Genomic DNA, 55,531 nt, shown 5'->3' with positions numbered 1-55,531 from the left:
GAGTTCGAGAGTGTCGAGCGACTATCGGAAAGCGTAGGCGAGTTTCCGCGCATCGATGACCGCTTTGCCGGCTTGCCCTATCGCTATGGCTGGATGCTGGAAATCGATCCGGCCAAGCCGGTCGATTCCGAAGTCAGGAGCATTTCCGGCATGCTGCTTAACAGCCTGTGCCTGTTGGACTTCCAGACCGGCAAGGAACAACATTGGTGGTGCGGCTCCTCCAGCACTTTGCAGGAACCCTGCTTCATCCCGCGAAGCAAGGATGCGCCCGAAGGCGATGGCTGGATTGTGATGGTTTGCAACCGGCTGAACAGCCACACCAGCGACCTGCTGATCTTCGACGCGCTCGATATCGAGAAGGGTCCGGTGGCGACCGTCCATGTGCCGATCCGCCTGCGCTTCGGCCTGCATGGCAATTTCGCGCGCAGCGAGGATATCGGGTTGAAGGTATTGGAGGTCGCTTGATGCAGCCTCCCGCACCTCCAGGCCTCGAGTTCGTCTATGAAGCGGGCGGCGACCTGGAGCCTCCGCGTGAAATCGGCGCAACCCATGATGGCGCGCGGCGCATAATCCCGATTCTTCAGGGCGGCTATGTAAAGGGGCCGAAGATCAACGGCAGGCTGATGGGCAATTCGGCCGATTGGCAGCTCACCCGGCACGATGGCGTGACGGTGGCCGATGCGATCTATGCGATCGAGACCGATGATGGCACGCTGATCCAGATCCGCAACAAGGGTCTGCGCCACGGCCCACCCGAAGTGATGGAACGGCTGAAGAATGGCGAAGAAGTCGACCCGTCCGAATATTACTTCCGTACTGTGCCAGAGTTCATCGCGCCCGAAGGCAAATATGACTGGATGAACAAGTCGATCTTCATCTGTTCGGGCGCGCGCTTTGCCAGCGGGATCAAGCTCTGGGTGTGGCGCGTAACCTGATCAGTCGAGGACCAGCTCGACCAAAGTCGGGCCGCTTTCGGCAAAGCTCCAATGCAGCGTTTCGTCGAGCGACCCCGTCTGGCTCACGCGCCGAGCTGGCACGCCCATGCTTTCCGCCAGTTTGACGAAATCGATCCCCGGAATGTCCGTGCCCGGCACGTGATTCATCCCGAAGATCTGCGCGAAATGATCGAGCGCGGCATATTTGCGGTTGTTGAGGATCAGGAAGCTGACATTGGCGCTTTGCTCCGCAGCGCTCCAAAGGCTCTGGATGCTGTACATGGAAGACCCGTCGCCGATGAGCGCGATGACCTTGCGCTCGGGCAGGCCGCGCGCAATGCCTACCGCTGCTGGCATGGTGTAGCCGATGCCGCCGCTGGCCGTGGTGAAGAATCCCTGCTCGGTGGTGACGGGCAAGTGGTCATGCATCGCACCGCGGGCGGTTGGCGCTTCCTCGGCCAGGATAGAGCCAGCCGAGCGCAATTCGGCAATTCGATGCAGCACATAGGCGTCGCTCATCGCAGGCTCCGGCGCGGCGGCACGCGGGCTCGCGTCGCGCGCGGGTTTCGCGGCAACGCTCAGTGCAAGGGCGTGTAAGCCCGCGGCAACGTCGCCAAGCACGCCAATCCCTCCGGGCTGGAATGAATGATGCTGTGGATCGTCGCTGAGCAGGCCCAGCTTGGTGCCCGGCGCAATGTGGGGGCCGTGCCCTTCGGCATGATAGGAAAAGGCCTGCGCGCCCGCGACCAGAACGGTGTCATAGGGTGACAGAAGGCGCACAATCTCTTCGCGGAAGGCGGGCAGAAAGCCGGCAAAGCGCGGATGATCTTCCGGGAATGTCTCGCGCGAGGATAGCGGCGAACACCAGACGTCGGCCTGGCAGCGCTCAACCAGCGCAATCGCGGCATCCCAGCCGCCCGAGCGCGCTACGCCCGCACCCAGCACCAGTGCGGGGCGCTCCGCCGCATCCAGCATCGCAGCAAGCTGTGCGATCCCGTCTGCGGGCGGCTGCGCCACCAACGCGAGCTGCGGCATTTCCGGCATTTCGCATTCACGGTCCCAATCGTCGACGGGAACCGATACGAAGCACGGCCCCATCGGCGGGGTCATGGCAATATGGAACGCCCGGGCCAGCGCGAGCGGCACGTCTTCGGCGCGGGCAGGCTCGCAGGCCCATTTGACGAAGGGGCGCGGAAACTCTGTCGGCCTTTCTGCCCCCAGGAAGGGATCGAAGGGCAGGATCGAGCGCGCCTGCTGGCCTGCCGTCACGACAATCGGCGTGTTGTTGCGATAGGCGGTGTAGAGATTGCCCAGCGCATTGCCGGTGCCTGCCGAGCTATGCAGATTGACCAGCGAGGGTCTGCGCGTCGCCTGGGCATAGCCGTCCGCCATTCCCAGCACGACCGCTTCATTCAGACCCAGCACATAGGGAATGTCGTCAGGCATGCCTTGCAGCATCGGCAGCTCGGTCGAACCCGGATTGCCGAACAGCGCATCGACGCCGAAATGGCGGAAGACGGCGAAGCTTGCTTCACGAACACTTGTCATCCTGCAGCCCTTTCCAGCAGGGTTTCTTCGTCGCGCTGCGACCGCCTGGCGATGACCAGCAGCATTATGACAATCGGAATGGCTGCGGCGTTTACGGATAGCATGGCGGCGCGCAGGTCCCCGGTCGCGTCTGAAATCATGCCTACCATATAGGGGCCGATGCCCAAGCCAAGTATTGTCATGGCCAGCAGGTAAACGCTCGCCGTAATCGCGCGCATACGCGGCAGAACCTGCTCATACAGGATCGCGTAGAGCGGGGGCAGCCAGCCAGTCAGCACCAGGCTGTATGCCACGAAGCGCAGGTAGAAATCGCCCGCGCTAGGCGCGAAATAGACCCAGAAGGACATGATCGGGGAAAGGCCCATTGCGAACAACGCCACCCAGGCCCTGCCTGAAGAGGGGAACTTCACGTGGAGCTTGTCGGAAAGCGGGCCCCAAATCATCGGTCCGCCGATCCCCATGGCTGCCGCGAGCATCCCGAACTGGAGCGCAGCGTCGCGCATCGACAGGTCATAGGTGCCGATCAGGAAGCTGGGATTGAAGGCCATCATCCCGTAGTTGATGATCGATTGCAGCGTGCCGATGGCCATGCACATGATCAGCGTCGGCGAACGCGTGATGACACGAAAGGCTTGCGCATCGGCCAGCCGCATATTCTGTAGCAGGTTGACCATCACGAACAGGCCGAAGCCGATCACGGTCCATTGCAGGGCATGAGGGTCTATCGAAATGACACCGAGTTCGATTGCGGGGCGGGGCGATGCGGTGCTGGTGGCCCACCAGAGCGAAACCATGGCGAACGCGATCCCCGCCAGCCATGCGAAATTGTTGCGCCATGCCTGCGATGGTGCATTCAGCCGCCGCAGACTGACCCAATTGCCCATGGGCAGGACCGAAACGAGCACAAGCGTTCCCGCCCTGAATGGATGGGGATCGGGCGGCGTCTCGATCCCGTCCATCACTCCGCGCTCCGGTTCGCGCATGAACCACAGCAAGGGTGCCAGCACGAGGCCGGGTGCCGAGGCGACGAGGAAGGCGAACTGCCATCCGGCCAGCCCCAAGGGCTCGCTGCCCGCTTCAAAGCGATGCGTCCACCAATCGGCCGCAAGCCCGCCCAGCACCAGCGATCCACCCAGCCCCAGCGCAATGGCGGAAGCGATCACAGACATCACGAAGCCGCGGCGATGCTTTGGCCAGTAATCGTAAACCAGCGATGTGCCCGCCGGTTGCGAGGCCGCTTCACCGATCCCGACGCCCAGTCTCGAGAGTGCGAGCAGGGCGAAACTCGATGCCATCCCGGCAAGCGCCGTCGCCACGGACCAGGTGAGGATGCACAGAGCCAACAATTTGGTGCGGATCCAGCCATCGGCCACGCGCCCGAGCGGGAGCGAGAACAACGCATAGAACAGTGCGAAAACAGTGCCATAGAGCAGGCCCATCTCCGCGTCTCCGATATGGAGATCGGCCTTGATGGCCGGAGCAAGGATCGCGAGAATCTGCCGGTCGAGCAGGCTCAGTGCCTGCGTGAGCGCAACCAGCGTCAGCGCATATCCTGCGCCTTTCAGCGGAACCCTCGGCAGCGCGTCACCACTCACAATTTGAACCACCTTTCGGCGTTGGTTTGGAAGAACTTCTTCTTCTGCGCATCGGTGATGTCGAGATTGTCCATCGCACGAACCTCGTCCGCCACATATTCATAGGGATAGTCCATCGCATACATCACGCGGTCTTCGCCCATCACCTCGATCATCAGCTTGATTGCAGGCTCGAACGGCAAGCCGCTGCAGGTGCCGAGGAAATTGTTGCGCATATAGTGGAACAGGTCGTGCTTGAGTGGCTTGAGGCGCTCGTAGCGGCCTGATCTTATGCCGGCCTTGTGCATGAAATCGGTGCGATAAAGCCAATAGGGCAGCGCCTCGCAGCCATGCCCGGCCATGATCTGCAGATCTGGATAGCGGTCGAAAATGCCGGTCGTGACCAGTCGCAACAGGTGATAGCTGGTCTCGACCGCGAAGCCGAACACGGCACCGTCCAGCCCGGCGTCGATCATTCCACCCATCATCTCGTCAGGCAGGGTGGCCGGATGGATGTAGAGCGGCTGGCCGGTATCGGCGAGCGCGCGGAAAATGGGGTCGAATTGGGGCTCGTCCAGATAATGCCCCTGCGTGTGGCTGTTGATCTGGACGCCCTTGAAACCAAGCTCCTCTGCGCCGCGCCGGATTTCCTGCGCCGACCATTGCGGATCCTGCGGCGCAACTGCCGTCATTCCGATATAGCGATCGGGGTGAGCCTGGCAGGCATCGGCCAGATAGTCATTGGCGCGGCTGGCAATACCCTTGGCCTCTTCGGTGTCGAGCATGGGCTGCACACCCGGACTGGTCATAGCCAGGATTGCCTTGTCGATCCCCGTTTCGTCCATGTGTCGGATGCGCTGATCGCCAAGGTCGAGCAGGCGGTCCATGATCTGCGTCGTGCGTTCGGAGGGGCTCTGCGCGTAAAATCCCCATAGCGAGACCATACCCTTGTCCGCGGTGCCATCGTGCACCATGCGCAGGAACACATCGACCTGCTCGCGCGTGGCGAAGGCTTCCTCCGTCGCGATCCGCAAATATCCGCGATCGCCGCCAGTCTTGAGTTCGTGTGTCATCGCATTACCCTTCGTGAACTGCCTTGGTGACCATGCAGGCGAGTATGCCTTCGGGCCCGTCTTCCGAGCCGTGGCCGGACCATTTGACTCCGCCGAACGGGCTGTCCGCTCCGCCGATCATGTGGCTGTTGATGCCCAGCATCCCCGTTTCGATCTCGTCGGCCAGCCGCCGCTGGCGCTTGACGTCGTTGGTCCAGGCATAGGCGGCGAGGCCATAGGGAAGGCGGTTCGCCTCGGCCACCATCGCCTCTTCATCCTTGTAGGGATTGATCAGCGCGACCGGGCCGAACGGTTCTTCGTTCATGATTTCCGCATCGAGAGGGATCTCGGAGAGTACGGAGGGCGCATAGAAGAAGCCCTGATTGCCGATCCTCTCTCCGCCTGCGTCGAGCCTGGCGCCGGATTCCTTCGCATTGCCGATCAGCCGTTCCATCGCGTCCGGGCGGCGCGGATTGGCCATCGGCCCCATCTGCGTGCCGTCTTCCAGTCCGTTGCCGACTTTCCAGGCCTTCGCGCGCTGAGCGAAGCCATCGCGGAACTTCTCGAACACATTCTCCTGCACGATAAACCGCGTCGGGCTGACACAAACCTGGCCGGCATTGCGATATTTGCCCGCTACCGCTGTATCGAGCACCTGGTCGACATCGACATCGTCGAACACCAGCACCGGGCCATGCCCACCCAGTTCCATCGTGGTGCGCAGCATGTTGTCGGCGGCGAGCTTCAGCAAATGCTTGCCCACCACGGTCGATCCAGTGAAGCTCAGCTTGCGGATCACAGGGCTGGCGAGCAGGTGGCGGCTCACCTCGTCGGGAACGCCGAATACAGCCTGCGCAACCTCTTTCGGCAGTCCTGCGTCGAGCAGGCATTGCAGCACGCCCAGCGCCGAGGCAGGCGTTTCCTCTGCACTCTTGAGGATGACCGAACAGCCTGCTGCGATTGGCGCGCCGAGTTTGCGGCCGACATTGCCGATCGGGAAGTTCCAGGGGCTGAAGGCGGCGACGGGGCCGGCCGGCTCATGCCGCACGGTTGAGCGCTGGCCGGTTGGGCGCACCAGCTCGCGGCCATAGATGCGGAACACCTCGCCCGCGTAGAAATTGAACAGCCCGACATTCATCAGCACTTCGATCCGGCTTTCGGCCAGCGGCTTGCCTTCCTCCATCGTCGCGATGCGGGCGAGGTCTTCCTGCCGCTCCATCAGCAGCCGGGCCGCACCCTGAAGCACGGCGGCGCGCTGCTGGGGCGTGCTCTTGCGCCAGATACGGAATCCTTCCGCAGCAGTTTCCAATGCGCGATCGAGGTCTGCAGCATCGGCCAGCGGAAGCGCGCCGATGGTCTCGCCAGTGGCCGGATTGACAACGTCGAAAGTGCGTCGGCTTCCGCCGGAGACTTTCTCGCCTGCGATAATCATATGGAGCGATGGGTAGTCGGTCATAACTGTCTTTCTGTTTGCTGTTTAGCGGCCAAGCGCTTCGAGCCGTGCCACTTCGGCGCGATAGGGCTTCATGGCGCGGAACATCAGGAAGCAGGCGAGCGGCAGGATGATACTCGCGGTGATCACCAATGCTTCCTGCAATTTAGCCGGATCGCCAACCACATATTGCGAAACGAGCCCGATCACGAAACTGCCCATCGCGCCGAAGAATGTGAACATGAACAGGTAGAACGCCGTCACCTGCCCGCGCATCGAGTTGGGCGCAACACGCTGGATTGCGGCGTTTTGCGGTACGGCCCCCGCTAGCCCGAACATGCCTGCAAATCCGAAGGCAATCATCGAGGTCCACCCTGTCGGGGCGAGCAGCGCGGTGAGCGTGCTGACCGTCGTACCGCAGAAGAAGATAAAGGCGGCGCGGACGTTGGCATCCTTGTGCCTCTTCGCGAGCCATTCGACGAGCGTACCGCCGAGGACAAGCCCGGCCAGCGAACCGATCAGGACCGTGATCGCGATTGCGGAACCGATTTCCGCTTCGTCCCAGCCGAATGTGCGGATCATGAACGGTATGCGCCAGAAAGCGAGGCCGAAGCTCTCCGTAGCGCTCAGGGCCAGCGCAGCGAAAAGGGGGTAATAGACCTTGCCGCTGGCGTGGATCGCCCGGGCCGCATCGAAGCCCATGAAGGTTATGACCTTTCGGCCGAAACTTGCATTCTCGGGCGGCTGCTCCACGTCTGCGACGGGCGCCATGCGTTGCGGCTCCCTGACCGTGAGGAACAAGAGCGAAGCCACGAAGGCAGGTAGGGCAATCCAGATCAGAATCCATTGCCACGGCAGGATGCGCAGTCCGGCAATGTAGCTCGGTTCCCATGCAGCGGTCATGATGATCAGATGTCCACCAACCAGCGGCCCCAGCGTGGTGCCGCCGATGAATCCGAACTGCAGCAAGGCAAAGGCGCGGGTGATGATCTTGGGCGGGAAGGCGTCGGCAATCAGCGAATAGGAGCTGGGCGCATGGGCCGAACCGCCAGCGGCCAGAAAGACGCGGCTGCCCACGAACTGGATGAAGGTCTGCGCGATGCCGCCCAATGCGGTGACGAGGCCAACCACGGCGACGCCGCCCGACAGGACATATTTCCGCGGCCAGATGTCGGCCAGCCGGGCGAGCGGGATGCCTACGAAGAGATAGCAGATGATGCTCGCCGGGCCTGCGAGAAAGCCAAGCTGCGCATCGGTGAGGCCAAAGTCGGCCTTGATCCGCTCGGCCAACATGCCGAACACCACCTGGTCGAAAAAAGTGACGAATGTGGCGAAGATAATCACGAACAGCGCCCAATAGCGCGCCGGGGCGGATGGCCATTGCTTCTCGGGCGCGTCGGCCTGTTGCAGGCCTAGATCCTTCCCCGCCTCCTCGGCCGGCGCCGCGCTGGGCCCTATCGCCATAGTGTGTTCCCTCTCCCTCGATCCGCCAGATTTCCCGGTCAGAATTGTTGGTGTTGCATACAATCGGCTATTGGTGAATAGTCAAGCATAACAATTGTGAGCATTGAGGCCCGGTTGACCGGCCTTGCACGAAACGGGAGAGAGAAATGCAGGATCTGGCCGGCAAGACGGCATTCATTACCGGTGGGGCCAGCGGTATCGGCCTGGGCATAGCCAAGGCCGCCCTTGGATATGGGATGAATGTGGTTATCGCCGACATTCGTGACGATCACCTAGCTGAAGGCGAGGCGGAACTTGGCGGGGGCGACAGGGTTCTCGCGCTCAAGCTCGATGTCACCGATCGCGAGGCCTATGCCAGAGCCGCCGACGCGGCAGAGGCGAAATTCGGCAAGCTTCACCTGCTGGTCAACAATGCGGGCGTGGCTGTGGTCGGGCCGACCGAGCTCGCGACCTTCCAGGATTGGGACTGGGTCATGAATGTCAATCTGGGCGGCGTGATCAATGGCGTGGTCACGGTCCTGCCGCGGATTCTCGCGCATGGGGAAGGCGGACATATCGTCAACACGTCCTCCATGTCGGGCATGGTGCCGGTCGGGGGCACCACGATCTACTCGACCGCCAAGGCGGCGGTGCTGACCATGATGGAATGCATGCGGCCGGAACTGGAAGCACGCGGCGTTATCTGTTCCGCCTTTTGTCCCGGCGCGGTCCAGTCCAACATTGCGCAGGCCAGTGAAACCCGGCCCGACGAATTGGCCGAATCTGGTTATGCGGAGGCAGACAAGCGGCGCCAGTCGGGCGGCGACCACTTCCACCTCTATATGACCAAGGAGGAGGTGGGCGAACGCGTTCTGGAAGGCGTATTGAATGACGAGCTCTACATCCTGACTCACGCCGAGTTCCTCGACGGGGTGAGCGACCGGGCCAAGGCGATGGTGGCTTCAGTCCCGGCCAAGCGACCGCAGAACGAGGGATACAAGCAGACCTTTGCCATGCTGTTCAATTCGCCGATCTGGGCCGACGAGATCGCGCGGCAAGAGAAGCTCAAGGCATGAAGTCGCTCATTGCAGGCGCACTCGCAGTGATGGCCTTTGTTTTTGGAGGCACATCGCCGGCCTATGCGGAACAGCCCGCTTATGCCGAGGACCGGGCCGCGATCGAGGAACTGATGGCGCGCTATCTCTTCGCCATGGATTGGAACGATTTCGATAGCTATGCCGAGACCTTCACCGAAGATGGCGAGCTTGTTTTCGCGACAGGAGCAGCGAAAGGACGCCAGGCAATCCGCGACATGGCGCGCAAGTTCAAGCAGCGGCTTGGAGAAATCTATCGCGATGAGGATGGCAACCCCGCTGTCCTGCGCCACGTCCTCGGCCACACTTCCATCCGTGTCGAAGGCGACCGGGCGTGGTCGCGCGGCTTCTGGTACGAAATGGGCAATACGGGACCTGGCAAGACGCCAGAAATCGGCTCGTTCGGTACTTACGCAGACGAGCTGGTGCGGATCGACGGGCGCTGGTTCTTCACGAAGCGCGAAGTCTTCAACGAGTTTCTCGAAGGCAGGGGAACGAGAGCGGAGAACCCTGTGCGCCGGATGGATGCGCAAGCCGATGAAATGGCCAATGGAGAGGTGGAATGATCGATTTCAAGGGGCGTACGGCCTTTGTAACGGGCGGAGCCAACGGTGTGGGCATCGGGCTGGTGCGCGCGCTTCTGCAGGAAGGAGCGAAAGTCTGCATCGCCGATATTCGCGAGGATCACATCGAACGCGCGCTCTCGACGCTCGACAATCGTGAAGTCATGGGCGTTCAGGTCGATGTTTCCAGCCGGGACGGCATGGCTGCAGCGCGCGATGAGGTTGAAGCGAAATTCGGCCCCGTCACGCTGCTGTTCAACAACGCCGGGGTGAACCTGTTCCAGACGATCGAGGACAGTTCCTATTCCGATTGGGACTGGCTGATGGGCGTAAACCTGCATGGCCCGATCAACGGCGTGATGACCTTCGTTCCGCGCATGGTCGAACACGGGCAGGGCGGCTATATCGTCAACACGGCAAGCATGGCTGCGTGGCTCGCATCGGGATCTCCCGGCATCTACAACACCACCAAATTCGCCCTGCGTGGAATGAGCGAGAGCCTGCGCTGCAGCCTCGCGCCCAAGGGGATCGGGGTGTCCTGCGTCTGCCCAGGCCTGGTCAAGAGCTACATCTATGCCTCGGACGACATCCGGCCCAGGGAGCTCATGTCCGATGCCAGGCCCGTCGATACGGACAATGTCGAGCGGCTGGCGGGACTGCACCAGGTGGGCATGGAACCCGACGTCATTGCCGAGCGTATCCTGCAGGGAATGCGAGAGAACCAGGCCTATATCTTTCCCATGCCCGACCATAAGGAGGAGCTGGCGGAGTATTTCCAGGAAGTGCTGGGCGATTACCGCGATTATCCGCAGGATCCGGGCTATGATGAGCGGGTCAAAATCGAGGCCATGCGCCGCAAGGGCTATGAAGCGGCCCGCGCGGCAGCAAGGAATGCTATCTGAGGAGACGGACAATGCGGGTCAATGCGCTCGATCATGTCAACATCATCACCGGCGATCTCGATGGCACCGCGCGTTTCTATCAGGAGCTGTTCGGGCTGGAACGGTGCGACGCGCCCCCGCCGCTGACGCCGCAGAATGCGCAGTGGATGTATGACGGGGAGGGACGTGCGATCTTCCACATCAACTCGCTCGATTGCCCGCGCGCCTACGACCGTGAAGTGCGCGAAGGGCCGACAGGGTCGATCCATCATGTGGCGCTGAGCTGTTCGGGCCATGACGAGATGCTCGCGCGGCTCGACGCGCGCGGCATGGACCGCAAGCTCAATCACATAGAAGCGATCGGCCTGAGGCAGATCTTTACGCAGGATCCCAACGGCGTCTTGCTGGAGCTGAATTTTTTCGGCGACTAGCCGGCGAGGCCGAGCAGGATTTCGAGCAGCTGTTCCGGCTGGTCGTTCATCACGGCATGCCCTGAATCCGCTACATGGACTTCCCATGAGGGATCGTCTTCCACCTCGTTGTAGAAGCGGCGGAAGGGCGTCGGTTCCCAGGACTTTGCGAAGATATAGCAGCGCCGGGGAATCTTCGCTTCCTCGCCTGTGAACTCCACTGCTTCCACCAGCGTCAGCAAGGGGTGCGGCGATTTCCCTGGGTGATCGGCGCCCATGATCGGGGTGACATAGCCCGGCTTGAACTTCTGCGAATCGATATAGTGATTGTGTTCGAACTCGCCGGTGATGTCCCACAGGCTCTCGCCATCCTTGGGCAGAAAGGCATCGATATAGGCAATCGCATCGATGCCCGCGCCAAGACGTGTCGCGACACCTGTAATCACCATTCCGCCATAGCTGTGCCCAACCAGAATGAAGCGCTCGAAGCCGGTCTGCTCGATCTGGCGACAGACGTCGTCGATATGATCGGTCAGTGTAATGCAGGCATTCATCCGATCACGCCACTTGCCCAACCCCGAGAGGTTGGCGGCAATCACGCGGTGGCCTGCGGTGAACAGGCCTTCGGCAATCCGGTCATAGCCCGCGCTGCTTCCCCAGGCGCCATGGACCAGGACGAAGTTGGCCATTCTACTCGCCGTATTTGTCGTTGTAGCGCACGATCCAGTCGATCGTGTTCTCCACTCCCCCGAAGGGGTAAAAGTGGAGCCGCACCCGGCCATGTTCGTTGCCCAGCTTCGCCGCGAACTCGTCCACCAGGCGATCCGGACCGGCCGAGCCGATCAGATTGCCTAGCGAAACGCCGTATTTGCGCATCACGCTGGCGGATGCGCCGACGCCGCAACGTGCCGCAAAACGCAGCAGCTTCTTGATCCCTGCCGGGCCGGGCACACCGATACGGATCGGCGCATCGATGCCGCGTAACCGGGCCTTGCGCAGCCAGTCGAGGAAGGCATCGGGGTCGAAACCGAATTGAGTGACGATCAGCGGCGCCATGCCGCGCCTTTCGATCTCGGCGATTTTCATTTCCAGCACGTCCCAGGCCTGCGGATCGGTCATGTTCGGATGGCCTTCCGGGTGCCCTCCAATACCGATCGCCATGATGCCGTTCCGCTCGAACGCGCCGGTCGCGATTAGCGCAGCGGTATCGAAGAAGGGTCCTTGCGGTTCGGGAGGGTCGCCCGCGACGACGAAGCAGCGCCTCACTCCGGCCTGTTCGACCACGGCGGCAAGATAGCCCTCGAACTCCTCATGGCTAAGGATACGCCGGGCCGAGAAATGGGGCATCGGCTCGAAGCCCATTTCCCGCACGGCGACGGCCGCCGCGATCCTTGCGTCCTGCTCCTCGCCGGGAAGGAAGGTGATCGCAATCGGCGTTTCGGGCGGCATCTTGGGCGCTGCCGCCCGCAAATCCTCAACGTCTTTCGCCGTGATCTCGATCGAATAGCCGTCAAGGATGCCGTTGGGCGGCAGATCCCAGTTGGGGTGCAGATGCGTCGCAGCGGTTGGCATGGGGGCTTCCCGCCTCAGCGCTCGGTCCGCCAGCCTTCGTGATAGGTCTCGCGAGCCACGCGGCTGTAAGGCACGGGGCTGACGATCGCGCGGACCGAGAGCTGTTTGTGCGGCTCGACCGTGGTCTTCTTGGTGCCGCCGTTTTCTTCGCCCCACACCACGCGCACTTCGCTGCCGACCGGAACTTCCGGATCGACCGTCGCGAGGCTCAGCGCCTGCTTTTCGTTATAGGAATAGCCGGTGAACATGGAGAAGCCGAGCACTTTGCCATCGGCATCGGTCACGGCGTCATAATTGGACGAAGCATAGTTCGCGAGCGGCACGTCGAAGAACTTGTACTGATCGCCATCCGGATCGAACATGCTAGCCATGATCTTGGCCATGTCTTCGGGATGCCAGGCAAGCGTCACCTTCTTGCGCTGGGCTGCGGGATCGAGCGCTTCCAGCGCTTCGCGGCCATGGAAATCATGGTCGAACTTCACGAAGGGGCCGTAACCGAGCTCCCACGGGTTGAGGTAGTAATCCTCGATATTGTCCGAAACGAATGAACCGCCGATCGATCCGGTCGCTTCGTAGCTGTCCGCGCCAAGCCACTCGCGGAAGCCCTTGAGCTTCTCGCCGGTATAGATGGCCGGCAGCGGGGAGGGGATCCAGCCCGATTCGAGCGTGTTGGAAGGATAGGCGCGGCTGCCGCATGGGATCAGGCCGAACTCCTTGCCCGCTTCGAGGATCGCAGCACGGATTTCCTCCTGCTCCTCATAAGGGCCCCAGATTTCGAGGCCCGGCGCACCCGACATGCCGTGACGCAGCGTCTTCACCTGGCGCCCTGCAATGTTCATGGTGCTCATATTGAAGAATTTGAGCTGTTCCAGCGGGCCGCCATGCAGCTTCTCGATCACGTTCCAGGCCTGTGGGCCCTGGATCTGGAAGCGCCATTCCTTGCGGCTGACGGGCTTGCCCATCGGGCGCATCGGTGAACGATCATCAAGCTCGATTTCGCAGTCATAGCCGCCGGTTTCGCCGTGGTAGCGCAGCCAGTTGCTGGCTGGCGCGCGGCCGACATAGGTGAAGCTTTCCTCTTCCTCCCAGAAGATGATGCCGTCACCGATCACGTGGCCATAGGGAGTGGTCGGCACATATTGCTTGGCCTTATTGACGGCCCAACCCTTGGAGGAATTGATCATGGTGTCAGACAGCAGTTTGCCTGCGTCCTTGCCGCGAATGTAGAGGTTCACCATGTGATGCGACTGGTCGAACAGCACGGCAGAATGCTGCCATGCCCATTGCTCGCTGCGCCAGTTCGAAAACTCCGGTGCCACGACCGGATAGACATATGCCCCAAGCTGCGAATTGCGCAGCATCGATACGATGTTGCCCTGCCCCTGCAGGACCTGCTCCAGATTCTGTGCCGTCATGTTGGCTCTCCCAAAAAATTGTATGCAAGACATACAATTTTTTGGTAGGCATGCAATCGGAAATTTGGAAAGGCCCTGTATTCCGGGGCGTAGATAGGTTGAGAGGAAAGGCCTGATGGCTGACGAACTGGTCCTGACGTTGTCATGCGAAGACAAGCCGGGGATTACTGCGCGCGTAACGGGCTTTATCGCCGAACAAGGCGGCAATATTCACGAGGCGCAGCAGTTCAACGACCAGTTGCAGGGCAGCTTCTTCATGCGAGTGGCATTCGATCCGCGCGGCGCCGATGTAGCCCGCTTGCGCGAATCATTTGCGCCCCTTGCCGAAGAATACGGCATGGACTGGCAGATTCGCGATCGCGCGGTGCCACGCAAAGTGGTTCTGATGGTCAGCAAATTCGACCACTGCCTGGGCGATCTGCTCTATCGTCACCGTATCGGCGAGTTGAACTACGAGCCCGTGGCGATCATCTCGAATCACCCGCGCGAAGCGCTTAGCATTTCGGTGATGGGCGATATCCCGTACCACCATTTCCCGATCACCAAGGACACCAAGCCGCAGCAGGAAGCGCAGATAAAACAGGTGGTCAACGAAACCGGTGCGGAACTTGTCGTGCTCGCCCGCTACATGCAGATTCTTTCAGACGATCTCGCGGCCTTCCTGTCCGGTCGCTGCATCAACATCCACCACTCGTTCCTGCCGGGTTTCAAAGGGGCCAAACCCTATCACCAGGCCCATGCGCGCGGCGTGAAGATGATCGGTGCGACAGCTCACTATGTGACGACGGACCTCGATGAGGGGCCAATCATCCACCAGGATGTGGAAACGGTCACCCATGCCGACAGCCCGGAAGAAATGGTGCGCAAGGGACGCGATATCGAACGCCGCGTGCTGGCCGAAGCGGTGCGTATGCATCTCGATGACCGGGTCTTGCTGAACAAGGACAAGACCGTCGTTTTCAAGAGCTAGTCGGTTTCGACATTCAGCCCTGATGGCCTGCAAATGGCGGTTTTCCGTGCTTCCGGTGCTCACGACCATGAAGGTCGCTGCGCGCCGGTTCACAAAAACCCACCGTTTTCCTCACATCATCATCTGAATGTCGAAGCCGTCCTTACCTAGCGCTGGCTGACGGCGCGTTCAGGCAAGCGTGGTGCGGTACATCTCGCGGCGGTAGCCGTCGAAATCGTTCGCGGCGAGGTGGAGGCAGGCCCGATTGTCCCACATAGCGACCATTCCTACTTCCCAGCGCAGCCGACAGGTGAAAGCATGCTGGGTGATGTGGCGGGTGAGGAAATCGAGCAGCGGGCGGCTTTCCTCTTCGGTCATGCCATCGATCCCGATCGCATAAACCTCGTCGACATAAAGAGCTTCCTCGCCCGTCTCCGGATGCTTGCGAACCAGCGGATGCGCTGTTCCGGCAAGAGCGGCCTCGCGGCTTTCATCGCTGGCGAAGGCGAGCGGCTTGCCTGAAACCTTCTCCTGTGTCGCCATGTTTGCGGCGGCCGACATGCGTACCTTCAGCGGGCGCAGCATGTCCTGCATGGTGGGGCTGAGCATGCGGAAGGCGAGCGCGGTATCCGCCCAGACCGTATCGCCGCCATAGGGCGGAATCTCAACCGCGCGCAGAATGGTGATGGAGGGTGGCGATGCCAGGAAAGGCGAATCGGTGTGCCAGCCGCTGCCGAACATCGCCTTGCTGCGGTGGTCGGCTTCCTTGATGATCGGCTGGACAGGCCGGTGACCGGGCACCCCTTGCGTATAGGCATCCCTGGCAAAGGGTCCGAAGCGCGCGGCGAAGCCTTCGTGCTCGGCGTGCGTAAGGTTCTGGTTGCGCGCGAACAGCATCTTGTGCCGCCAGAACGCGTGGCGGAGTTCGTCAAACTCCTCGTCCGTGAGCTCGGCCAGGCGAAGCCCGACCAGCTCCGCACCCATGGAGGATGAAATCGGAGCTACCGTGATATGGCGGTATTCGCGGGCCGCGTTGTCGAACGCGCCGGACGGGCTCAACCTGACTTCGCGCATGGCTTCCTCTCCTTGACGGGGGAGGCTAGGCGGCGCGGCGTGCCGTGTCGATAGGGTTGGAATCCGCGCCAATTAAGCGAGTTGAAAGGTGTCGCTGCGCGGGAGAGCAAGCCCTCGCCCGCGCAGCAAATTGGCAAACGCTACAGCCCCTCTATCGACAGGAGCCGGATCGGTCGGATCAGGCCAATGGCACCGAATTGACGATATGCGGCTGGGTATATTCGAGCAGGCCGGCGACACCCAGTTCCCCGCCCATGCCGCTCATCTTCGAGCCGCGGAACGGGATGGTGGGATCGATCGCGAGGTGCTGGTTGACCCAGACAGTGCCGCTGTCGATCTGCATGGCGACGGCTGTGGCGCGATCGAGATCCATGCCCCACACCGTGCCTGCAAGACCGTAGTCGGAATTGTTGGCGCGTGCGATCACATCGGCGATGTCGTCATATTTCTGGACCGGCAGGACCGGGCCGAACTGTTCCTCAGCCACCAGCGGGGCGTCGTCGTCCAGATCGCGGAAGATCGTCGGAGGAATGAAATAGCCCTTGCGGTCGGGGATTTCGCCTCCGGCCACCAGCGTGCCGCGGGTCTTCGCATCCTCGATCAGGCCCTGGACCTTTTCGAACTGCATCCTGTTCTGCAGCGGCCCAACCGTCGAACCCTGCTTCGATCCGTCATCCACCACCGCAGCGCCGGCGAGCTTGGCTATTTCCTCGCAGAACTCGTCATACATGCTGGAGGGGACATAAGCACGCTTGATCGCGACGCAGATCTGGCCGGCATTGGCCATTGCCCCGGCATAGACCTTTTCTGCGGCCAGTTTGGCTGGCACATCATCGAGCACGATCGCCGCGTCATTCCCGCCGAGTTCCAGAGTCACGCGCTTGATGCTTTCGGCAGCGGAGGCCAGCACTTTGGCGCCAGTCGCGGTGGAACCGGTGAAGGAGATCTTGGCGATCTTGGGGTGCGTGGTCATGAGCGGACCGAGTTCGTTCTCGTCGCACAGGACGTTGAACACACCGGCGGGCAGTATGTCCCTGGCGATCTCGCCAACTACACAGGTCGTGAGCGGAGTGGTGGGGGCGGGCTTCGAAACCAGCGTATTGCCCGCCAGCAGGGCCGGGCCGAGCTTGTTGATCAGCAAGATGACCGGGAAGTTCCACGGCGTGATCGAAGCGCAGACCCCCAGCGGCGTACGGTGCTCGACCACGCGGTTGCCGCCATCGTCGCGAATGACTTCGTCTTCGACCCGCATACCCAGGAAAGCGCGCAGCGTTCCGACAGCCGCCATCATCTCGAATTGCGCCTGGTCGATCGGCTTTCCCTGTTCGGCAGTCAGCAGGCGAGCCAGCTCGTCAGAACGCGCTTCGATCGCATCGGCCAGTCTGCTCAGATATCCGGCTCGCTCGTCATAGCTCTTGGCCGACCATTCCGGGAATGCGCGCTCCGCCGCATCGACTGCCTTGTTGAGCAGCGCCTCGTCTGCCTTGGGGCAATTTGCGATCACCTCTTCAGTCGCCGGATTGATGACTGCAAAGCTCGTGGCGCCGCCAACCAGTTCGCCGTCAATCAGAAGTTTGTATTCATGTGCCATTTCTCTCTCCCGGGAAGGGGCGCATGCCCTGCAGGCAAGGCACGGCCCTGAAGACTCAAATTGGGTTATGCATTGCGATTCTCGACCCAATATGTATGCTGGGCATACAAAAAATGCAATTGGATGTGGAGGAGCCCTATGAAGGAGGGCCGCGACCTTGCGGGGCTGACAGGTTATCTCCTGCAGCGAACGAACTTGTTGTTCTTTTCGAAAGCGGCAAAGTCCCTGGCTCCGTTCGGGATTTCGCCTGCCCGTTTTTCTGCATTGATGCTTGTCCGTGACAATCCCGGCTGCACGCAAACGGCCCTGGGCGAAGCGCTGGATGTCAATCGATCGAGCGCGATGAAAATCATCAATAATCTGGAGGAACGGGGCCTCGTTTCGCGCCAGCCCGGCAAGGATGCGAGGGCGAATGCACTCCATTTGACCGAGAAAGGCGAGAAGCTGATTCCACAAATCATGCGTGAGTTGAAGGAAGGTGAAGACCGTCTGTTTGAATCTCTGGATGCTGAAGATCGGGCCACGCTCAACCGGTTGCTTGACCGGCTTCGGCGGCCACGATCTTGACAATTGCGCCAAAAACTTGATTGTATGCCAGGCATACAAAATTGGGATTGACCGGGAGCGATACTGATGAACACGCAGGTTTGCATTATTGGAGCCGGGCCTGCCGGACTGCTGTTGGGGCATTTGCTTCGGGCCGAGGGGATCGAATGCGTCGTTCTAGAGCGGCAAACCGGCGATTACGTGCTTGGACGGATTCGGGCGGGCGTCCTGGAAACGATCACGGTCGATCTGATGGAACGGCTGGGCCTGGACGGACGGATGAAAGAGGAGGGTTTGTGGCATGACGGCTTCAACCTCGCCGATGGCGAACGGCTGATCCGCATCGACATGGCCGACCTCGTGGGCAGCCGCGTGATGGTTTACGGCCAGACAGAAATCACGCGCGATCTGATGGATGCCTGCGAAGAACGCGACCTGGAAGTGATCTACGAAGCCCAGGATGTGACGCTCCACGATGTGGAAGGCGACGCGCCCTATGTCACCTATTCGAAGGATGGGGCAGAGTACCGGATAGACTGCCGCATGATCGCCGGATGCGACGGATTTTACGGGCCCAGCCGCCAGGCGATTCCCGCCAGCGTGGGCAAGGAATACGAGCGCGTGTATCCCTTCGGCTGGCTGGGCATTCTGGCCGATGTGCCACCCTGCAATCACGAGCTCATCTACGCCAATCACGAGCGCGGTTTTGCGCTTGCCAGCATGCGCAGCACGACGCGCAGCCGCTATTACATCGATGTCCCGCTGACCGAGAAGATCGAAGATTGGCCCGACGAACGGGTGTGGGACGAACTGGCGGTCAGGCTGGGCGCAGAGGCGGCCGAAAGTATGGTTCGTGGCCCTTCGATCGAAAAGAGCATTGCACCGCTTCGCAGCTATGTCTTCGCACCGATGCGGCACGGATCGCTGATGCTGTGCGGCGACGCGGCGCATATCGTGCCGCCGACGGGGGCGAAAGGTCTCAACCTTGCCGCCAGCGATGTGCACTACGCGGCAGAGGCGCTGACGGCTCTGTTCAAACATGCCGACAATGATGCGGTCGTGCGCTATTCCGACAAGGCATTGGCGCGCGTATGGAAATCCGAACGGTTTAGCTGGTCGCTCACCAATCTGATGCACCGCTTCCCCGAAGACGGGCCCTTCGAACGCGCGATGCAGGTCGCCGAACTGGACTACATCGCGAACTCGCGCGCGGCGCAAACTTCTATCGCCGAAAATTATGTCGGGTTGAAAGTGTGATCATGCGAAAGTTTTCGAGATCTGCTTTGGAGATTGTATGCTAGGTTAGGCAAGAGGCGAGATCGGGCCAAAGAGCCTGACGCGCCACTGGGAGGCAAAGGCGAATGGATGCGCTGGGCAAGGGCATAATCGAACATTTCGATTCCCGATTCCGTGGTTCGGCCAAATGGCTCGACTACTGGAACAACCTGCTGGGACAGACCTTCAACGGACTGGTGATGGATCCCGAATACGGGGCTAGCAAGGCCGAACTTTCGCGCTGGACCATGGATGATCTCGCTCTGGTCATGCCGCAGAGCCCCGCCTGTCGCGTCAGCAGACGGTTGGATAATCGCGAACATGCTGATGGCGCGCGCCTGGTCTTTCACCTGATCGAGCGTGGCCACGGGCGGCTGACACAGCGTGGGCGAACCGTCGAGGTTTCACCGGGCGATGCGGTGATGTGCGCTGCGGAAGAGCATTACGAGTTCGATTTCTACACACCGCATCAGGTTTCGATCATCGACGCGCCGCGGACCAGCCTGACCCTCTCGGACGATGAAATCGAAGCCGCAATCGCCACGAAGGTCTCCATTCGGCAAGTCAACACGCGAGTCCTGCAAAGCTTCGTCCGTTCCTTGTGGAGCGAAGCGGGCAGCGCCGCCGAACAGGAGAGCATGGGTCAATATCGTCCGATCCTGCTCGAAATGATTGGCATGGCATTGAAGTCAGAGGATGCAGGGAGCGCAGATGGCCGTCGCAAATGCGGTAGCCAGCTTCTGGTCACGATGGATCGGGTTGTCGATGCCAGATTGCATGATCCGGATTTGTCGCCTGCCGTGCTGGCGCAGGAACTGGGCGTTTCCTTGCGAAAGCTGCAGGCGGCGGTTTCGACGCGCGGGACAACGCCGCGCGAGATAATCTGTCGGCGCAGGATCGAGCGGGCCGCCCGGCGGCTGGTGCTCGAACCCGAAGTCCGCATCGGATCGATTGCCTTTGATTGCGGCTATCAGGACACGGCCCATTTCTCGCGCCGGTTTCGCGCATTGCTGGGCTGCAGTCCGGCCCAATACCGCCAGAAGCACTGACTTCGGCCCTCAGCCGCAGATTCCTGCGCGTTCGCACAGGTAATTTTCGCGCTCGTCCAACGCAATTTGCACTCAAGAGGCCTATTTTCCCGGCAATGACCATCGGGAGAGATATCAAAATGAGGAATCTGTTTCTGGGAGCCAGCGCTCTCGCAATGGGCGTAGCTGGTCTGTCCGCGCCGCTGCATGCCCAGGAGGCGACTGCTGGCGAGGCCGGGGCCGGACAGGCGCAATCCGGCGGCATCAGCGAGATCATTGTCACGGCTCAAAAGCGCGCAGAAAACGTGCAGGATGTGCCGATCGCGATCAGTGCATTCGGCAGCGAAGCCCTGCAAGAGCGTGCAGTAACCGACGTTGCATCGCTCGGGGCATTGGCGCCGAACGTTAACCTGGACGGCGGCACGCCCTTCTCTGGTTCTTCGGCCGTGCTTTCCGCGACCATCCGCGGCATCGGATCGGACGATTTCGCCTTCAACATCGATCCGGGCGTCGGGATCTATCTCGACGGGGTTTATCTCGCGCGGACGGTTGGGGCCAATCAGGACCTGCCCGACGTGGAACGGATCGAAGTTCTCAAGGGGCCGCAAGGGACGCTGTTCGGACGGAACACGATCGGCGGTGCAGTCTCCATCGTGACGCATGATCCGGGCGACGAGTTCCGGGTAAAGGGCGACATCACGACCGGCAGCTTCTCGCTGCTCAAGGCGCGGGCGGTCGTCGACTTGCCGCTGGCGGAAGGGCTTGCCGCCTCCGTAACTGCCGCTGCGACGAGCCGCAAAGGTTTCCAAAAGCGCATTCCCTATGAAGGGACTGCAGCCGAAATGCGGGCGATTGCCAATTCGGACAGTTTCACCAGCTTCAACCACGCCGCCTACGATACGCATTCACGCCAGAGCGGGGACAACAATGTCAGCCTGCGCGGAAAGCTGAAATGGGATACTGGCAGTCCGTTCCGTGTCACGCTGTCGGGCGATTACACTAACCAGGATTCTTCGGGCCAGAACAGCTCGCTGCTCGGCGTGTCCTTCCCGCCCGGGCCGTTCGCGCCGACCAACCCGCTTCCCGGAACGGCGATCAATCCCATCGCTCCGGTCGACGGCTTCCTGTTCGCAGGGCTGTATAATTTCTGCATCAACTCTTCGCCGGCCGACATCGCAGCGCGCGGAGCCGATGCCTTGTGTGGCGCGCGCGGCACCAGCGTCTATCCCGGCCTTCTCCTAGGCTCGATTGCCGGTGTGAACGCCGATGGCGATCCATCGAACGACAGACTACCCTGGGACGGCCGTTTCATTACTGGCGATCCCGACAAATCCTATGCGACCGGCCCGACCTTCAACGATCTGGAAGCATGGGGCGTTGCGGGAAATATCGAGGCAGACCTCGGCGATCTCTTCACCGTGCGTTCGATTACCGCCTATCGCGAGAGCCACTGGAAGGCGGGCACGGATGTCGACGGATCGCCGCTGACCATGCTCGAGCTGACCTTCTCGCAGAATCAGGAGCAGTTCTCGCAAGAGTTGCAAGTCCTCGGAAACGGCCTGTTGGGCGGACGGCTCGATATGGTCCTGGGGGCCTATTACTTCAAAGAGAAGGGCGACCTGCACGATTTCGTGACCTTCGATGAAGGCCTGTTGCAGGTCGATGGGCCGAACCAGTTCGACACGGAAAACTACGCCTTCTTCGCGCAGCTCGATTTCAAGGTGACTGACTGGCTCGGCATCACGCTGGGCGGGCGCTACACGAATGAGACCAAGCAGTTCGAAGGTGGCCAGCAGGACCTCAACGGCGGCAATTACAAGCTGTTCGGTTGCGCGGATCCGGATGGGACGATCTATCCATTCGGAGACTTCCCGCTCGCTCCGCCGCAGGCAGCAGGTGGGCCGCCCTGTTTCGCCGCGCTGTCCTATCCCGATCCGACCAATCCGGTGCGGGTCTTTGTTCCCGGCGTCAATGAGAAGAAGTTCTCCAACTTCTCGCCCAAGATCGGCGTGCAACTATTCCCGGCTGACGATGTCATGCTCTACGCGAGCTATTCGGAAGGGTACAAGACGGGTGGCTGGACGACCCGCCTCACCAATCCGCAGGGCAGTGTAGCACCCGATTTCGACGAAGAAGTCGCCGAGACATGGGAAGCGGGCTTCAAGTCGACATTGCTCGGGCGGACGCTGCAAATCAACGGCGCGGTTTTCACCACCAATTATAAGGACGTGCAGCTCAACCAGCAGATCGGCACTTCGCCAACGATCGACAACGCCGGTACTGCACGGATCAAGGGCTTCGAGCTTGAAGCGGTCGTCGCTCCTTTTGACGGTTTCACGCTCAATGCGGCGGTGGGCTATCTCGATGCGAAATTCACCGAGGTTGCGCCGAGCGTGACAGCGACTTCCGGCCCCATTCCCGGTCTGCGCGAAGGGGCATTCGTGGGCGCATCGCTGCCGAAAACGGCCAAATGGTCGATCAATGTCAGCCCGCGCTACGAGTTGTCGCTCGGCAATGGCGGTTCCGTCGTCCTCCTTGCCGATTGGACGCACAAGTCCGAGGTCTGGAACGACGTCGCGCGCTATCTGCCCTTGCGTCGTCCGCCAATCGACATCCTCAACGCCAGCATATCCTATAGAGAGCCCGACGGTCGCTGGGATCTGACGGTGGGCGGCACCAACCTTACTGACGAGCGCTACCTTGTTTCGGGAGGCGCGAACGATGCCGCTGGCGTGTACTTCGGAAGCTACAATCGGCCCTCCGAATGGTACGTGCGACTGGGATTTGAATTCTAGAGTGGGCCGCTGACCGGCTCCGGCTGCTGCATTCGTGCAGCCTGCCGGGGCCGGATTCCTAGCGCGTAAGCTAATGGAGACGAGAATGGGGACGAATGCTCTTGCTGCAGTCCAGCGTGAAGCGCGAGCGGCGCCCAGTCTGGAACAGGTTCAGCTCGAAGATCCGCGCGATGACGAGGTGCTGGTCCGGATGGTGGCCACCGGCGTGTGCCATACCGACATGGTGATGCGCGACCAGCTCTTGCCCATCCCATTTCCCGCCGTGCTAGGCCATGAAGGTGCGGGAGTTGTTGAACGTGTCGGTGCAGGTGTCACTGGGCTTGCAGTTGGCGATCATGTGGTGCTCAGCTTTGCCTCATGCGGGGGCTGCGAACCCTGCGGCGCACACGAACCGGCCTATTGCCACAGCTGGTTCCCGCTGAACTTTCTGGGGCAGCGGGGCGATGGCACCAGCGGAATGACCGATGCATCGGGCGCAACCGTGCATGACCATATTTTCGGGCAATCGAGCTTTGCCAGCCATGCGCTGGTCAATCAGCGAAACGTCGTGAAGGTTCCGTCCGATCTCCCGCTGGAAATGCTTGGGCCGCTCGGTTGCGGCTTCCAGACCGGCGCCGGCGCGATCTTGAACTCGCTGAAGGTTCGATCTGGCGCCAGCGTCGCGGTGATCGGTGTGGGCGCGGTCGGGCTATCGTCCGTGATGGCTGCGAAGATTGCCGGAGCTGCAACGATCGTCGCAATCGATCCCAACAAGAAGCGTCTGGAGCTCGCGCTCGATCTGGGCGCGACCCATGCCTATGAGCCCTTTGACGGCGGCGCCATGCCGGTCGCAACCGCTTCCGGCCTGCCGCTTGGTTTCGACTATATCGTCGATACGACAGGAAAGGATACCGTCGCCAATGATGCGGTGATGGCGCTTGCGCCTCGCGGCGAACTGGCGATCGTCGGCGCATTCCCTCCCGGAGCGGCGCTGACGGCTGACGCCACGCATATATTGAGCGGCGGGCGAGTCATTCGCGGGGTCGTGGAAGGGGGTGCCGACCCTCAGGCCTTCATTCCCCAATTGGTGGAATACTGGCGGGCAGGGCAATTCCCCTTCGATCGACTGGTCGAGTTTTTCGCTTTCGAGGACCTGGCCTCTGCCATCGAAGCGGGCGAAAGCGGCGCAGTCGTCAAGCCGATCGTGCGGTTTGACGGCCAATAGCCGGGCGTCAGACGAAGTCTTCGGTATCGATCGTGTTGCGCATGACGTCCGGATAGCGGTGCCCGGAAACCGTCTGTTGGTTGATGATCGCACCTGCCTGATCGAGCAGTTCGGCAGAGGGTTCGACAGAGATCGCTGCGAAGTTCTCCCGCATATGATCCAGACTTGTCGTGCCCGGGATGGCATGGACATGGTCGCCCTGCGCCAGAACCCAGGCCAGCGCGAGCTCAGCGGGCTCTAACCCGTTCTCAGCCGCCAGCGCATCAAACTGTTCGATCAGCGCCAGGTTCCTCGGCCAGTTCTTGTCGTCGAAGCGCGGGTGCGAACGGCGCAAATCCTTCTCGCCCAGGCTCTGCGGGTCCTTGAGCTCTCCGCCCAATGCGCCGCGCGCGACTGGAGAGAAGGCGACCAGCGCGATGCCCAACTCGCGTGTTGTCTCAAGCACGCCCAGCTCGACATTGCGGGTCCAGAGCGAAAACTCGGTCTGCACAGCGGCCATCGGATGCGCGGCATGCGCTTCGCGGATATGCGCAGCCGACCATTCGGACACGCCATAGCCGCCGATCTTGCCTGCCTCGATTGCCCGGGCCATTGCGCCGACACTGTCGGCGATGGGCACTTTGGGATCGAAACGGTGCATGTAGAACAGATCGATATGCTCGGTCTTGAGGCGCGTGAGGCTCGCATCGAGCGATTCCGAAATCGCATCGGGTGAGCAGTCGATCCCGCGCCGCGGCCCGTCGACTATGATCCCGGTCTTGCTGGCCAGAAAGAACTCGCCACGCCGGTGCATTACCGCTTCGCCCAGCAGTTCCTCATTCTTGCCGAAGCCATAGATATTGGCGGTGTCGAGATGGTCATATCCCAAATCGAGCGCTTCGTTGAGCAGCCGGATCTTCTCTTCATGCGGAGGCGGGTCGCCATAGGCCCACGACAGATTCATGCAGCCCAGCCCGATTGGCTGGACCTTGCGGTCGCCTAGTATTCGCTGCATCAACTCCATCCATCCTGCTGTTCAAGGCTGGCAGCGAGTTCTCCGATAACGCGGTAACAATCGAGCACCTGGGCGACCGAGCTATTGGGTTCACGTCCTTCCCTGATGGCGCTTATGAACTCGCGATCCTGAAGTTCGATGCCATTGTTGGATACCGCCACGCCCGAGAGGTCGATTGGCTCTTCGCGGCCGGTGACGAGGTCATCATAGCGCGCGATATAGGTGCCTGTATCGCCGATATAGCGGAAGAAGGTGCCCAGCGGCCCGTCATTGTTGAACGAGAGCGCAAGAGTCAGGATCTGGCCTGCTTCGGTCTTGAGCTGGATCGACATATCCATCGCGATGCCCAGTTCCGGATGTTTGGGGCCCTGGATCGCGTTGGCGGTCACGACCTTCGAGCCGGTCATGTACTGGAAAATGTCAATCGAGTGCGCCGAATGGTGCCAGAGCAGGTGGTCGGTCCAGCTGCGCGGCTGACCCTTGGCGTTCATGTTCTTGCGGCGGAAGAAGAAGGTTTCGATATCCATTGCCTGGATATTGAAATCGCCAGCATCGATCTTCTGCCTCACCCATTGATGCGAAGGATTGAAGCGGCGGGTGTGGCCAACCATGCAGGTAAGGCCGGTTTCCTGCTGCTTCGCAACAACAGCCTGTGCATCGGCCCAGCTGTCCGCAAGCGGTATCTCTACTTGCACATGCTTGCCAGCATCCATGCACTGGATCGCCTGTTCGGCATGTATTTGCGTCGGCGTGCACAGGATCACTGCGTCGACATCGTCGCGCTCCAGCGCATCCTCAAGTTCGGTCGAGCTGTGCTTCGCGCCATATTTCTCCGCGACCTCCGCTGCCTGCTCGCCAGTGCGGCTGATAATGGAGGTGATTTCGACGCCATCGATCTTCTGGAGTCCGTCCAGGTGTTTCTCGCCAAATGCTCCGGCGCCTGCGAGTGCGATTCTCATTCAAGTCTCCAGGGTTCATGCTGGCAGCCATCGGAGCTGCCTTTCCAAATTCAAATGCGGTCCATTTTTTGTGCCAGTTCCGCAAAGCTCGCATCCACTTCATCCATGGATTTGCGATAATCGTCGTTGCGGTCCTTGATGATGAGGACCGGCCAGCGGGCCTGATGGTTTTCCAGCTTGCGCTGAAAATTGGCTACGGCTTCATGACATTCCTTGAACAGTTCATCGGATGAAGCCTCAGCCACCGTGCGGGCCGTTGATTCGAGGTCGCTGAGCGAAGAGCTGAGTTCCTGGCGGGCTCGTCCATAATCGGTTTGCCAGCCCTCGGTGCTGGACCTTGCCAGGTCCTTGAGCCTGCTCCGCGACTTTCGAACCTGTTCGAATGTTTGCCTTAGCTGCTCATCCCAGCTCATCGCCTGCCTCCTCACAATCGATTTCTTAAGCCGCTGCGGTTTCCTCCTCCACCGGCTCGAGCACGATATGGCCAATTGCCGTGTTTGAACACGGGATATGGTAATGACGGTGCAGGCAATTCGTCTTTTTGCCCAGCGCCCCGCGCATGATCAGCCACATGACCATCTCGATACCCTCGCTGCCGGTTTCGCGCAGATATTCGATATGCGGAATCCAGCGCGCTTCGTCCGTGTCGCCGACCAGCAGGTCGAGGAACTTGTTGTCCCACTCCCGGTTGAGCAGGCCGGCACGTGGGCCCTGGAGCTGGTGGCTCATCCCGCCCGTGCCCCAGATCTGCACGTTGAGGTCCTCGGGGTAGCTTTCGACCGCGCGCTTGATCGCTTCGCCCAGTGCCCAGCAGCGATTGCCGGAGGGGACCGGATAGGTCACGACATTGACCGCCAGCGGCACGACCTTGCAGGGCCATTCCTCGGGCTGGCCGAACATCATGCTGAGCGGCACGGTCAACCCGTGATCGACGTCCATCTCGTTGATGATGGTCATGTCGAACTCGTCGAGGATCAGGCTCTGCGCGATATGCCACGCCAGGTCCGGCTCGCCGATCACGTCAGGAACGGGGCGAGGGCCCCAGCCTTCGTCCGCGCTCTTGTAGCGCTCTCCGCAACCGATCGCGAAGGTGGGCACGATCTTCATGTCGAAAGCGCTAGCGTGGTCGTTGTAGACCAGGATCACCACATCGGGCTTTTCCTGCTTCTCCCATTCCTTGGTCCACTCATAACCCTTGAAGATCGGGCCGAAATAGTCGTCATCGCTCTTGCCCTGATCGACTGCAACGCCGAGCAGGGGGACGTGGCTGGAGGCGACGCCAGCAGTAATTCTGGCCATGTCAGTAGCCTCCTTTGATCGAACGGTTGCCTTCAGGCGAACGGCCGCCCTTCAGCATCATCTCGCGGTATTCGGGGAAGGTGTATTCGGTCATCGTGGACACCGCTTCGGCGAAGCTCAGCCCGTCGGTGGAGAACAGCTTGGAGAGGAAATAGACGTTGCCGCCCAGGTCGAGCAGCTTGTTGTAATCCCGGTCGAGCAGGGCCTGCTTGCCCTCGTCCGAAATGTCCCATTCGTCGAGATAGGCCTTTTCGTCCGCGCGGAAACGCTCGCGGTTTTCCGGCTTCATCAGGCTCATGGCGAACTGGTTGATGTGGTATCCCTTGCGGGCCCGCGCTGCAGTGTAGACGCGCGTGCCGGGGATGTCCTCGAACTCCGCCAGATATTCGTGAATGTTCTGGGTCGGCCGGGCGGCTTTGGGATCGCTCATAGCCCCTTCTCCTTCAGGATTGCATCGAGGCGCGGGAAGACCTTGCGGGCATTGCCCTCGAAGATCGCGTGTCGTTCCTCGTCGCTGATGTCGAGTGCATCGATATAGCGCTTGGTGTCGTCGAAATAATGGCCGGTGGTCGGGTCGATACCGCGCACCGCGCCCACCATCTCGCTGCCGAACAGGATGTTCTTGTTCTCGATCACGTCAGCCAGCAGGTCGATGCCCGGCTGGTGATAGACGCAGGTGTCGAAGAACACATTGTTCATCAGGTGCTTGTCCAGGCTCGGCTGCTTCAGCATGTCGGCCAGGCCGCGATAACGGCCCCAGTGATAGGGGACGGCGCCACCGCCATGCGGGATGATGAACTTGAGGCCGGGGAAGCGGCTGAACAAATCGCCCTGCAACAGCTGCATGAAGGCGACGGTGTCGGCCGCAAGGTAGAACCCGCCGGTGGCGTGCATCGCCGGATTGCAGGACCCCGAAACGTGGATCATTCCGGGTACGCCCAGCTCCTCCATCACTTCGTAGATCGGGAACCAGTATTCATCCGTCAGCGGGGGATGCTCGAAATGGCCGCCGCCCGGATCGGGGTTGAGGTTGCAGGAAACGAAGCCCAGCTCCTCGACGCAGCGGCGCAGTTCCTTGATGCTTGCTTGCAAATCCGCCTTCGGGCTTTGCGGCAACATGCAGCCGCCGATGAAGGTATCGGGGAAGAGCTGCGTCACACGGTAGATCAGATCGTTGCAATGCGCGGCCCAGGTCGCACTTACTTCCTGGTCGCCGATGTGATGCGCCATGGCCGATGCGCGCGGCGAGAAGATCGTGAAATCCGCGCCACGCTCCTTGATCAGGCGCAGCTGGTTGTCCTCGATCGTCTGCCGGATCTCGTCATCGGAAATCTCGGGGTAGGGCGGCGGGGCATTGCCTTCCTTGTAGGCTTCCTTCTGCGCCTCGCGCCAGGCATCGTGCCCCTTGGGGAGCACGGTGTAATGGCCGTGGCAATCGATTATCAGGCTCATGCAGCATCCTTCGTTTTGCTATCGGCCGAGGCCGCATCGCGCTGGCGGCGGATTGTCCCCTCGGTCATCACCGGATCGACACCGAGCGAGCGTAGCGTCCTTGCCGATTCTTCCATTTCGGCGGCGCGACGCAGGCCGTGGACCTGCATTCGCTCCAGATTGTAGCTGGCGCGGTCATGCCAGCTGACCCGCTTCTCGCTCGCATCGAGCGAAGCGAGGACCTGCTCGGATACGCCTGCGGCATTGGCGGCGGCCATCATCTCGTCAGTCAGCGCTTCGATGCCCTTGACCATGACAGAGCGGATCATCTTGATCGCGCTGGCCTGGCCCACTTCACTGCCGACTACACGGACATTCGAGAATCCGAGCGACGCGAGCGCAGCGGCTGCCTCCTCCGCCGCAGCGCCCGATAGAAGCAACGGCACTGCCATGCGGGCAGGATCGACGGGCGCCAGCACAGCGACATCGACATAGCGCCCGCCAGCCTGCTCCACCGCTTCGGCGGCAGCTCGCTTGGTCTCTGGCGCGACCGAGTTCATGTCGCACCAGATCGCACCGGGCGCGAGCAGAGGGGCATAGGCCTGAGCGGCAGGCAATGCCTGGTCGGCGGTTACCAACGAAAGCACGGTCCGCGCTCCGTCCAGCGCTTCTGCCGCATTCGCGCAAACGGAGGTGCCAGCCTGCACCATCACGCTCTTGCGCTGTTCTAGCAGATCGTAGGCACGCGCATCAGCGCCCCATTTGCCGGCAAGGGCAAATGTCGATCCGGCCTCTCCAAACCCGATAAGCGAAACGCGCGATGTCATGATCTGCGTGAGTCGGCCACAGAGCCGAATTTGGCAAATCGGAAGTGCCGGATTGGCATAAGTTCATGCTAATCAAGGTTCGATTTATGTGCCCGGAGGATGAGGTTCAACCGTTATTGACTCAGGTCAAAGTGAATTCGTGGAACGATAGAATAGCAGGGTTCCAACGCAGGTGATGCGAGGGAGATTTTGCCATGACAATCGCTGGAATGACTGGAGAACCCGGCGCTCCTATCCCGGGAACCACCTTGTTCGACGGGGATGCCGCGAAGAAGGGCTATGCAATCAATGCAATGTGCTTCTCCTTTAATGACGAGAGAAACCGCAAGGCCTTCGTCGAAGACGAGGATGCCTATTGTGCCAAGTTCAACCTCACGCCGGAGCAGCGCAAGGCCGTCGCCGATCGCAGCGTGCTCGGCATGATCGAGGCGGGAGGCAACATCTACTACCTCGCCAAGCTGGCCGGAATTCTCGGTCTCAACGTTCAGGATGTGGGTGCGCTGCAGACCGGCTTGAGCGTCGACGAGTTCAAACAGCGCCTGCTCGATCAGGCATAAGGAGAGATACAATGGCCGAGATCGTAGGCGCCTATTTCACCAGTCACGTGCCCGCCATTGGCGGGGCGATTGCGCGGGGGGACCAGAATGATCCCTATTGGAAGCCCTTCTTTGACGGATTTCCCAAGGTTCGCGAATGGCTTGCAGAGGTCAAACCCGATGTCGCGATTACTTTCTCGAACGATCACGGGCTCAACTTCTTCCTCGACAAGATGCCGACCTTCGCGGTGGGTGCGGCTGCGGAATATCGCAATGCGGACGAAGGCTGGGGCCTGCCGACCTACAAGTCGATCGAGGGCTATCCCGAGCTGAGCTGGCACATCATCAACGGGCTGGTGGGGGATGAGTTCGATCCCGTCACCTGCCAGGAGATGCTGGTGGATCACGCACTGTCGATCCCGTTCGAGCTGGCCTGGCCCGATGTCGAAGCCTGGCCGGTCAAGCTCGTTCCGATCGGTATCAACACGGTGCAGCATCCGCTTCCATCGGCCAAGCGCTGCCTCGCGCTGGGCCGTAGCGTGTACAAGGCGCTGCAAAGCTGGGAAGGCGACGAGAAGATCGTCATCATCGGCACAGGCGGGTTATCGCATCAGCTCGATGGCGAGCGGGCGGGCTTCATCAACAAGGAATATGACGAGTTCTGCATGGAGAACCTGTCGAAGGACCCCGATGCCATGACGCGGGATTCGATCCATGAAATCGTGCGCCTTGCCGGCACACAGGGGGTCGAAGTTCTCAACTGGATCGCCGCGCGCGGAGCGCTGGGGCCGGGTGCCGTGGAACGCCACCGCAATTACCATATCCCCATTTCGAACACCGCCGCTGCCACCATGGTGCTCGAACCGGCCTGATTCTAGGACCGGCGACGCCCTGGGACATCCCGTGCCGCCGCCTCCAGATCGGAGAGAAACTCGCGCTGAACCTCTGTGGGGCGCCAGTTCGCGCGCGTCGTTATGCCGATAGTCCGGCCGAAACCGGAAGGAGGCGTCGCGACGCGGGCGAGCCAACCGGCCTCTATTTCAACTGCTACCTGATCGGGCGAAAGCAGCGTCAGGAAATCGCTGTCGATCAGGATCTGTCGGATCATCATCACCGACCCGGATTCGATCGGAACGCGCGGCGGCTCTATCCCCGCTTCGTTGAACAGACGTTCGAAGGTATCGCGCAGCGGCGCACCATGGGCCGGGACGGTCCAGGGATAGCGGGCCAGTTCGGAAGGATCGGCATTCGTTCCTGCCAGCGGGTGATCGCCGCGGCCAAATACCGCGGGTTGATCTTCGAACAGCGGCTGCTGCGACAGTTCGGCTTCGATCAGGGGATCGCGCAAGGCGCCAATCATGAGGTCGAGCGCGCCGTTGCGCAGCGGATCGACCAGTTCGGCACGCGATCCTTCCGCGATCGAGAGGCGCACCTGCGGATGCTTGCGCTGGAATCGCGTAACCGCTGCAGGCAGGACGCGCGCGCGAGAAAGCGGCATTGCACCGATCGCAATACGCCGCGTTTCATGGCCCTTCAGCGCCTCGATTTCCGATAGCCCCGTCTCAAGCTCCACTCGCGCAAGCCGGAAGCTGCGGGCCAGATCATTGCCGGTATCGGATAGCGCCACGGCCTTGCCCTTGCGCTCGACGAGCTGGCGGCGCATCGCCAGGGCAAGGTCATTCACAGCGCGGTGAATCGATGGGAGCGAGAGCCCCGTCAGGATGCTCGCCCCGGCATAGCTGCCGCTATCGGCGAGCGCGAGCAGCGCGCGCAATCGCGCCATAGTGACATGCGGGCTGGCGATATGCGCCAGCGCGGCTTCGATCCGGGGCACCAATAATTCAGCCGCTTCGGTGGGAGCCATCCCGTCATGCCGACGCTCGAACAGCGGCAGGCCAAGCTGTCCTTCCAACCGCGCTAAGGCTTGCGTTATGGCGGGTTGCGTCAGATTTACCGCATTGGCAGCCGCATTGATCGTCCCGAGCCGAGCGATTTTGGCCACTGCCTGCAGGTGCCTGAGGTTGAAGGGCCAAATCTCCATTGGACTGTATTTAGCGAAAACTAATCGCTAGGCCAGACATTCTCTTTCCCCTTTTTGACCTGCTGCGGCATCGTTTGCAGTAGCCAAAGCATGGAGGCCGGGCATGAGCGGAGTAGTCGTACAGAATATCGAACGTGCCGATCCTGCGGTGGTGGATGCTCTGGGAGCATGCGGCGTCGCGACTGTGCACGAGGCGCAAGGGCGCACCGGCCTGCTCGCCAGCTATATGCGCCCGATCTATTCCGGTGCGCGCATTGCAGGCAGCGCTGTGACGATCAGCGCGCCTCCCGGCGACAACTGGATGGTGCATGTTGCGATCGAACAGCTCAAGAATGGCGACATCCTGCTGCTGGCCCCAACCAGCCCATGCGAGGACGGATATTTCGGCGATCTACTCGCCACCAGCGCGCAGGCGCGCGGTTGCCGCGGGCTTATCATCGACGCCGGCGTGCGCGATGTGCGCGACCTCACCGAAATGGGTTTCCCCGTCTGGTCGAAGGCGATCTTCGCGCAAGGCACGGTCAAGAACACGCTCGGCAGCGTCAATGTGCCGGTGGTTTGCGCCGGTGCGGCGGTCAATCCGGGCGACGTGATCGTGGCGGACGACGACGGCGTGGTTTGCGTGCCCCGCGAAAAGGCGGCCGAAGTGCTGAAGGCCGCGCAGGCACGCGAAGCCAATGAGGAAGAGAAGCGGCAGAAACTCGCCAGCGGTGTGCTCGGTCTCGACATGTACAAAATGCGCGAGCGGCTCGAGAAGGAAGGCCTGAAGTATATCTGACCGGCCCGCCATGACTTCCGCGCCCGTGATGTGGATGCGGGGCGGGACCTCCAAGGGAGGATACTTCCTCGCAAGCGATCTGCCTGCCGATACGGCGGAGCGCGACGCATTCCTGCTACGCGTCATGGGCAGCCCCGATCCGCGCCAGATTGACGGCATGGGTGGGGCCGATCCGCTGACCAGCAAGGTCGCGGTGATCCGTAAGTCGCAGCGCGAAGGGATCGATGTCGATTACCTGTTCCTGCAGGTCTTCGTCGATCAGGCGATCGTCTCCGACCAACAAAACTGCGGCAATATCCTGTCAGGGGTCGGGCCCTTCGCTATCGAGCGCGGCCTGGTCGCGGCCGAGGATGGCGAGACCAAGGTTTCCATCTTCATGGAGAATACCGGGCAAGTGGCCATTGCCACGGTCGAAACGCCAGGCGGAACAGTCAATTACGCAGGCGACGCGCGGATCGATGGCGTTCCCGGCACACATGCGCCGATCCCGCTCGAATTTCGTGACACGGCCGGCTCGAGCTGCGGCGCGCTATTACCGACCGGCAATGCTGTTGATGTGATCGGGGGCGTGCCATGCACGCTGATCGACAACGGCATGCCTTGCATCGTTTTCAAGGCGGAAGATGTCGGGGCCACAGGCTATGAAAGCCGCGAAGAGCTTGAGGGCGAGGCATTTGCTCCGATCCGCGAGAAGATCGAACAGATCAGGCTGACGGCCGGGCCGCTGATGAATCTTGGCAACGTCAAGGACAAGAGCGTGCCCAAGATGACGCTGGTTGCTCCTCCGCGAAATGGCGGTGCGGTGACGACACGGGTGTTCATCCCGCATCGCGCACATGCTTCGATCGGCGTGCTGGGTGCGGTGACGGCGGCGACCGCCTGCCTCGTGCCCGGATCGCCTGCATCCCAAGTGGCGCAGATTCCAGATGGCCGCCGCAAGACGCTCAGCATCGAGCACCCAAGCGGCGAGATGAGCTGCGTTCTCGAAGTGGACGATGCGGGCGAAGTCGTCAGCAGCGCCCTGCTGCGCACCGCGCGCAAACTGATGGATGGAACAGTTTATGTCTGAACGTATCACTTCGTGGCATTCCGCGCCGAGCAAACCCCGTTTCACTCCGCCGCCCGGTGCGGTCGATGCGCATTGCCATGTGTTCGGCCCGATGGCGCAATTCCCCTTCAGCCCCAAGGCGAAATACCTGCCCGAAGATGCCGGGCCCGACATGCTGTTCGCCCTGCGCGACCACCTGGGCTTTTCGAAGAATGTGATCGTCCAGGCGAGCTGCCACGGCACTGACAATTCCGCCACGCTTGACGCGATTGCCAAATCGAACGGGAAGGCGCGCGGCGTGGCCGTGGTCGATCCAGACATCGACGAGGCAGAGCTGGCACTGCTGCATGATGGCGGCATGCGCGGCATTCGCTTCAATTTCCTCAAGCGGCTGGTCGACAATGCACCCAAGGACAAATTCCTGGAGGTGGCGAGCCGCCTGCCTGCCGGTTGGCATGTCGTGATCTATTTCGAGGCTGACATTCTGGAAGAGCTGCGGCCCTTCCTCGATGCAATCCCGGTGCCGCTGGTAATCGACCATATGGGCCGTCCCGACGTGTCGCAGGGCCCGGACGGGCCGGAGATGAAGGCATTCCGTGCGCTGCTTGAAAGCCGTCCGGACATTCACTTCAAGCCGACCTGCCCCGACCGGCTCGATGCTTCAGGCGATCCTTGGGACAGGTTTGCCGAAGCGGTTGCGCCGCTCGTTGCCGATTACCCAGATCGCTGCATCTGGGGCACCGACTGGCCGCACCCCAATCAGCAGAATGTGCTCCCCGATGACGGGCATCTGGTCGACATGATCCCGCGCATCGCGCCGAGCGAAGAACTGCAGCGCAAACTGCTGGTCGATAATCCGGACAGGCTTTACTGGGCGGACTAGCCCGCGCGATCGAGCTTCTTCGCCAGTGCCACGCCGCCCGCGATGAGGAAGGGCACAAGGACCACGCTCAGCGTCACCTTGGCGATCACCTGACCGATCAGCAGGTTGGTGATATCGAACTCGCCATAGAAGGCGAGCGTAATGAAGATCAGCGAATCCACAGCCTGGCTGAGGGCGGATGCGACAGCGCCTCTGACCATAAGGCCCAAAGTCGTCGCTTCGCCTTCGCCGCGGAGCTTCGAGAAGATCCAGACATTGAGAAGCAGCGACGTGAGATAGGCTGCCGGACCCGCCAGCCACACGCGCCAGGTCGAGTGGTGTACCTGTTCGAAGGCGGCAAGATCGTCAGGCCGGAACGTAACCATCTCGGTCGATGGCGGGAGAGCAAGGACGAGCTGCATCAGCACGGCTGAAATGCCCAAAGGCACAAATCCCCACAGCACGATCCGATTGGCGACCGACTGGCCATAGAGTTGCGAAACCGTGCTCGAAATCACGACCAGTGCGAGAAAGGCGAAGATGCCCGCCTCCACCGCCAGATCGGTAGGGGGCAGCTGAACCTGTTTGAAGGCCAATACACCGGCCAGAACCGTCATGCCGCCATAGAGCAGCATATAGACAAACAATCCGCGCGGCATGGCCGCAGCGGCTTGGGAAAGATCGGTATTAGTGGGTTCGTCCATGCCTCGATGCGCCCCTTCGCGCGAAATCATCTGTGAACGGACGCGCGGCCCGGGCACTGCAGAAATTGACTAACGGCGGCGAGCGCGCAAGACATTGCTTAATTTCATCCGCAACTTGTCCGCCATCGTAGAGGTTCCATGCCGCCATTTGTCACCAATATAGCGGGGATCCTGGTGATCCTTCTGATCGCCTTCCTGCTGTCGACGGGCAAGAGACGCATCAGGTTGAGGGTCGTCGGCGCGGCATTTGCACTGCAGGCATTCATGGCCTTTCTGGTCCTTGCCACCGGCTGGGGAAGGGCGGTAATCCTCGGCATGTCCAATGGCGTGGCAGCGCTGCTGTCCTATGCCGATGCGGGTACGGCATTCCTGTTCGGTGTCGACAATCCGCTCAAAAATACCTTTGCGCTGGGCGCACTGCCGGTGATCGTGTTCTTCGCCGCGCTGGTCTCGATCCTCTACTACCTCGGGATCATGCAGCGGGTCGTGCGTTGGGTGGGCGGGGCGATCGCTTTCGTGACCGGCATCAGCAAGGTCGAATCGCTGGGTGCAGCCGCCAATATCTTCGTCGGCCAGTCGGAAAGCCCGCTGGTGGTGCGCCCCTATTTGGCCGCGCTCCCGCCGAGCCGGCTGTTCACGCTGATGAGTGTGGGCATGGCCGGTGTCGCGGGCACGATCCTGGCCGCCTATGCCGGGCTGCTCGGGGCAAAATACCTGCCCTTCCTTCTGGCGGCGGCTTTCATGTCGGCGCCGGGCGGCATCGTGATGGCCAAGATCATCATGCCGGACGAGGATGAAGAGGACGCGGCTGGTTCGGGCGATGTGGCGCTGCCGCAATCGCGCATCAGCGGCGAGGGGCCGGGTGCGCTGGTCGAAGGCGGCAAGGCGCATGAGGTCGAAGTTGCCGAGACTTTCGAGGAAGGGCAGCGCCCCGCCAATGTGATCGAGGCGGCGGCGCAAGGCGCGCAGACGGGCGTAAAGCTGGCGGTGGCGGTCGGCGCGATGGTGCTGGCCTTTGTGGCGCTGGTCGCGCTCGCCAATGGCCTGCTCGGCGCTGCGGGCGGCGTGTTCGGTTATCCCGATCTGTCGTTCCAGCAAGTGCTGGGCTGGATCTTCGCGCCGGTCATGTTCCTGATCGGTATTCCATGGGAAGAGGCCGGGACGGCCGGCGGGCTGTTCGGGACCAAGATAGTCCTCAACGAGTTCGTCGCCTTCATCGATCTCGGTCAGCTTCAGGGCCTGAGCGATCGCAGCCGCGCGGTCGTCACCTTCGCGCTATGCGGCTTCGCCAATTTCTCCTCCATCGCGATCCAGATGGCGGTCACGGGCGGTCTTGCGCCAAATCAAAGACCCGTGATTGCCCGGATGGGTATCAGGGCGCTCGCCGCCGGTAGCCTCGCCAATTTGATGAGCGCGGCACTGGCGGGACTGTTCCTCCCCTATTAAAGGTCAGCCTCATGAGTGACATTGCCATTGTTTCGCTTGAGCAGCCGCTCGAAACCATCGCCGACGAGCTTGGACGCAGCTTTGCCGAATATGGCTTTGCCGTCGTGCGCGACCACGGCATCCCGCAAGAGCTGATCGACCGGGCGGAGGAGAAGTCGAAGGAATTCTTCGCTCTGCCAGAAGCCACAAAGATGGCCTACAAGATCGAAGGCGGCGGGGGCGCGCGTGGCTATACGCCGTTCGGGACCGAGAAGGCCAAGGACGCCGATATCTTCGATCTCAAGGAGTTCTGGCACGTCGGGCGCTCGCTGCCTGAAGGCCATCCGCTGGCGAGCTATATGGCACCCAATCTCTGGCCGAGCGAGGTCGAGGGATTTCGCGATACTTTCAGTGGCCTCTATCTGGCGTTCGAGAAAGCCGGGCTGCGCGTGCTGGAAGCGATCGCGCTCCACCTGGGGCTCGACCGGCAATTCTTCGCGCCGACTGTCGAAGACGGCAATTCGGTCATGCGGCTGCTCCATTATCCGCCGCTGGGCGACGACGCGCCGGAAGGGGCGATCCGCGCTGCGGCGCATGGGGACATCAACACGATCACGCTGCTGCTGGGTGCGGAGGAAGCCGGCCTGGAACTGCTCACAAAGCAAGGCGAATGGAAATCGGTCGATGTGCCGGAGGGCGCTCTGGTCATCAATGTCGGCGATATGCTGGACCGGCAGACCAATGGCGTCTTGCGCTCGACTACGCACCGGGTGGTCAATCCGCGTGGCGAAGCAGCGAAGCGCTCGCGCTTCTCGATGCCCTTCTTCCTTCACTTCCGCCCCGACTATGTGATCGAGACGCTGCCGAGCTGCATCGAGCCGGGTCGCGAGTCGGAAGCACCCGCGCCGATTTCGAGCCACGAGTTCCTTCAACAGCGCTTGCGAGAGATCAATCTCGCCTGAATGACCGGGCAATTTACGACAATTGCTAGATTCTTTAAGGTTGTTGCATTGCAGCAACACATATATCTATTTGAAAACACTCAATAATGCTGATTCCAGGCGGATGTGGATAAATCCAGCGCGCGTTGTCACATCACGGTAACAGAAGATACTTCTTTTCGCAGTGTGGCGTCCCTATCGGCGGCGCGTCTCCTAAGACTTCTTTGTCCACGAATTTCAGGGGTTATCCGTCATGAAAATCAAATATCTTCTGGCTGCGAGCGTCGTTTCGCTTTCTGCGGCCGCAACAATGGCGCCGAGCGTTGCGCAGGCGCAGCAGATTACTTCGGGTATCGAGGGTCGCGTTCTCGACGAAGACGGCAATGCCGTTTCGAACGCAGCGGTAACAGTAACCGATACCCGTACCGGACAGACCCGCACGCTCAAAGCCGGACAGGACGGCAATTTCCGTGTTGGGTCCCTGGTTCCTGGCGGCCCCTACACTGTCACTGCGACGGCACCTGGATTCGAAGGGCAGACGGTCGAAGACCAGTTCATCAATATTTCGGGTAACACGGGCTTCACTTTCCGTCTGGCGTCGCTGGAGTCCGGAGCTGCCGAAAATGTGATCATCGTTACCGGGGCTCGCGTCAGTGCTACGCAGCTTGCAGTTGGTCCGGGCATCGCATTCGATGAGCAAACGCTCGAGGCTTTCCCTTCGATCACTCGCGACGTGCGCGACATTATCCGGATCGATCCGCGCGTCAGCCTGGATCGTTCGAACGAAGTTGACCGGATTTCCTGCCTTGGCGGTAACGACCGGAGTAACACCTTCACGGTTGACGGTATCGTCCAGGCCGACACTTTCGGTCTCAACGGCACTCCATTCGCGGCACGCAATGCCTTGCCAATTCCTTTCGATGCGATCGCGCAGACATCGGTCGAATTCGCTCCGTTTGATGTCGAATATTCGGATTTCACCGGCTGTCTCGTGAATGTCGTGACCAAGTCGGGATCGAATGATTTCCATGGAACTGCGTTCTTCGCATTCCGCAACTCAGATCTACGTGGCAATAAGGTCGACGGTCTCGATCGCACCACCGATCCGTTCACCGAGAAACGTTGGGGTGCAACGCTTAGCGGTCCGATCATCAAGGACCGACTGTTCTTTTTTGCTGGCTACGAAGAAACCGATCTGGGTGACGCCAATGATTATGGCCCAACCGGAATGGGCTTCGTGAATGAAGCCGATTTCGTCGATCAGGCGCAGTTCGATCGGTTCGCGCAGATCGCGCAGAACGTCTATGGGCAGGACATTGGCGGATATCCGCGCACCTTGCCGGAATCGAGTGTCCGCTACTTCGGACGTCTTGATGCGTACATTACCGAAGATCATCGCCTTGAGCTCGCCTATCAGCGGCTTGAGGAAACCAATGTCGAATCCGACAATGGAAACAACGAGTTGACCGGCCTTAACAGCTTTGAAGATGAAGGCACGATCTCCAATTACTATTCGGCCCGCCTCTATTCTGACTGGACAGACAAGGTTTCAACCGAGCTGCGCTTCTCGCGTTCTGAGGTTGGAGACGTACAGGGACCCGTTGGTGGCGGTGAAGCGCAGTCGGACAACCCGATCACTCGCCTTTCGGTGGGCGTATCTCTTCCCGATGGCAGTGGCGGTACGAACTATGGCGCGCTGAGCACCGGCCCAGGTATCTTCCGTTCGGCAAACCAACTCGACCAGACTGTCGATCAGTACAAGTTCCAGATCAACGTCGACGGCGGAGATCATGCCTTCAAGATCGGGGCCGAATTGAATGATTTGCAGGTGTACAACCTGTTCGCAATCAACGCCACCGGCACGCTGTATTTTGACAATCTCGATGACTTCGAAAACGGCATTCTGAGCGATGGCTTCACGTTCTTCCCAGATGCGGAGGAGATTGGGCAGGGCCTGGCCTATGGTGCAGACATCAATGCGACACCGAGTGGCGACATTAACGAAGCCGCAGCGAGGTTCGGCCGCCAGATCTGGTCGGTTTACGCGCAGGACGATTGGAATGTGAGTGACCGGCTTGATGTTTCGCTGGGCGTTCGTGTGCAGTGGTATGATGGTGACGCACCGCGGTACAACCCGGCATTCGTTGCGCGATATGGGTTTACCAACGCCAACCCCTTCAGCAAACTTGACCCGGTAATCCTTCCCCGGGCCTCCTTCACCTATGACCTCAATACCGAAGGCATGTTTGCCGGTGCACGCTTGACCGGTGGTGTTGGCATGTTCTCCGGAGGCGATCCGGTCGTGTACTTCTCTAACGCCTTTTCCAACAATGGTTTCTCGACTGGCCTTGGTACCTCGGTGTTCTGTGGGGCTACGCCAACCAACGTGCTCGACGCCAGCGGCAACTTCACCGGCTTTCCGCAATGTGTGAAGGACGCAGGGTCGGCAAGCGCGGCAGCTGGCCTATCGGATACCCAATCGACCGATCCTGACTTCGACGTTCCGACCGTGTTGCGCGCGAACCTGGGTTTCAAGTCGGAGCTCAACCTGACCGATAGCGGCTTCTTCAGCGGCTGGAATCTCAATCTTGACTACATCTACTCGAAGTTCATCGATCCGCTGAACTTCGTTGATTTGGCAGCGGTGGTGAATCCCTCCCTCGGCCTCAATGGGTTCATGATCGACGGGCGGCCAATCTATCGTTCGATCGATCCAAGCAATGCGGGATGTACTGCCGTCCTCCAAGGAACGGGGGGGACACCTCCCGTCTACACCAACGTCAACTCTCCTTGTTTTGCGACAAGCCGAGACGACGAGATTCAGCTGACCAATGGCCGAAGCTATGAGAGCCATGTTGGTTCGATCATCCTGTCGAAGAAGTTCAACGGCGGCATCTTCACCGATGGTGGAAGCACTTTCGTGAACTTCGGCTACGCCTATACCAATGCAGACAACTTCCGGAATGCCAACAGTTCAACCGCAACATCAAGCTATGATGAATCGGCGGCATTCGACCGGCAGAATCCTGCCATTGGCCGATCGAACTATGAAACCACGCATCGTTTCAGCTTCGCGATCAATTTCAAGGAGCAGTTCTTCAGCGATTATCAAACCAACCTTGGTTTCTACTATACCGCTCAGCAGGGCCGTCCTTACAGCCTGACTTTCGATGGTCGCGGTGTCTGGGGTGACAGCAATTCGGGCAGCGACAACGCACTGCTCTATGTCCCCACAGGGATCGATGATCCGAACGTTTCCCCGTCTTCAGATCCGGCTGCAATCTCGGCTCTGATCGATTATGTCGCCGCTTCGGGTTGTGGCTATACTGCGGGACAAACGATTAAGCGCAACACGTGTTCGGATGATTGGCACCACGATCTCGACGTGCGCATCAGCCAGGAAATTCCTGGGCCTGCCAGCCTGTTTGGATTTGTCGATGATCGGATTGAACTGTTCGCCGATATCGATAACTTCCTCAATATGCTCAACAGTCGCTGGAATACGCGTCGTGCCCGCGGTATCTTTGGTGATGGCCAGCTGGTCGATGTTGTCGACGGTGACTTCGACACTGAAGGACGTTACGTCATTGATGATTTCAACCCCGATGACACGCAACAGATCAGCACTTCGTCGTCGATCTGGCGAATTCAGCTTGGTGTCCGATACCAGTTCTGATCCCTACGATCAGTAACCGGAACAACAGCGGCGGGGCTTCTTCGGAAGCTCCGCCGTTTGCATTTGAGCGGCTCGCTGTGTGCTGGCGCGGCGCGCGCCGAAACGCTAGGATCATGAAATGTCGGTTGAAGGCGGCTTTATCAGGCAACGCAGGAAGAGGAGGCCCGGCCTCGTCCTGTTGATCGTATTGCTGCATCTGGCCGCGCTCTACGGGCTGGCGCGGGCCTTCGCGCCTGACATGACCGCCAGTGTCCAGCGCACGGTGGTATCCGCATTTACCGTTACCGTGACAGCGCCTGAAGAGGACACACCGGTGACTGAGCCGGAGCCAGACGAAGGTGCACAGGGCGATCCGGGCAAGAAAGCCACGCCCAAGCCGGTGACTGCTCCTGAAGTTCCCAACAGGCAGGATACGCCGATGCCGCGCGCATCCTCAACCGGTGCGGCCAACACCTCCGGCGCGCGCGAAGAAGGCGCGGGTACTGGCGCGGATGGAAGCGGGCTGGGCACGGGAAGCGGGCTCGAAGGCGGTGGCACGGGCGGCGTGGCCGTGACCAGGCCGGTCCATATCTCCGGCTCGATCAACAACGCCCGCGACTATCCGGTGCCACCCGGCGGACGCAAGGCGCGGCGCGGAACGCAGGTGATCGTGCGCGTGATCGTGGGAGTGAACGGCCGCGCTTCGAACTGCACCATCTATCGCGCGAGCCCGGACCCCGAAGCGGACCGGATCACTTGCCAGCTCGTGGTCGAACGGCTTGGCTTCAAGCCGGCGCAGGACGCCAATGGCAATCCGGTCGCGGCACCCTTCTATTGGCGGCAGCGCTGGTTCTGATCGCACGGGGCTGGACCTTGCGAGCGATCGGACTATGGCGTTGCCTGAAATGAGCAAGCAATTGATCCATCCTGTCATTCTTTGTGGCGGCAGCGGCACGCGGCTCTGGCCGCGCAGCCGCAAGGCCAAGCCGAAACCTTTCATTCCCTTGCTGGGCGAGCAGACGCTGTTCCGCGAAGCGCTCGACCGCTGCGAGGACGAGACGCAGTTCGGCGCGCCCATCGTGGTCGCGGGCGCGGCGCATGTGCCTCTGATCGAGGAGCAGGGGCAGGGAATCGCAGGATTGCAGATTGTGGTCGAGCCTTGCGCGCGCAACACCGCCCCGGCCATTGCGCTTGCGGCGGCTCGGCTCGATCCTGATGCGGTGATGCTGGTCTGCCCTAGTGATCATCACATCGCCGATAAAGCTGCGTTTCGCGCTGCCGCGGTACAGGCCGCCGCGCTTGCCCGCGAAGGCTGGCTGGTCAGCTTCGGCATCACGCCAGACCGGCCCGAAACCGGCTACGGCTATATCCGCCGCGGCGAAGCGCTGGACGAGGGTTTCCGCATCGCGCAATTCGTCGAAAAGCCCGATCTCGCCCGTGCGGAGCAATTCCTTGCTTCAGGCGACTATGCCTGGAACGGCGGCATCTTCGCCTTCGCAGCGGGCCGCCTGCTGGAGGAACTGCGCGCGCATCGCCCGGAGATGGCGGCAGCGGTCGAGGCCGCAGTTACCGGCGGGCGGGAGGAAGGCGCGCGCTTCTATCCAGAGCATGATCTGTTCGCAGCCATCGCAGGCGATTCGATCGACTATGCGGTGATGGAAAATACGAAGCGCGCGGCGATGGTGCCGGTCGAGATGGGCTGGTCGGACATTGGTAATTGGGCGGCGCTGCAGGATGCCTTGCCCGGTGATGCCGACGGCAACCATGCGCAAGGCGATGCCGAATTGATGGATTGCAAGGGCGTGCTGGCGGTCAGCGATGGTCCGCGCATTTCGGCTGTTGGGCTGGAGGATATCTGCATTATCGTCGATGGCGACGAGGTTCTGGTGACAACCCGTGACGGCGCGCAGAAAGTCGGCAAGCTGGGCGGCGCGAGCAGTCAGTAAGCCGCTATTTGCTTTCTAGCAGCTTCTGCGCGTTCGAGCGGATCGCGCCTTCGATAATCGGCTGCACGAAGGATAGTGCTGCGGGTAGTGTCACTTCGAAAACGACCTGGCTCTCTTCGATATCGACATGGCCGGTGACCTGCTGCCCCATGGCGCCGACCGCGAGATTCATGCGGTCCTCGCCCGTCCAGCTCGTATCGACTTGCGCGATTCCGCCGGGAATGTGGTCGGCGATCTCGTGACTGCGGCTCTTGAGGCGGCGGCGAACTTCCTCGCGGCCCAGATCATGCGGAAGGGCAATTCTCACTTGCTGTGATCCTCCAGTGCTTCGGCGCCGCCAAAGCGGTAATCGAGATAGCGCGACTTGATTGCCAGATCGTCGAGTGCGCCCTCGGCCAGGCGGCGAGTCACGCGGTCCACTTCGCCACTGATCTTGCCCAGGCTTTCGGTCAGACGTTCGTCAGCGGTCTTGCCCGCATGTTTTTCCGTCCGCAAGTGCGCCGGGATCTTGCGGTAATTGTCGATCGTTTCGGGGATATATTCGCCCACCAGCTCGCGCACTTCGTTCACTGCCGGATTGTTCTGCTCGATCGTTTCGAGCTGCAGGCCCAGCGCATCGAGCTGCACGCCAAGCTGGTCGACGACCTGTACGGCGGGCGGGGGCAGGGCAGGGCGCTGCGCCTCCAGCCACAATTCCGTGCGCCCCACCATCTGGCGTGCGTCACCCTTCTTGAGGTCAGCGCGCTTGGGCACCTTCAGTTTGGGAAACATCGAGAAGCCGCCAATTGCCGCAACCAGTGCGATGAAAGTGAGCATGATGCCCCAGAAGCCGATCCCGTTGAGGATCCAGCCCGCGACCGTTGCTGCAGCGACGATACCCAGCACTGCGATTGCGACATTGCGCAACCGCTTGAGCAGTGCGCCCGCTTTCAGCTCGGCTGAACCCTTGCCGATCGATGCGGCCTGGCGGTGCACGCCGCCATCGCGCTGCAATGCAAGCGATTTGCCGGCCGCACTCAGGATCTGATCAGACTGGCGGGTGGAATCGGTCATCAGCTATCCAGTGCCAACAAGGTCGGTTCGAGCGCTTTCTTCTGTGCCTGTGCCTGGCCTTCGGCGCGGGCGATATAGCCCTTCGATTTCTCGACCTCGTCGGACAGGACATTGACCGTCTGCTTCATCGAAGCGAGCGCCTTCACCTTGAACTCGTCCACCTCGTCCATCGTGTCGTAGATGTTCTGGAACGCGCGCTGCAGCGTTTCCAGCGGGATCGTGCTGGACGCGGCCTGCTCGTGGATCTGGCCGGTCTGTTCGCGCAGCATGGTGCTGGTCGAATCGATAATGTCGCTGGTGGTCTGGTTCAGCGAAGTGATCTGCTTCAGCACCAGTCGCTGATTGGTCATCGCCTGTGCCACCGTCACCGCCGTGCGGAGCGCGCCCACGGTGGTGGTGCTGGCGCGATCGACGCCCTTCACCAGCTCGACATTGTTCTTCTTGACCAGATCGAGCGCAAGATAGCCCTGAACGCTCACCGCCATCTGTGTGAGCAGGTCCTGCGTGCGCTGGCGGACGTAGAAGAGCGCGCTTTCGCGAATCGCCTTGGCCTTGGCCGGATCAGTGGCGTCGAGCTCTGCAGCCTTGTCTTCCAGCCTGCCATCGAGCGTCTTGGCGATGTGGATCATCTGCTCCAGCTCGCCCATCGCTTCCCACAGCTTCTGCCGCTCGACATCGATCGCTGCATTGTCTTCGAACAATTCGCGCTTGCCCGAAGCCAGCCGGTCAAGGATCGCCTGGATGTGGCCTTGCGCGCTGGTATAGCTGTCAAAATAGCGCTGCAACTTGTTGCCGAAGGGGATAATTCCGAACAGCTTGCGGCCGCGCAGCTTGCCCTTGCGGCCCGGGTCGAGGTCTTCGACCGTGCGGCGCAATTCAGCCAGGTCCGAACCCACGCTGGTATCGCTGTCCATCGCGCGGACCGGGCGGTCGAGGAATCGGTTGGACATGGCGGCTGCGGCACGGATCTGTTCCTGCCCCATGCGGGTGATCTGATCGACCTTTTCGCCGAACTCGGGCGAATTGGCATCTTCCGCCACCAACTCGGCGACGAAATTGTCCACCTTTACGTCCAGCTTGCTCTTCTTCTCGCTGTCGACCGGGACGAGCCCCGCAGCCTTTTCGGGCGCGACGGCGGGCACCGGATCGGGCGGTGTGAGGTCCAGATCCGTCGCGGTCTTGGTAGTGGTTTCCTGCGTGCTCATGCCTGCCTGCCAAACTCCTAATGCGACAGCCTCGCCGCCGCTCGATACTGTATTAGTGTCATAAGACACAGACTTCAAGAATTTGTGCCGCATTCCGGCGCGCGCGTCCATGCTTTCGTTTCAATGCGTTTGCGCCTAATTTCGCTGGGAAAGCAATTGCGGGGAGTGGATTTCCTTGACCGAAGCGAGCGCCAGTGTCGATCCGGTGGCCGACAAGAACGAACGCGAACGTGCATCGCTTGAAAGCGTGAAGTTCAGCCTGTTGCGCTGGTGGCGGCAGGAAGTGATCGGCACAGTCGACCAGCCTTCCGTCATCGAAAAGCGGCGCGAGGATTGCCTGCTCAGCGCTCGCTACCTGCTGATGTTGGCAATGTCGGCCGGCATCGCGATACTGGGCCTGCTGCTGTCATCGCCGGCAGTGGTGATCGGGGCCATGCTTCTCTCTCCGCTGATGGGGCCGATCATGGGCCTTGGATTCGGTCTGGCGATTGGCGATTTTCACTGGACCCGCCAGTCGGCAAAGTCGCTCGTGATCGGCTCGCTGATGTCGATCCTGTTCTGCGCGCTGATCGTGTTCTTTTCACCGCTGCAGACGGTGACGAGCGAGATTGCCTCGCGCACCAGGCCGAACCTGTTCGACCTTCTCATTGCGCTTTTCTCTGGTGTTGCAGGTGCCTACGCGATGATTCGCGGGCGCGAAAACAGCATCGTTGGTGTGGCTATTGCGACCGCCTTGATGCCGCCGCTCGCTGTGGTCGGGTTTGGCCTGGCGACCTTCAACTGGACCGTCTTCGGCGGCGCGCTGATGCTGTTCGTGACCAACCTTGTCACGATTGCGGGCACGGCATTCACCATGGCCAAGTTCTATGGCTTCCGCACGGCGTTGACGGAAACGCAGACGCGGCTGCAATTCGGCGTCACGCTGGTGGCATTCGTGGCGCTGGCAATCCCGCTCGGCATCTCGCTGATCCAGATCGCCAATGAATCGCGCGCGCAGCGGGACATTCGCGGTGCCGTGCTTGACAGTTTCGCGCGGACCTCGCGTCTCTCTGACTTGCAGATCAACTGGGATTCCGAGCCGGTCAGTGTCTCCGCAACTGTACTGACTCCCAAATATGAGGAGGATGCGGAGGCCACCGTTGCACATGCGGTTGAGCGGATCGTCGGGGAAGAATCGCAGGTCACGCTGACGCAGATCGAGGTAGGCACCGGGGCGGCGGCAGCGGAGCGTGCGCAGTTGGCCGCCGCCAAGGAGCAGGAAGAAGCGAGCCAACGCCGGGCGGATGAGCTGGCGCAGCGTCTCGCCCTGGTTGCGGGCGTGACCAGCGACGATGTGCTGGTCGACCGCCAGCGCCGAAAGGCGATGGTTCGCGCCAAAGTGCTCGATGGTGCATCGCTCGCGACATATCGCGTGCTCGAACGGCGCATCGCCGCGACCGACCCTGATTGGACCATCGAGCTGCTGCCGCCAGCAGGCCCGCTTCCCGCTATTCCTTTCGAAAAGGACGAACCGAACGCGGCGGGGCAGAAGGCCTTGGCGCTGATCGCCTGGGCGGCGAAGCGGATTGATGTGCCTGTGGTGTTACAGGGCGATCCGGAACAGGCGTCACATTGCGCCGAGCTCCTCAACGAACGGGGCGTCGAGGCGCAGGTTCGCAACGGTCGCGGCATCGTGCAGGCGCGCTGGGCGCCATTGGGCGGGCAGTAGTGAGGCGCGTGCCGGTTCCGGATAGCGCGGGCGCTTGCTCCGCCAAACTCGCGCCGCGTTTCGCGCAGCAGCGAAGCCCGCAGGATCGAAGATCAAATAGGGAGACAGGCTATGCCGATTGAAATCACGGTTCTTGCGCTCGGCGCGCTGCTGCTCGTAGTGCACATAACTGTCGCGGTCCACTACACGACCCAACAATATGGGCTCGGCTGGAACATGGGCGCGCGCGACGAGCAAAAGCCTCCGCTTGGCGATGTGGCGGCGCGGCTCCAACGAGCTCGCGACAATTTCCTCGAGACGTTGCCAATTGCGATCATCGCGTTGTTCGGAGTGGTCCTGACGGGCAAGACGAGCGAGCTGACTGCGCTGTTTGCCTGGTTATGGCTGGGCGCGCGGGTGATCTACCTGCCGCTCTACTGGGCAGGCATCCCCTACATTCGCACCGTGGCGTGGTTCGCTTCGATGTTCGGACTCTTGGGCGTGCTCTACGTCCTGCTCGCCGGTTGAGGCGAAGCTGGGGACGCAGGAGCGCCTCAGGCAGCTTCGAGCAGCTTGATCGGTTCGATCTCGCCCGACAGGTAAAGCTTCTTCGCCTTGGCCCGGCTCAGCTTGCCGCTGCTGGTGCGTGGCAATGTCCGCGGCGGGACAAGTTCGACGACGCAGCTCATGCCTGTGACAGAGCGAACCTTGTCGGCGATCTGGTCACGCAGGCGGATTCGCTCGTCCGGTTCGGACACGCGGCAATGGACCAGTACTGCGGGGGCCTCTTCACCATTCTCCATCTCGATCGAGAAAGCGGCGATATCGCCATGGTTGAAGCCTGGAAGCTGTTCCACTGCCCATTCGATATCCTGCGGCCAGTGGTTCTTGCCGTTGATGATGATCATGTCCTTCGCGCGGCCGACGATGAACAGATAGCCGTCGCCCAGATAGCCCATGTCGCCCGTGTCGAGCCAGCCATCAACCAGGCAGTCTTCGGTCGCTTCGGGGTTGCGGAAATAGGAGTGCATCACGCTTTCGCCGCGACACCAGACCTTGCCGATCTGATGGTCGCCTCTTGCCTCGCCATTCTCGCCGCGGATCTCGACTTCCATGCCGGGCAGCGGCTTGCCGCAATTGACGATGGCGCGATAGCGCGCCGGGCGCGAAAGGTCGCGCGGAGTGCCCGAAAGGCGCTCCTCCTCGACCAGTTCGACGCGGATTCCTTCGCCCGGAGGCATCACGGTGACAGCCAGCGTCGCTTCGGCCAGGCCATAGCTGGGGGTGAAGGCCTGCGCCTTGAAACCCGCATCGGCAAAGGCATTGACGAAGCTTTGCATCACGTCGGGCCGGATCATGTCCGCGCCATTGCCCGCGACGCGCCAGCGAGAGAGGTCGAACCGGTCGCCGACATGGCTCTGGCTCGAAATGCGGCGCGCGCAGATGTCATAACCGAAGGTCGGCGAGTAAGAGAGGGTGTTGCCCTGGTTGCGGCTGATGAGGTCGAGCCAGGCAAGCGGACGGCGCGCGAAATGCTCGGTCCTGATGTAGTCGCACGATACCTGGTTTGCGATCGGCGAAAGGAAGCAGCCCACCAGGCCCATATCATGGTACCAGGGAAGCCAGCTGACGACCCGGTCGCCCGTTCCAAGGTTCATTGAAGTCGCGTGGCCATAGAGATTGTGCAGCAGCGCGCGGTGAGTAACCGCAACGCCGGTCGGAAAGCGGGTCGAGCCGGAAGAATATTGCAGGTAGCAGATATCGTCCGGATCAGCTTCGGGCAGTTCGCATTCGGGCGCTTCGCGGGTGGCGAAGACTTCCCATGACTGGCCTTCGCATCCCTGCTTGGCCGCGGCCTCACCGGCCATCTCCGCAATCTCTCCGGGATAGAGGAGAAGTTTGGGATCGGCACTTTCGAGCTGCACAGATAGCTGGTCGATATAGCTGTCCCTGCCGCCGAAAGTGGTCGGCAACGGCAACGGCACCGGCCAGGCACCGACAAAGGTGCAGGCGCAGAACAGCGCAGCGAAATCGGGGCCGGTCTCAGCGATCAGGGCGACACGATCTTCCTTCCCAATGCCTGCCGCAACCAGGCGGCGGGCCATCACCAGCGCGTCATTACGCATCTCGGTGAAGGTATAGGGGCGCAGCAAATTGCCGCGCATATCGTGAAAATTGAGCCCCTTTTCGCTTTCAGCGGCGTAGTGAATTGCCTCGTTAAAGGTCGCGAATTCAGCCCTCCTACGGGGTAGGGGGCAATCGTTCGGCGTCGGCTTCAGTGCGGCGTCGGTCATGATTCTCTAGCGATACCCGTTGGTTAGCGCGCATTTCCATGCGCTTCTCTTATTCCCCATATGCGGAAAACCCCTCCCCGCAAATCAACAGACTTTCCCATTTGATAAGGAGTGTGGCACGAATAAGGCGAAATGGTTGGGAATGAAACCGTCTTGCGACAGCCAAAACGCAAACCGAAGCCGCTCGACAGGACCACGCTGAATGATCTGGCGCTGTCTTATGTCGCGCGATTTTCGACCAGCGGAGCCAGGCTGGAAGCCTATCTGGCGCGCAAGATCCGCGAGCGCGGCGTGGCCGAAGGCGAGACGCAGCTCGATCCGCGCGCCGTGGTCGAGCGGCTGGTGGAACTCAATTATGTCGACGACGAAGCCTATGCGCGGGCGCGGGCCGGCGGGCTCCTGCGCAAGGGTTACGGCGGAAGGCGGGTCGAACAGGCCCTGCGCGCGGCGGGGATCGATGACGGCGTGCGCGAAAGTGTCAGCCCGGGCGAGGGGCGATCCCGCCGGGCTGCGCTGACGCTTGCACGCAAACGCGGTTTCGGCCCCTTCGGTTCGGAGGTGCCGGACAGGGCAAAGCGCGAAAAGCAGATTGCGGCGATGATCCGCGCAGGGCATGGGTTCGATGCAGCGCGCAGGCTAGTCGAGGCAGCCAGCGTCGAACAGGCAGAGGAATGGGTCGATGAAGCCGCTGGTGAAGGCGATGATGCGTTTGGTTGATTCTGTACGGGCGCTGGCAATGGTCGCCGCCTTCGCATTGGCGGCTTGTTCGACTCAGGTTGCGAGCGAGCCTGCCTCTGCGGAAAGCCTGCCGACCGGATCTGTCCATCCGGTCTCCGGCCTCGAAATCATCCTCCTCAAGGTCGAAAGCGGCACAAGGACACATGCCTTTCAGGTCGAACTGGCTGACACGCCTGCGGAGCAGCAGCGCGGATTGATGTTCCGCACCGAACTGGGCCCGGATGAAGGCATGCTGTTCCCTTCGCATCCGCCCGGTCCGCGCAGCTTCTGGATGAAGAACACACCGCTCTCACTCGACATCATCTTCATCGGCCTGGATTCGCGTATTGTGAACATCGCCGCCAACACCACGCCCTATTCGCTCGAATCGATTCCTTCGCGTGGCAATGCCATTGCGGTGCTGGAACTGCGCGGCGGTCGTGCAGCCGAGCTGGGAATTGCGCCGGGCGACAAGGTGAGCTGGCCAAAGGGCGAATAGGCATAAGCCGCTCACGCATGTGAGCCGTAAGGGCGAGCGCCCGTTGCGCCGTATGGCGCGGAAGCCATGTGAGCGGATGCGAACGCCGGCGCTTGAAGCCAAAACAAGGATTGGCGACGCGAGGCAAATCGGCTAGGCGCGCTGCCTATGGGATTCCTGATGAAGATCTTCACCTGGTGGGAAGGCGCGACGATCGGCACGCTCCTGTGGAGCTGGCGCAATGGCGAACATGTCGGCACCGACGCACAGGGCAACAAATACTATCGCTCCAAGACCCGTAAGGGCCAGCGTGAGCGCCGCTGGGTAATCTACAATGGCCCCAACGATGCGAGCCGGGTGCCCAGCGAATGGCACGGCTGGCTGCATGGTGCATTCGACGATGTTCCCGAGAGTCGGTTGCCCCCGGCCAAGGTCTGGGAAGCCGATTTCACGCCCAATGCGACGGGCACTGCGCAGGCCTATCGTCCGCAGGGCGCGCTCGAGCGCGGCGGCAAGCGCGCCGCGGCAACGGGCGATTACGAGGCGTGGAGCCCGGAAGGCTGAACATGCGCATCGCGCCGACCGGGATATTCCTGCTCAGCGCATTGCTGCTGGCCGGGTGTTCGCAAGACCCCCCTGCACCGGAGCCCGAACAGACCGAGGTTCCCACGGAGCTGCAGGGTGCAGGCGCACCCGCAGTCGATGCAGCGGGGGCCGCACAGATCGGCACGCCGATGGAAGATCGCGTGGCGACGATCGGGCTGCTCAACAAGCGCAACAATCTGAGTCAGGATTTCGAGATGCGACCGGGCGAATCGCGCCGGGTGGGCAATGTCATTATCCGCCTGCAGGCCTGCGAGCGCACCGCGCCGTGGGAAATGCCGCAAGAAGTGGGGGCCTTCGTCCAGGTCCTGGTGCAGGACCGCGGGGAACGCGACTTCCGCCGCATCTTTTCAGGCTGGCTGTTCAAGAACTCGCCCAGCCTGAACGTGGTCGAACATCCGATCTATGACGTTTGGGTCAAGGATTGTGCAATGAGCTTCCCCGGCGACGATTGACCGGCATTGCGCATTATTTGCGCATGGCTCTCCGGCAGTCCGTCGTCCGGCTCGCCGCGAGCTTCCGCAATCCGCCTCAGATATTCGGCCTGCGGGATTTCGACCGCACCCAGCGAAGCAAGGTGATCGGTCATGAACTGGCAATCGAGCACCCTGTAGCCGCTCTGCCGCATCAGCGCGACAAGCCAGGCGAGCGCGACCTTGCTCGCATCGCGCGCAGCACTGAACATGCTTTCGCCGCAGAACACGCGATCGAAGGCCACGCCGTAAAGTCCGCCCACAAGCTCGCCGTCTTGCCGGCACTCGATCGAATGTGCGTGCCCGGCGATGTGCAGCTGGCGGTAGCTTTCCACAATCCGGTCGCTGATCCAGCTCTCATCGTGCCCGGGCCGGGGCGCCGCGCAGGCATTGATAACCGCGTCGAAATCGCGGTTCAGCGTGACCTTGAACCGATCTTGCCGGATGACCTTTGCCAGGCTGCGCGACATGCGAAATCCATCGAGCGGCAAGATCGCACGCTCACGCGGCTCGACCCAGAAGATATCGGGATCGTCGCGATTGTCGGCCATTGGGAAAATACCGCTGCGATAAGCCAGCAGCAGCATTTCGGCCGGGATCACAGGCGGGAAGGGTGAGTGCATCGCTCTCTACCATATAACACTGCCGGACGAATTGCGGCACCCAATCTCGCAATTCGCCTGACTCGCATATTGCATCGCCGCGCGCTTCACTCTAGAGGGCAGCGGCCCATGCAGGGGTGTAGCTCAGCTGGTAGAGCATCGGTCTCCAAAACCGAGGGCCACGGGTTCGAATCCTGTCACCCCTGCCATTTTCTCTCTCGATCAATAGCTCCAAGCGCAATCGTTCATGTTCGAGTTGGCAAACCTGAACAATTACCGAATGCGTGATTCAGGGTTGCGCCAATCGGTTCATGCAAAACGCTCCTCCAACGCAAGCAGGAGGACGTATCGTGTCGAGTTACAGATACAGCAGCAGCAAGCCCGATCGCTGGTCGCACCCGCGGCCCTACAGCGATGCTTCGCTGCGCCAAATGGCCCATGGGCGCGTGCTTCCCATGAAGCAGCCGGGTTTCTTCGAGAGATTGCTGGGGCTCGCCTGAGCCACCACCAAGGGCTCCAGCAGAAAGGGCCGGGTTGCATCGCGCAGCCCGGCCCTCTCAAATTCCGCCCCTCTCAAATTCCGCTTAGTATTCGTTCGGTTCCTCCGGCGTTTCAAGGCCGAAATCCCGCCCGGCGTTCCTGTCTCCTCGTGCGAGCTTGAACACCACGCTGGATAGCAATGCCAGTGCCAGCAGGTTCGGCAGCGCCATTGTGGCGTTGGAAATGTCTCCCATCCGCCAGACCAGCGTCAGGTCCTGGAAACTGCCGATGAAGATCACCACGCACCACAATATCCGCCAGGCCATGTGGAGCGCCTTTTCTCCGCCACGGGTCGAGCCGGGGAAGCGATCGTAAATGAAGGTGATCGCGCGTTCGCCGTAATAGGACCATGTCAGCAGCGTGGTGAAAACGAACAGGATCAGCGCCAGGCTAGCGATCAGCGTACCGACAGGGATTGTGCCGATGGGGAAAGGGAACGCTGCGGCAAATGCACCGCTGGTCATGGCGAAACCCTGAAGGTCGGACTGCCATGCGTGCTTCACCGCCTCGCCGCCGCCGGTGAAGTCGCCTTGCACCGTCAGCATTACCAGCGCCGTCATGGTACAAATCACCAGCGTATCGATGAAGGTCCCCAGCATCGCCATCTGGCCTTGCTGTTCGGGATTGTCGGTCTGTGCGACGGCGTGAGCGATCGGGGTCGAGCCCTGGCCGGCCTCGTTCGAGAACAGTCCGCGCGCTGCGCCGAATCTGATCGCGGCGATGATCGAGGCACCGACGAATCCGCCTACGCCCGCCTGCGGGTTAAATGCCCCTGTGAAGATCCGGGCAAAGGTCTCCGGAATGTCCTGGATGTTCAGCGCGATCGCGATCACGGCCATTATGATATAGGCAGTCGCCATGACCGGGACGATCTTTTCCGCGACATTGCCGATCGACTTGATCCCGCCAATGATGACGATGAAGACGAGGAACGCGACAAGCAACCCGCCCACCCATTCGGACAGGCCGAACAGTTCATGGAGCCCGTCAGCCACGGCGTTCGACTGGATCGAATTGCCCGTCACCAGCGCGGAAAACAGCGTACCGATGCAGAACAGCACCGCCAGCCAGGTCCATTTGGGGCCAAGTCCGATCATGATGTAGCTCATCGGGCCGCCTCGGCGCACGCCGTCGCTGGTGGTCTCGCGATAGCGAATCGCCAGCGCGCCTTCCGCAAAGGCCAGTGCCATGCCGAAGACCGCCGTGACCCACATCCAGAATACGGCGCCGGGGCCGCCCAGCGTGATGGCGGTGGCGACACCTGCCAGATTGCCGGTGCCGACCTGGCCCGAAAGCGCTGTGGAGAGCGCCGCGAAGGGGCTGATCTCGCCCGAGCCGGAACCCTTGCGGCCCTTGAACAGGCCGGCGATCGCGCTGCCCAGCCTGACGATGGGATAGAATCGCAGGCCGATCATGAACCACAGGCCTACGCCCAGGAGGATGAAGGTCATGGGCAGCAAGGGAAATTGCGTACCGGGGATATTGAGTTGCTGACCGTACCAGGTGCCTCCCCAGATGAAATCGGAGACATTGGTCACATGATCGATGAAACTTACCGGTTGTTGTGTCGCCACTCTTGAGATCCCCCGCTGGAATAGTGTCGAAGCGTGGCAGGCTAGTGGTGTGCCCGCATCAAGGCCAGCCTAAAAGTTGCAGTCGATACGATCTCTTCGCCTTCCGTTCGCACTCTCTTGCTTTTGAACTTGGCGAGGCCTAAGTGCAGCACCGTCTTCCGACATTGGAATCAGCGTAGAGCCCCTCCCGGACCTTGTCCGGGGCGGCGAGGAACCCTACCTGAAGGCCGGTTGCGGAAGGCAGCCGATACTTGGATCGAAAGTGAGAAGGGTCAGACGATGGCCGAAGAGAAAAAGCGCAAGACATCGCCGGGTGAGTTCGTGCGGCAGGTCCGCAGCGAAACCAGCAAGGTCGTTTGGCCAACCCGCGAGGAAACCGTGCGCACGGCGATCTTCGTGTTCATCATGATGTTGATCCTCTCGTTATTCTTCCTCGGGATCGATTCGATTTTCAGTGCGCTGGTGCGCTGGCTGCTTA

The 55,531-nt window shown here is 61.2% G+C and carries 55 protein-coding genes and 1 tRNA gene (1 of these 56 only partly in view); 31 read left to right on the top strand and 25 right to left on the bottom strand.

All coding sequences use genetic code 11. The features are described 5' to 3' along the window. On the top strand, positions 1-465 hold the end of the coding sequence (locus ACQY6C_RS08805) for a carotenoid oxygenase family protein (RefSeq protein ID WP_427967695.1). The gene continues 1,017 nt to the left of window position 1, outside the view; 465 of the gene's 1,482 nt are visible here — the last part of the coding sequence; its start codon lies off the left edge, out of view; the stop codon is at positions 463-465. Beyond that, positions 465-935 (top strand): DUF3237 domain-containing protein, encoded by a 471-nt coding sequence (locus ACQY6C_RS08800; RefSeq protein ID WP_427967692.1) that lies wholly within the window; start codon positions 465-467, stop codon positions 933-935. Before ACQY6C_RS08805 ends, ACQY6C_RS08800 begins: the two co-directional genes overlap by 1 nt. Here ACQY6C_RS08800 and mdlC read toward each other — a convergent pair whose 3' ends face one another. Genes mdlC through ACQY6C_RS08775 form a run of 5 tightly spaced genes read right to left on the bottom strand, consistent with a single transcriptional unit; the run spans position 936 to position 8,005 of the window. Then, positions 936-2,483, bottom strand: a complete 1,548-nt coding sequence (mdlC, locus tag ACQY6C_RS08795) for a benzoylformate decarboxylase (RefSeq protein ID WP_427967689.1) — start codon at positions 2,481-2,483, stop codon at positions 936-938. It abuts the gene before it with no gap. Further along, positions 2,480-4,078 (bottom strand): MFS transporter, encoded by a 1,599-nt coding sequence (locus ACQY6C_RS08790; protein WP_427967686.1) that lies wholly within the window; start codon positions 4,076-4,078, stop codon positions 2,480-2,482. The genes mdlC and ACQY6C_RS08790 overlap by 4 nt, the downstream gene beginning before the upstream one ends. Continuing rightward, complete coding sequence (locus tag ACQY6C_RS08785) at positions 4,075-5,130, bottom strand: amidohydrolase family protein (RefSeq protein ID WP_427967683.1); 1,056 nt, start codon at positions 5,128-5,130, stop codon at positions 4,075-4,077. The genes ACQY6C_RS08790 and ACQY6C_RS08785 overlap by 4 nt, the downstream gene beginning before the upstream one ends. Positions 5,131-5,134: 4 nt before the next feature. Then, positions 5,135-6,565, bottom strand: a complete 1,431-nt coding sequence (locus ACQY6C_RS08780) for an NAD-dependent succinate-semialdehyde dehydrogenase (protein WP_427967680.1) — start codon at positions 6,563-6,565, stop codon at positions 5,135-5,137. A gap of 21 nt (positions 6,566-6,586) precedes the next feature. Next, complete coding sequence (locus ACQY6C_RS08775) at positions 6,587-8,005, bottom strand: MFS transporter (RefSeq protein WP_427967677.1); 1,419 nt, start codon at positions 8,003-8,005, stop codon at positions 6,587-6,589. Positions 8,006-8,151: 146 nt separating this feature from the next. Here ACQY6C_RS08775 and ACQY6C_RS08770 point away from each other — a divergent pair, with 146 nt between their 5' ends. Genes ACQY6C_RS08770 through ACQY6C_RS08755 form a run of 4 tightly spaced genes read left to right on the top strand, consistent with a single transcriptional unit; the run spans position 8,152 to position 10,953 of the window. Continuing rightward, the gene (locus ACQY6C_RS08770; protein WP_427967674.1) at positions 8,152-9,060 is read left to right on the top strand and encodes an SDR family NAD(P)-dependent oxidoreductase; all 909 of its coding nucleotides are present in this window, start codon (positions 8,152-8,154) and stop codon (positions 9,058-9,060) included. Further along, positions 9,057-9,644, top strand: coding sequence for a nuclear transport factor 2 family protein (locus tag ACQY6C_RS08765; protein ID WP_427967671.1), 588 nt, complete (start codon positions 9,057-9,059; stop codon positions 9,642-9,644). The genes ACQY6C_RS08770 and ACQY6C_RS08765 overlap by 4 nt, the downstream gene beginning before the upstream one ends. Beyond that, on the top strand, positions 9,641-10,543 hold the full coding sequence (locus ACQY6C_RS08760) for an SDR family oxidoreductase (RefSeq protein ID WP_427967668.1): 903 nt from the start codon (positions 9,641-9,643) through the stop codon (positions 10,541-10,543). The genes ACQY6C_RS08765 and ACQY6C_RS08760 overlap by 4 nt, the downstream gene beginning before the upstream one ends. 11 nt (positions 10,544-10,554) lie before the next feature. Next, positions 10,555-10,953, top strand: a complete 399-nt coding sequence (locus tag ACQY6C_RS08755; RefSeq protein ID WP_427967665.1) for a VOC family protein — start codon at positions 10,555-10,557, stop codon at positions 10,951-10,953. On the opposite strand, the gene ACQY6C_RS08750 is transcribed toward ACQY6C_RS08755, so the two are convergent. From ACQY6C_RS08750 to ligM, 3 genes are read right to left on the bottom strand one after another with little or no spacing between them, the layout of a single operon-like run. Next, positions 10,950-11,621 carry an alpha/beta fold hydrolase gene (locus ACQY6C_RS08750; protein ID WP_427967662.1) on the bottom strand — a complete coding sequence of 224 codons (672 nt, stop codon included), beginning with the start codon at positions 11,619-11,621 and terminating at the stop codon, positions 10,950-10,952. The two genes, ACQY6C_RS08755 and ACQY6C_RS08750, sit on opposite strands and share 4 nt — an antisense overlap. 1 nt (position 11,622) lies before the next feature. After that, positions 11,623-12,504: a methylenetetrahydrofolate reductase gene (locus tag ACQY6C_RS08745; protein ID WP_427967659.1), complete on the bottom strand. Its 882-nt coding sequence runs from the start codon at positions 12,502-12,504 to the stop codon at positions 11,623-11,625. A 14-nt stretch (positions 12,505-12,518) separates the two neighbouring features. Then, positions 12,519-13,919 (bottom strand): vanillate/3-O-methylgallate O-demethylase, encoded by a 1,401-nt coding sequence (gene ligM / locus ACQY6C_RS08740; protein WP_427967656.1) that lies wholly within the window; start codon positions 13,917-13,919, stop codon positions 12,519-12,521. A gap of 115 nt (positions 13,920-14,034) precedes the next feature. Between ligM and purU the strand changes: the two genes are divergently transcribed. After that, on the top strand, positions 14,035-14,889 hold the full coding sequence (gene purU / locus ACQY6C_RS08735) for a formyltetrahydrofolate deformylase (RefSeq protein ID WP_427967653.1): 855 nt from the start codon (positions 14,035-14,037) through the stop codon (positions 14,887-14,889). A 168-nt stretch (positions 14,890-15,057) separates the two neighbouring features. Here purU and ACQY6C_RS08730 read toward each other — a convergent pair whose 3' ends face one another. Together ACQY6C_RS08730 and ACQY6C_RS08725 are read right to left on the bottom strand one after the other, a co-directional pair. Next, complete coding sequence (locus tag ACQY6C_RS08730; RefSeq protein WP_427967650.1) at positions 15,058-15,942, bottom strand: TauD/TfdA dioxygenase family protein; 885 nt, start codon at positions 15,940-15,942, stop codon at positions 15,058-15,060. A gap of 178 nt (positions 15,943-16,120) precedes the next feature. Beyond that, positions 16,121-17,533: an aldehyde dehydrogenase family protein gene (locus ACQY6C_RS08725; protein ID WP_427967647.1), complete on the bottom strand. Its 1,413-nt coding sequence runs from the start codon at positions 17,531-17,533 to the stop codon at positions 16,121-16,123. Positions 17,534-17,593: 60 nt separating this feature from the next. On the opposite strand from ACQY6C_RS08725, the gene ACQY6C_RS08720 reads away from it, so the two are divergent. The 5 genes from ACQY6C_RS08720 (at position 17,594) to ACQY6C_RS08700 (ending at position 24,381) form a co-directional block, all read left to right on the top strand. Then, complete coding sequence (locus ACQY6C_RS08720) at positions 17,594-18,100, top strand: MarR family winged helix-turn-helix transcriptional regulator (RefSeq protein ID WP_427967644.1); 507 nt, start codon at positions 17,594-17,596, stop codon at positions 18,098-18,100. 66 nt (positions 18,101-18,166) lie between these two features. After that, a complete protein-coding gene (gene pobA / locus ACQY6C_RS08715) occupies positions 18,167-19,336 on the top strand; it encodes a 4-hydroxybenzoate 3-monooxygenase (protein ID WP_427967641.1) in 1,170 nt (389 codons plus the stop codon). A 104-nt stretch (positions 19,337-19,440) separates the two neighbouring features. Continuing rightward, complete coding sequence (locus tag ACQY6C_RS08710) at positions 19,441-20,403, top strand: AraC family transcriptional regulator (RefSeq protein WP_427967638.1); 963 nt, start codon at positions 19,441-19,443, stop codon at positions 20,401-20,403. A gap of 119 nt (positions 20,404-20,522) precedes the next feature. Beyond that, positions 20,523-23,177, top strand: a complete 2,655-nt coding sequence (locus ACQY6C_RS08705) for a TonB-dependent receptor (RefSeq protein WP_427967635.1) — start codon at positions 20,523-20,525, stop codon at positions 23,175-23,177. Positions 23,178-23,262: 85 nt separating this feature from the next. Continuing rightward, the gene (locus ACQY6C_RS08700) at positions 23,263-24,381 is read left to right on the top strand and encodes an NAD(P)-dependent alcohol dehydrogenase (RefSeq protein ID WP_427967632.1); all 1,119 of its coding nucleotides are present in this window, start codon (positions 23,263-23,265) and stop codon (positions 24,379-24,381) included. A 7-nt stretch (positions 24,382-24,388) separates the two neighbouring features. Here the strand turns inward: ACQY6C_RS08700 and ACQY6C_RS08695 are convergent, their stop codons facing one another. The 7 genes from ACQY6C_RS08695 to ACQY6C_RS08665 are packed head-to-tail and all read right to left on the bottom strand — an operon-like array spanning position 24,389 to position 29,891. Next, entirely contained in the window at positions 24,389-25,384 is a 996-nt protein-coding gene (locus ACQY6C_RS08695; RefSeq protein WP_427967629.1) for an aldo/keto reductase, read from the bottom strand. After that, positions 25,375-26,334: a Gfo/Idh/MocA family oxidoreductase gene (locus tag ACQY6C_RS08690; protein WP_427967626.1), complete on the bottom strand. Its 960-nt coding sequence runs from the start codon at positions 26,332-26,334 to the stop codon at positions 25,375-25,377. The genes ACQY6C_RS08695 and ACQY6C_RS08690 overlap by 10 nt, the downstream gene beginning before the upstream one ends. 50 nt (positions 26,335-26,384) lie before the next feature. Further along, a complete protein-coding gene (locus ACQY6C_RS08685; protein WP_427967623.1) occupies positions 26,385-26,747 on the bottom strand; it encodes a hypothetical protein in 363 nt (120 codons plus the stop codon). A gap of 25 nt (positions 26,748-26,772) precedes the next feature. Continuing rightward, complete coding sequence (locus ACQY6C_RS08680; RefSeq protein ID WP_427967620.1) at positions 26,773-27,633, bottom strand: class III extradiol dioxygenase subunit beta; 861 nt, start codon at positions 27,631-27,633, stop codon at positions 26,773-26,775. Position 27,634: 1 nt separating this feature from the next. Next, on the bottom strand, positions 27,635-28,063 hold the full coding sequence (ligA, locus tag ACQY6C_RS08675; protein WP_427967617.1) for a protocatechuate 4,5-dioxygenase subunit alpha: 429 nt from the start codon (positions 28,061-28,063) through the stop codon (positions 27,635-27,637). Then, on the bottom strand, positions 28,060-29,085 hold the full coding sequence (locus ACQY6C_RS08670) for an amidohydrolase family protein (RefSeq protein WP_427967614.1): 1,026 nt from the start codon (positions 29,083-29,085) through the stop codon (positions 28,060-28,062). Before ACQY6C_RS08670 ends, ligA begins: the two co-directional genes overlap by 4 nt. Further along, entirely contained in the window at positions 29,082-29,891 is an 810-nt protein-coding gene (locus ACQY6C_RS08665; protein WP_427967611.1) for a DUF1932 domain-containing protein, read from the bottom strand. Before ACQY6C_RS08665 ends, ACQY6C_RS08670 begins: the two co-directional genes overlap by 4 nt. A gap of 209 nt (positions 29,892-30,100) precedes the next feature. On the opposite strand from ACQY6C_RS08665, the gene ACQY6C_RS08660 reads away from it, so the two are divergent. Then, positions 30,101-30,448 (top strand): protocatechuate 4,5-dioxygenase subunit alpha, encoded by a 348-nt coding sequence (locus tag ACQY6C_RS08660; RefSeq protein WP_427967608.1) that lies wholly within the window; start codon positions 30,101-30,103, stop codon positions 30,446-30,448. Between the two features lie 11 nt (positions 30,449-30,459). Further along, positions 30,460-31,299, top strand: coding sequence for a class III extradiol dioxygenase family protein (locus ACQY6C_RS08655; RefSeq protein ID WP_427967605.1), 840 nt, complete (start codon positions 30,460-30,462; stop codon positions 31,297-31,299). A gap of 2 nt (positions 31,300-31,301) precedes the next feature. Here ACQY6C_RS08655 and ACQY6C_RS08650 read toward each other — a convergent pair whose 3' ends face one another. Continuing rightward, positions 31,302-32,468, bottom strand: coding sequence for a LysR family transcriptional regulator (locus tag ACQY6C_RS08650; protein ID WP_427967602.1), 1,167 nt, complete (start codon positions 32,466-32,468; stop codon positions 31,302-31,304). 103 nt (positions 32,469-32,571) lie between these two features. Here ACQY6C_RS08650 and ligK point away from each other — a divergent pair, with 103 nt between their 5' ends. Genes ligK through ACQY6C_RS08635 form a run of 3 tightly spaced genes read left to right on the top strand, consistent with a single transcriptional unit; the run spans position 32,572 to position 35,177 of the window. Then, entirely contained in the window at positions 32,572-33,246 is a 675-nt protein-coding gene (ligK, locus tag ACQY6C_RS08645; protein ID WP_427967599.1) for a 4-carboxy-4-hydroxy-2-oxoadipate aldolase/oxaloacetate decarboxylase, read from the top strand. 10 nt (positions 33,247-33,256) lie between these two features. Further along, positions 33,257-34,315 (top strand): 4-oxalomesaconate tautomerase, encoded by a 1,059-nt coding sequence (locus tag ACQY6C_RS08640; RefSeq protein ID WP_427967596.1) that lies wholly within the window; start codon positions 33,257-33,259, stop codon positions 34,313-34,315. Further along, positions 34,308-35,177, top strand: coding sequence for an amidohydrolase family protein (locus ACQY6C_RS08635; protein ID WP_427967593.1), 870 nt, complete (start codon positions 34,308-34,310; stop codon positions 35,175-35,177). Before ACQY6C_RS08640 ends, ACQY6C_RS08635 begins: the two co-directional genes overlap by 8 nt. Here the strand turns inward: ACQY6C_RS08635 and ACQY6C_RS08630 are convergent. After that, the gene (locus ACQY6C_RS08630) at positions 35,174-35,860 is read right to left on the bottom strand and encodes a queuosine precursor transporter (RefSeq protein ID WP_427967590.1); all 687 of its coding nucleotides are present in this window, start codon (positions 35,858-35,860) and stop codon (positions 35,174-35,176) included. The genes ACQY6C_RS08635 and ACQY6C_RS08630 overlap by 4 nt on opposite strands. Before the next feature lie 138 nt (positions 35,861-35,998). Here ACQY6C_RS08630 and ACQY6C_RS08625 point away from each other — a divergent pair, with 138 nt between their 5' ends. From ACQY6C_RS08625 to ACQY6C_RS08605, 5 genes are all read left to right on the top strand, one after another. Next, the gene (locus ACQY6C_RS08625) at positions 35,999-37,306 is read left to right on the top strand and encodes a NupC/NupG family nucleoside CNT transporter (protein ID WP_427967587.1); all 1,308 of its coding nucleotides are present in this window, start codon (positions 35,999-36,001) and stop codon (positions 37,304-37,306) included. A gap of 11 nt (positions 37,307-37,317) precedes the next feature. Next, positions 37,318-38,247: an isopenicillin N synthase family dioxygenase gene (locus ACQY6C_RS08620; protein ID WP_427967584.1), complete on the top strand. Its 930-nt coding sequence runs from the start codon at positions 37,318-37,320 to the stop codon at positions 38,245-38,247. Positions 38,248-38,479: 232 nt separating this feature from the next. Further along, positions 38,480-41,902 carry a TonB-dependent receptor gene (locus ACQY6C_RS08615; protein WP_427967581.1) on the top strand — a complete coding sequence of 1,141 codons (3,423 nt, stop codon included), beginning with the start codon at positions 38,480-38,482 and terminating at the stop codon, positions 41,900-41,902. Positions 41,903-42,020: 118 nt separating this feature from the next. Next, complete coding sequence (locus ACQY6C_RS08610; protein ID WP_427967578.1) at positions 42,021-42,737, top strand: hypothetical protein; 717 nt, start codon at positions 42,021-42,023, stop codon at positions 42,735-42,737. 49 nt (positions 42,738-42,786) lie between these two features. Continuing rightward, on the top strand, positions 42,787-43,827 hold the full coding sequence (locus ACQY6C_RS08605) for a mannose-1-phosphate guanylyltransferase (protein WP_427967575.1): 1,041 nt from the start codon (positions 42,787-42,789) through the stop codon (positions 43,825-43,827). A 4-nt stretch (positions 43,828-43,831) separates the two neighbouring features. Here the strand turns inward: ACQY6C_RS08605 and ACQY6C_RS08600 are convergent, their stop codons facing one another. Genes ACQY6C_RS08600 through ACQY6C_RS08590 form a run of 3 tightly spaced genes read right to left on the bottom strand, consistent with a single transcriptional unit; the run spans position 43,832 to position 46,085 of the window. Then, positions 43,832-44,134 carry a polyhydroxyalkanoic acid system family protein gene (locus tag ACQY6C_RS08600; RefSeq protein WP_427967572.1) on the bottom strand — a complete coding sequence of 101 codons (303 nt, stop codon included), beginning with the start codon at positions 44,132-44,134 and terminating at the stop codon, positions 43,832-43,834. Continuing rightward, positions 44,131-44,880, bottom strand: coding sequence for a hypothetical protein (locus ACQY6C_RS08595; RefSeq protein WP_427967570.1), 750 nt, complete (start codon positions 44,878-44,880; stop codon positions 44,131-44,133). Before ACQY6C_RS08595 ends, ACQY6C_RS08600 begins: the two co-directional genes overlap by 4 nt. Then, a complete protein-coding gene (locus ACQY6C_RS08590) occupies positions 44,880-46,085 on the bottom strand; it encodes a toxic anion resistance protein (RefSeq protein ID WP_427967567.1) in 1,206 nt (401 codons plus the stop codon). Before ACQY6C_RS08590 ends, ACQY6C_RS08595 begins: the two co-directional genes overlap by 1 nt. A gap of 175 nt (positions 46,086-46,260) precedes the next feature. Between ACQY6C_RS08590 and ACQY6C_RS08585 the strand changes: the two genes are divergently transcribed. Both ACQY6C_RS08585 and ACQY6C_RS08580 read left to right on the top strand, forming a co-directional pair. Beyond that, positions 46,261-47,793 (top strand): TIGR00341 family protein, encoded by a 1,533-nt coding sequence (locus ACQY6C_RS08585; RefSeq protein ID WP_427967565.1) that lies wholly within the window; start codon positions 46,261-46,263, stop codon positions 47,791-47,793. Positions 47,794-47,904: 111 nt separating this feature from the next. Then, positions 47,905-48,300 (top strand): MAPEG family protein, encoded by a 396-nt coding sequence (locus ACQY6C_RS08580; RefSeq protein ID WP_427967563.1) that lies wholly within the window; start codon positions 47,905-47,907, stop codon positions 48,298-48,300. A 26-nt stretch (positions 48,301-48,326) separates the two neighbouring features. Here the strand turns inward: ACQY6C_RS08580 and ACQY6C_RS08575 are convergent, their stop codons facing one another. Beyond that, on the bottom strand, positions 48,327-50,066 hold the full coding sequence (locus ACQY6C_RS08575; RefSeq protein WP_427967561.1) for a fatty acyl-AMP ligase: 1,740 nt from the start codon (positions 50,064-50,066) through the stop codon (positions 48,327-48,329). Positions 50,067-50,198: 132 nt separating this feature from the next. On the opposite strand from ACQY6C_RS08575, the gene ACQY6C_RS08570 reads away from it, so the two are divergent. The 4 genes from ACQY6C_RS08570 (at position 50,199) to ACQY6C_RS08555 (ending at position 52,319) form a co-directional block, all read left to right on the top strand. Beyond that, entirely contained in the window at positions 50,199-50,783 is a 585-nt protein-coding gene (locus ACQY6C_RS08570) for a regulatory protein RecX (RefSeq protein WP_427967558.1), read from the top strand. Further along, positions 50,746-51,282, top strand: a complete 537-nt coding sequence (locus ACQY6C_RS08565) for a DUF192 domain-containing protein (RefSeq protein WP_427967555.1) — start codon at positions 50,746-50,748, stop codon at positions 51,280-51,282. The genes ACQY6C_RS08570 and ACQY6C_RS08565 overlap by 38 nt, the downstream gene beginning before the upstream one ends. Positions 51,283-51,429: 147 nt before the next feature. Beyond that, complete coding sequence (locus ACQY6C_RS08560; protein ID WP_427967553.1) at positions 51,430-51,825, top strand: NADH:ubiquinone oxidoreductase subunit NDUFA12; 396 nt, start codon at positions 51,430-51,432, stop codon at positions 51,823-51,825. A gap of 2 nt (positions 51,826-51,827) precedes the next feature. Next, positions 51,828-52,319, top strand: coding sequence for a DUF2155 domain-containing protein (locus tag ACQY6C_RS08555; protein WP_427967550.1), 492 nt, complete (start codon positions 51,828-51,830; stop codon positions 52,317-52,319). Here ACQY6C_RS08555 and aat read toward each other — a convergent pair. After that, positions 52,268-52,960, bottom strand: a complete 693-nt coding sequence (gene aat, locus ACQY6C_RS08550) for a leucyl/phenylalanyl-tRNA--protein transferase (RefSeq protein WP_427967547.1) — start codon at positions 52,958-52,960, stop codon at positions 52,268-52,270. The genes ACQY6C_RS08555 and aat overlap by 52 nt on opposite strands. A gap of 112 nt (positions 52,961-53,072) precedes the next feature. Here aat and ACQY6C_RS08545 point away from each other — a divergent pair. Beyond that, a tRNA-Trp gene (locus ACQY6C_RS08545) sits at positions 53,073-53,148 on the top strand. Positions 53,149-53,289: 141 nt separating this feature from the next. Next, positions 53,290-53,439 carry a hypothetical protein gene (locus ACQY6C_RS08540; protein WP_427967544.1) on the top strand — a complete coding sequence of 50 codons (150 nt, stop codon included), beginning with the start codon at positions 53,290-53,292 and terminating at the stop codon, positions 53,437-53,439. 84 nt (positions 53,440-53,523) lie between these two features. Here the strand turns inward: ACQY6C_RS08540 and ACQY6C_RS08535 are convergent, their stop codons facing one another. Continuing rightward, complete coding sequence (locus tag ACQY6C_RS08535) at positions 53,524-55,062, bottom strand: alanine/glycine:cation symporter family protein (protein ID WP_427967774.1); 1,539 nt, start codon at positions 55,060-55,062, stop codon at positions 53,524-53,526. A 270-nt stretch (positions 55,063-55,332) separates the two neighbouring features. On the opposite strand from ACQY6C_RS08535, the gene secE reads away from it, so the two are divergent. After that, positions 55,333-55,531 (top strand): preprotein translocase subunit SecE (gene secE, locus ACQY6C_RS08530; protein WP_427967541.1); only part of this gene is annotated, 199 nt, incomplete at its 3' end.

Source organism: Altererythrobacter sp., from assembly GCF_050299635.1.
Classification (GTDB): Bacteria; Pseudomonadota; Alphaproteobacteria; order Sphingomonadales; family Sphingomonadaceae; genus Erythrobacter.
Note: the sequence above shows the minus strand (reverse complement) of the source record. Positions and strands in the feature narration are given on the sequence as shown.

What these genes read in the sequence shown, in the direction of transcription:
- ACQY6C_RS08800 (WP_427967692.1), top strand. Translation starts at nt 465, where the DNA reads ATGCAGCCTCCCGCACCTCCAGGCCTCGAGTTCGTCTATGAAGCGGGC.
- mdlC (WP_427967689.1), bottom strand. Translation starts at nt 2,483, where the DNA reads ATGACAAGTGTTCGTGAAGCAAGCTTCGCCGTCTTCCGCCATTTCGGC.
- ACQY6C_RS08785 (WP_427967683.1), bottom strand. Translation starts at nt 5,130, where the DNA reads ATGACACACGAACTCAAGACTGGCGGCGATCGCGGATATTTGCGGATC.
- ACQY6C_RS08780 (WP_427967680.1), bottom strand. Translation starts at nt 6,565, where the DNA reads ATGACCGACTACCCATCGCTCCATATGATTATCGCAGGCGAGAAAGTC.
- ACQY6C_RS08775 (WP_427967677.1), bottom strand. Translation starts at nt 8,005, where the DNA reads ATGGCGATAGGGCCCAGCGCGGCGCCGGCCGAGGAGGCGGGGAAGGAT.
- ACQY6C_RS08770 (WP_427967674.1), top strand. Translation starts at nt 8,152, where the DNA reads ATGCAGGATCTGGCCGGCAAGACGGCATTCATTACCGGTGGGGCCAGC.
- ACQY6C_RS08765 (WP_427967671.1), top strand. Translation starts at nt 9,057, where the DNA reads ATGAAGTCGCTCATTGCAGGCGCACTCGCAGTGATGGCCTTTGTTTTT.
- ACQY6C_RS08760 (WP_427967668.1), top strand. Translation starts at nt 9,641, where the DNA reads ATGATCGATTTCAAGGGGCGTACGGCCTTTGTAACGGGCGGAGCCAAC.
- ACQY6C_RS08755 (WP_427967665.1), top strand. Translation starts at nt 10,555, where the DNA reads ATGCGGGTCAATGCGCTCGATCATGTCAACATCATCACCGGCGATCTC.
- ACQY6C_RS08750 (WP_427967662.1), bottom strand. Translation starts at nt 11,621, where the DNA reads ATGGCCAACTTCGTCCTGGTCCATGGCGCCTGGGGAAGCAGCGCGGGC.
- ACQY6C_RS08745 (WP_427967659.1), bottom strand. Translation starts at nt 12,504, where the DNA reads ATGCCAACCGCTGCGACGCATCTGCACCCCAACTGGGATCTGCCGCCC.
- ligM (WP_427967656.1), bottom strand. Translation starts at nt 13,919, where the DNA reads ATGACGGCACAGAATCTGGAGCAGGTCCTGCAGGGGCAGGGCAACATC.
- purU (WP_427967653.1), top strand. Translation starts at nt 14,035, where the DNA reads ATGGCTGACGAACTGGTCCTGACGTTGTCATGCGAAGACAAGCCGGGG.
- ACQY6C_RS08730 (WP_427967650.1), bottom strand. Translation starts at nt 15,942, where the DNA reads ATGCGCGAAGTCAGGTTGAGCCCGTCCGGCGCGTTCGACAACGCGGCC.
- ACQY6C_RS08725 (WP_427967647.1), bottom strand. Translation starts at nt 17,533, where the DNA reads ATGGCACATGAATACAAACTTCTGATTGACGGCGAACTGGTTGGCGGC.
- pobA (WP_427967641.1), top strand. Translation starts at nt 18,167, where the DNA reads ATGAACACGCAGGTTTGCATTATTGGAGCCGGGCCTGCCGGACTGCTG.
- ACQY6C_RS08710 (WP_427967638.1), top strand. Translation starts at nt 19,441, where the DNA reads ATGGATGCGCTGGGCAAGGGCATAATCGAACATTTCGATTCCCGATTC.
- ACQY6C_RS08705 (WP_427967635.1), top strand. Translation starts at nt 20,523, where the DNA reads ATGAGGAATCTGTTTCTGGGAGCCAGCGCTCTCGCAATGGGCGTAGCT.
- ACQY6C_RS08700 (WP_427967632.1), top strand. Translation starts at nt 23,263, where the DNA reads ATGGGGACGAATGCTCTTGCTGCAGTCCAGCGTGAAGCGCGAGCGGCG.
- ACQY6C_RS08695 (WP_427967629.1), bottom strand. Translation starts at nt 25,384, where the DNA reads ATGGAGTTGATGCAGCGAATACTAGGCGACCGCAAGGTCCAGCCAATC.
- ACQY6C_RS08690 (WP_427967626.1), bottom strand. Translation starts at nt 26,334, where the DNA reads ATGAGAATCGCACTCGCAGGCGCCGGAGCATTTGGCGAGAAACACCTG.
- ACQY6C_RS08685 (WP_427967623.1), bottom strand. Translation starts at nt 26,747, where the DNA reads ATGAGCTGGGATGAGCAGCTAAGGCAAACATTCGAACAGGTTCGAAAG.
- ACQY6C_RS08680 (WP_427967620.1), bottom strand. Translation starts at nt 27,633, where the DNA reads ATGGCCAGAATTACTGCTGGCGTCGCCTCCAGCCACGTCCCCCTGCTC.
- ligA (WP_427967617.1), bottom strand. Translation starts at nt 28,063, where the DNA reads ATGAGCGATCCCAAAGCCGCCCGGCCGACCCAGAACATTCACGAATAT.
- ACQY6C_RS08670 (WP_427967614.1), bottom strand. Translation starts at nt 29,085, where the DNA reads ATGAGCCTGATAATCGATTGCCACGGCCATTACACCGTGCTCCCCAAG.
- ACQY6C_RS08665 (WP_427967611.1), bottom strand. Translation starts at nt 29,891, where the DNA reads ATGACATCGCGCGTTTCGCTTATCGGGTTTGGAGAGGCCGGATCGACA.
- ACQY6C_RS08660 (WP_427967608.1), top strand. Translation starts at nt 30,101, where the DNA reads ATGACTGGAGAACCCGGCGCTCCTATCCCGGGAACCACCTTGTTCGAC.
- ACQY6C_RS08655 (WP_427967605.1), top strand. Translation starts at nt 30,460, where the DNA reads ATGGCCGAGATCGTAGGCGCCTATTTCACCAGTCACGTGCCCGCCATT.
- ACQY6C_RS08650 (WP_427967602.1), bottom strand. Translation starts at nt 32,468, where the DNA reads ATGGAGATTTGGCCCTTCAACCTCAGGCACCTGCAGGCAGTGGCCAAA.
- ligK (WP_427967599.1), top strand. Translation starts at nt 32,572, where the DNA reads ATGAGCGGAGTAGTCGTACAGAATATCGAACGTGCCGATCCTGCGGTG.
- ACQY6C_RS08640 (WP_427967596.1), top strand. Translation starts at nt 33,257, where the DNA reads ATGACTTCCGCGCCCGTGATGTGGATGCGGGGCGGGACCTCCAAGGGA.
- ACQY6C_RS08635 (WP_427967593.1), top strand. Translation starts at nt 34,308, where the DNA reads ATGTCTGAACGTATCACTTCGTGGCATTCCGCGCCGAGCAAACCCCGT.
- ACQY6C_RS08630 (WP_427967590.1), bottom strand. Translation starts at nt 35,860, where the DNA reads ATGGACGAACCCACTAATACCGATCTTTCCCAAGCCGCTGCGGCCATG.
- ACQY6C_RS08625 (WP_427967587.1), top strand. Translation starts at nt 35,999, where the DNA reads ATGCCGCCATTTGTCACCAATATAGCGGGGATCCTGGTGATCCTTCTG.
- ACQY6C_RS08620 (WP_427967584.1), top strand. Translation starts at nt 37,318, where the DNA reads ATGAGTGACATTGCCATTGTTTCGCTTGAGCAGCCGCTCGAAACCATC.
- ACQY6C_RS08615 (WP_427967581.1), top strand. Translation starts at nt 38,480, where the DNA reads ATGAAAATCAAATATCTTCTGGCTGCGAGCGTCGTTTCGCTTTCTGCG.
- ACQY6C_RS08610 (WP_427967578.1), top strand. Translation starts at nt 42,021, where the DNA reads ATGTCGGTTGAAGGCGGCTTTATCAGGCAACGCAGGAAGAGGAGGCCC.
- ACQY6C_RS08605 (WP_427967575.1), top strand. Translation starts at nt 42,787, where the DNA reads ATGAGCAAGCAATTGATCCATCCTGTCATTCTTTGTGGCGGCAGCGGC.
- ACQY6C_RS08595 (WP_427967570.1), bottom strand. Translation starts at nt 44,880, where the DNA reads ATGACCGATTCCACCCGCCAGTCTGATCAGATCCTGAGTGCGGCCGGC.
- ACQY6C_RS08590 (WP_427967567.1), bottom strand. Translation starts at nt 46,085, where the DNA reads ATGAGCACGCAGGAAACCACTACCAAGACCGCGACGGATCTGGACCTC.
- ACQY6C_RS08580 (WP_427967563.1), top strand. Translation starts at nt 47,905, where the DNA reads ATGCCGATTGAAATCACGGTTCTTGCGCTCGGCGCGCTGCTGCTCGTA.
- ACQY6C_RS08575 (WP_427967561.1), bottom strand. Translation starts at nt 50,066, where the DNA reads ATGACCGACGCCGCACTGAAGCCGACGCCGAACGATTGCCCCCTACCC.
- ACQY6C_RS08570 (WP_427967558.1), top strand. Translation starts at nt 50,199, where the DNA reads ATGGTTGGGAATGAAACCGTCTTGCGACAGCCAAAACGCAAACCGAAG.
- ACQY6C_RS08565 (WP_427967555.1), top strand. Translation starts at nt 50,746, where the DNA reads ATGAAGCCGCTGGTGAAGGCGATGATGCGTTTGGTTGATTCTGTACGG.
- ACQY6C_RS08560 (WP_427967553.1), top strand. Translation starts at nt 51,430, where the DNA reads ATGGGATTCCTGATGAAGATCTTCACCTGGTGGGAAGGCGCGACGATC.
- ACQY6C_RS08555 (WP_427967550.1), top strand. Translation starts at nt 51,828, where the DNA reads ATGCGCATCGCGCCGACCGGGATATTCCTGCTCAGCGCATTGCTGCTG.
- aat (WP_427967547.1), bottom strand. Translation starts at nt 52,960, where the DNA reads ATGCACTCACCCTTCCCGCCTGTGATCCCGGCCGAAATGCTGCTGCTG.